This is a genomic window from Acinetobacter lwoffii, from assembly GCF_024129355.1.
GTDB lineage: Bacteria > Pseudomonadota > Gammaproteobacteria > Pseudomonadales > Moraxellaceae > Acinetobacter > Acinetobacter lwoffii_I.
Window position 1 is genome coordinate 1 of the sequence record NZ_JAMXXP010000022.1, and the last position, 51155, is coordinate 51155.

49 protein-coding genes, 1 rRNA gene and 1 pseudogene are annotated in these 51155 nt (G+C 45.2%); 28 read left to right on the forward strand and 23 right to left on the reverse strand.

Annotation, left to right across the window (positions count from 1 at the left end):
• Positions 1–265: 265 nt before the first annotated feature.
• From asd to NI468_RS10835, 5 genes are all read right to left on the reverse strand, one after another.
• Entirely contained in the window at positions 266–1117 is an 852-nt protein-coding gene (gene asd / locus NI468_RS10815; RefSeq protein WP_253101797.1) for an archaetidylserine decarboxylase, read from the reverse strand.
• Positions 1114–1962, reverse strand: coding sequence for a sulfurtransferase (locus tag NI468_RS10820; RefSeq protein ID WP_180087171.1), 849 nt, complete (start codon positions 1960–1962; stop codon positions 1114–1116). Before NI468_RS10820 ends, asd begins: the two co-directional genes overlap by 4 nt.
• 184 nt (positions 1963–2146) lie before the next feature.
• Positions 2147–3352, reverse strand: a complete 1206-nt coding sequence (gene pncB / locus NI468_RS10825; RefSeq protein WP_004729084.1) for a nicotinate phosphoribosyltransferase — start codon at positions 3350–3352, stop codon at positions 2147–2149.
• A gap of 119 nt (positions 3353–3471) precedes the next feature.
• Positions 3472–4002: an ankyrin repeat domain-containing protein gene (locus NI468_RS10830; RefSeq protein WP_253101799.1), complete on the reverse strand. Its 531-nt coding sequence runs from the start codon at positions 4000–4002 to the stop codon at positions 3472–3474.
• Positions 4003–4186: 184 nt separating this feature from the next.
• Complete coding sequence (locus NI468_RS10835) at positions 4187–5701, reverse strand: catalase (protein ID WP_253101801.1); 1515 nt, start codon at positions 5699–5701, stop codon at positions 4187–4189.
• 227 nt (positions 5702–5928) lie between these two features.
• Here NI468_RS10835 and dtd point away from each other — a divergent pair, with 227 nt between their 5' ends.
• Complete coding sequence (gene dtd, locus NI468_RS10840) at positions 5929–6369, forward strand: D-aminoacyl-tRNA deacylase (RefSeq protein WP_253101804.1); 441 nt, start codon at positions 5929–5931, stop codon at positions 6367–6369.
• Between the two features lie 93 nt (positions 6370–6462).
• Here the strand turns inward: dtd and NI468_RS10845 are convergent, their stop codons facing one another.
• The 3 genes from NI468_RS10845 to serB form a co-directional block, all read right to left on the reverse strand.
• Positions 6463–6942: an SCP2 sterol-binding domain-containing protein gene (locus NI468_RS10845; protein WP_253101807.1), complete on the reverse strand. Its 480-nt coding sequence runs from the start codon at positions 6940–6942 to the stop codon at positions 6463–6465.
• 141 nt (positions 6943–7083) lie between these two features.
• Positions 7084–7419, reverse strand: coding sequence for a ciprofloxacin tolerance protein AciT (gene aciT / locus NI468_RS10850; RefSeq protein WP_253101809.1), 336 nt, complete (start codon positions 7417–7419; stop codon positions 7084–7086).
• 414 nt (positions 7420–7833) lie between these two features.
• Positions 7834–9054, reverse strand: a complete 1221-nt coding sequence (gene serB, locus NI468_RS10855) for a phosphoserine phosphatase SerB (RefSeq protein WP_253101810.1) — start codon at positions 9052–9054, stop codon at positions 7834–7836.
• Between the two features lie 77 nt (positions 9055–9131).
• Between serB and NI468_RS10860 the strand changes: the two genes are divergently transcribed.
• Complete coding sequence (locus tag NI468_RS10860) at positions 9132–10385, forward strand: hypothetical protein (RefSeq protein ID WP_247144264.1); 1254 nt, start codon at positions 9132–9134, stop codon at positions 10383–10385.
• A gap of 94 nt (positions 10386–10479) precedes the next feature.
• Here the strand turns inward: NI468_RS10860 and ppk1 are convergent, their stop codons facing one another.
• From ppk1 to mhpT, 4 genes are all read right to left on the reverse strand, one after another.
• On the reverse strand, positions 10480–12543 hold the full coding sequence (gene ppk1 / locus NI468_RS10865) for a polyphosphate kinase 1 (protein WP_253101813.1): 2064 nt from the start codon (positions 12541–12543) through the stop codon (positions 10480–10482).
• A gap of 177 nt (positions 12544–12720) precedes the next feature.
• Complete coding sequence (locus NI468_RS10870) at positions 12721–13668, reverse strand: bile acid:sodium symporter family protein (RefSeq protein WP_253101816.1); 948 nt, start codon at positions 13666–13668, stop codon at positions 12721–12723.
• A 125-nt stretch (positions 13669–13793) separates the two neighbouring features.
• On the reverse strand, positions 13794–14423 hold the full coding sequence (gene pncA / locus NI468_RS10875) for a bifunctional nicotinamidase/pyrazinamidase (protein WP_005105311.1): 630 nt from the start codon (positions 14421–14423) through the stop codon (positions 13794–13796).
• 307 nt (positions 14424–14730) lie between these two features.
• Entirely contained in the window at positions 14731–15936 is a 1206-nt protein-coding gene (mhpT, locus tag NI468_RS10880) for a 3-(3-hydroxy-phenyl)propionate transporter MhpT (RefSeq protein WP_253101819.1), read from the reverse strand.
• A 724-nt stretch (positions 15937–16660) separates the two neighbouring features.
• On the opposite strand from mhpT, the gene dapA reads away from it, so the two are divergent.
• From dapA to purC, 3 genes are read left to right on the forward strand one after another with little or no spacing between them, the layout of a single operon-like run.
• Positions 16661–17560: a 4-hydroxy-tetrahydrodipicolinate synthase gene (gene dapA, locus NI468_RS10885; protein WP_253101821.1), complete on the forward strand. Its 900-nt coding sequence runs from the start codon at positions 16661–16663 to the stop codon at positions 17558–17560.
• A 14-nt stretch (positions 17561–17574) separates the two neighbouring features.
• The gene (locus NI468_RS10890) at positions 17575–18180 is read left to right on the forward strand and encodes a lipoprotein-34 precursor (NlpB) (RefSeq protein WP_253101824.1); all 606 of its coding nucleotides are present in this window, start codon (positions 17575–17577) and stop codon (positions 18178–18180) included.
• A 36-nt stretch (positions 18181–18216) separates the two neighbouring features.
• Positions 18217–18936: a phosphoribosylaminoimidazolesuccinocarboxamide synthase gene (gene purC, locus NI468_RS10895; RefSeq protein WP_005245619.1), complete on the forward strand. Its 720-nt coding sequence runs from the start codon at positions 18217–18219 to the stop codon at positions 18934–18936.
• Positions 18937–19239: 303 nt separating this feature from the next.
• Here the strand turns inward: purC and NI468_RS10900 are convergent, their stop codons facing one another.
• A complete protein-coding gene (locus NI468_RS10900) occupies positions 19240–20514 on the reverse strand; it encodes a replication-associated recombination protein A (RefSeq protein ID WP_253101827.1) in 1275 nt (424 codons plus the stop codon).
• 263 nt (positions 20515–20777) lie between these two features.
• Between NI468_RS10900 and NI468_RS10905 the strand changes: the two genes are divergently transcribed.
• Positions 20778–22916 carry a putative bifunctional diguanylate cyclase/phosphodiesterase gene (locus NI468_RS10905; protein WP_253101830.1) on the forward strand — a complete coding sequence of 713 codons (2139 nt, stop codon included), beginning with the start codon at positions 20778–20780 and terminating at the stop codon, positions 22914–22916.
• A 19-nt stretch (positions 22917–22935) separates the two neighbouring features.
• Here NI468_RS10905 and NI468_RS10910 read toward each other — a convergent pair whose 3' ends face one another.
• Positions 22936–23388 (reverse strand): YcgN family cysteine cluster protein, encoded by a 453-nt coding sequence (locus NI468_RS10910; protein ID WP_247144270.1) that lies wholly within the window; start codon positions 23386–23388, stop codon positions 22936–22938.
• A 192-nt stretch (positions 23389–23580) separates the two neighbouring features.
• Here NI468_RS10910 and NI468_RS10915 point away from each other — a divergent pair, with 192 nt between their 5' ends.
• A complete protein-coding gene (locus tag NI468_RS10915; protein WP_004647174.1) occupies positions 23581–23739 on the forward strand; it encodes a DUF1328 domain-containing protein in 159 nt (52 codons plus the stop codon).
• Between the two features lie 123 nt (positions 23740–23862).
• Here NI468_RS10915 and murJ read toward each other — a convergent pair whose 3' ends face one another.
• The gene (murJ, locus tag NI468_RS10920) at positions 23863–25413 is read right to left on the reverse strand and encodes a murein biosynthesis integral membrane protein MurJ (RefSeq protein WP_253101833.1); all 1551 of its coding nucleotides are present in this window, start codon (positions 25411–25413) and stop codon (positions 23863–23865) included.
• A gap of 60 nt (positions 25414–25473) precedes the next feature.
• Positions 25474–26064: a 1,6-anhydro-N-acetylmuramyl-L-alanine amidase AmpD gene (gene ampD, locus NI468_RS10925; RefSeq protein WP_004281241.1), complete on the reverse strand. Its 591-nt coding sequence runs from the start codon at positions 26062–26064 to the stop codon at positions 25474–25476.
• Positions 26065–26246: 182 nt separating this feature from the next.
• Here ampD and nadC point away from each other — a divergent pair, with 182 nt between their 5' ends.
• Entirely contained in the window at positions 26247–27092 is an 846-nt protein-coding gene (gene nadC, locus NI468_RS10930; protein ID WP_253101836.1) for a carboxylating nicotinate-nucleotide diphosphorylase, read from the forward strand.
• Positions 27093–27192: 100 nt separating this feature from the next.
• On the opposite strand, the gene NI468_RS10935 is transcribed toward nadC, so the two are convergent.
• Together NI468_RS10935 and rph are read right to left on the reverse strand one after the other, a co-directional pair.
• Positions 27193–27390 (reverse strand): hypothetical protein, encoded by a 198-nt coding sequence (locus tag NI468_RS10935; RefSeq protein ID WP_004281239.1) that lies wholly within the window; start codon positions 27388–27390, stop codon positions 27193–27195.
• A gap of 182 nt (positions 27391–27572) precedes the next feature.
• Positions 27573–28289: a ribonuclease PH gene (rph, locus tag NI468_RS10940; protein WP_004281238.1), complete on the reverse strand. Its 717-nt coding sequence runs from the start codon at positions 28287–28289 to the stop codon at positions 27573–27575.
• A 210-nt stretch (positions 28290–28499) separates the two neighbouring features.
• On the opposite strand from rph, the gene NI468_RS10945 reads away from it, so the two are divergent.
• Entirely contained in the window at positions 28500–29201 is a 702-nt protein-coding gene (locus NI468_RS10945) for a TetR family transcriptional regulator (protein WP_253101839.1), read from the forward strand.
• Between the two features lie 54 nt (positions 29202–29255).
• Here NI468_RS10945 and NI468_RS10950 read toward each other — a convergent pair whose 3' ends face one another.
• A complete protein-coding gene (locus tag NI468_RS10950; RefSeq protein ID WP_004281236.1) occupies positions 29256–29870 on the reverse strand; it encodes a thiol:disulfide interchange protein DsbA/DsbL in 615 nt (204 codons plus the stop codon).
• 227 nt (positions 29871–30097) lie between these two features.
• Here NI468_RS10950 and ubiG point away from each other — a divergent pair, with 227 nt between their 5' ends.
• From ubiG to NI468_RS11020, 14 genes are all read left to right on the forward strand, one after another.
• Positions 30098–30826, forward strand: a complete 729-nt coding sequence (gene ubiG / locus NI468_RS10955; RefSeq protein ID WP_004729050.1) for a bifunctional 2-polyprenyl-6-hydroxyphenol methylase/3-demethylubiquinol 3-O-methyltransferase UbiG — start codon at positions 30098–30100, stop codon at positions 30824–30826.
• Positions 30823–31512, forward strand: coding sequence for an HAD family hydrolase (locus NI468_RS10960; RefSeq protein WP_004281234.1), 690 nt, complete (start codon positions 30823–30825; stop codon positions 31510–31512). The genes ubiG and NI468_RS10960 overlap by 4 nt, the downstream gene beginning before the upstream one ends.
• Positions 31513–31551: 39 nt before the next feature.
• Positions 31552–32298, forward strand: coding sequence for a YciK family oxidoreductase (locus NI468_RS10965; protein WP_005094903.1), 747 nt, complete (start codon positions 31552–31554; stop codon positions 32296–32298).
• 156 nt (positions 32299–32454) lie between these two features.
• Complete coding sequence (locus tag NI468_RS10970) at positions 32455–32874, forward strand: hypothetical protein (RefSeq protein WP_004281232.1); 420 nt, start codon at positions 32455–32457, stop codon at positions 32872–32874.
• Positions 32875–33058: 184 nt separating this feature from the next.
• A complete protein-coding gene (locus tag NI468_RS10975) occupies positions 33059–33214 on the forward strand; it encodes a hypothetical protein (RefSeq protein WP_004281231.1) in 156 nt (51 codons plus the stop codon).
• Positions 33215–33529: 315 nt separating this feature from the next.
• Entirely contained in the window at positions 33530–33916 is a 387-nt protein-coding gene (locus tag NI468_RS10980; RefSeq protein WP_253101841.1) for an RcnB family protein, read from the forward strand.
• A gap of 243 nt (positions 33917–34159) precedes the next feature.
• Positions 34160–34546, forward strand: coding sequence for an RcnB family protein (locus NI468_RS10985; RefSeq protein ID WP_005094900.1), 387 nt, complete (start codon positions 34160–34162; stop codon positions 34544–34546).
• 132 nt (positions 34547–34678) lie between these two features.
• Positions 34679–36022 carry an amino-acid N-acetyltransferase gene (gene argA, locus NI468_RS10990; RefSeq protein WP_253101844.1) on the forward strand — a complete coding sequence of 448 codons (1344 nt, stop codon included), beginning with the start codon at positions 34679–34681 and terminating at the stop codon, positions 36020–36022.
• 333 nt (positions 36023–36355) lie between these two features.
• Positions 36356–37312: a sulfonate ABC transporter substrate-binding protein gene (locus NI468_RS10995; RefSeq protein WP_253101848.1), complete on the forward strand. Its 957-nt coding sequence runs from the start codon at positions 36356–36358 to the stop codon at positions 37310–37312.
• Between the two features lie 24 nt (positions 37313–37336).
• Complete coding sequence (locus tag NI468_RS11000) at positions 37337–38332, forward strand: aliphatic sulfonate ABC transporter substrate-binding protein (RefSeq protein WP_253101852.1); 996 nt, start codon at positions 37337–37339, stop codon at positions 38330–38332.
• Between the two features lie 36 nt (positions 38333–38368).
• Positions 38369–39544: an FMNH2-dependent alkanesulfonate monooxygenase gene (gene ssuD / locus NI468_RS11005; RefSeq protein WP_253101855.1), complete on the forward strand. Its 1176-nt coding sequence runs from the start codon at positions 38369–38371 to the stop codon at positions 39542–39544.
• Positions 39544–40359 carry an aliphatic sulfonate ABC transporter permease SsuC gene (gene ssuC, locus NI468_RS11010; RefSeq protein ID WP_253101858.1) on the forward strand — a complete coding sequence of 272 codons (816 nt, stop codon included), beginning with the start codon at positions 39544–39546 and terminating at the stop codon, positions 40357–40359. The genes ssuD and ssuC overlap by 1 nt, the downstream gene beginning before the upstream one ends.
• A 21-nt stretch (positions 40360–40380) precedes the next feature.
• A complete protein-coding gene (locus NI468_RS11015) occupies positions 40381–41187 on the forward strand; it encodes an ABC transporter ATP-binding protein (protein ID WP_253101862.1) in 807 nt (268 codons plus the stop codon).
• Positions 41188–41510: 323 nt separating this feature from the next.
• Complete coding sequence (locus NI468_RS11020) at positions 41511–42131, forward strand: TetR family transcriptional regulator C-terminal domain-containing protein (RefSeq protein WP_004281222.1); 621 nt, start codon at positions 41511–41513, stop codon at positions 42129–42131.
• A gap of 66 nt (positions 42132–42197) precedes the next feature.
• On the opposite strand, the gene NI468_RS11025 is transcribed toward NI468_RS11020, so the two are convergent.
• Positions 42198–42761: a 5'-methylthioadenosine/S-adenosylhomocysteine nucleosidase family protein gene (locus NI468_RS11025; RefSeq protein ID WP_253101865.1), complete on the reverse strand. Its 564-nt coding sequence runs from the start codon at positions 42759–42761 to the stop codon at positions 42198–42200.
• Positions 42762–42992: 231 nt separating this feature from the next.
• On the opposite strand from NI468_RS11025, the gene ribF reads away from it, so the two are divergent.
• From ribF to NI468_RS11050, 5 genes are all read left to right on the forward strand, one after another.
• A complete protein-coding gene (gene ribF, locus NI468_RS11030; protein ID WP_253101868.1) occupies positions 42993–43994 on the forward strand; it encodes a bifunctional riboflavin kinase/FAD synthetase in 1002 nt (333 codons plus the stop codon).
• A 64-nt stretch (positions 43995–44058) separates the two neighbouring features.
• Complete coding sequence (ileS, locus tag NI468_RS11035) at positions 44059–46905, forward strand: isoleucine--tRNA ligase (RefSeq protein WP_253101871.1); 2847 nt, start codon at positions 44059–44061, stop codon at positions 46903–46905.
• Complete coding sequence (gene lspA / locus NI468_RS11040) at positions 46898–47437, forward strand: signal peptidase II (protein WP_005105275.1); 540 nt, start codon at positions 46898–46900, stop codon at positions 47435–47437. The genes ileS and lspA overlap by 8 nt, the downstream gene beginning before the upstream one ends.
• On the forward strand, positions 47430–47912 hold the full coding sequence (locus NI468_RS11045; protein ID WP_004281217.1) for an FKBP-type peptidyl-prolyl cis-trans isomerase: 483 nt from the start codon (positions 47430–47432) through the stop codon (positions 47910–47912). Before lspA ends, NI468_RS11045 begins: the two co-directional genes overlap by 8 nt.
• A gap of 130 nt (positions 47913–48042) precedes the next feature.
• On the forward strand, positions 48043–48585 hold the full coding sequence (locus NI468_RS11050; RefSeq protein WP_253101874.1) for an NADPH-dependent FMN reductase: 543 nt from the start codon (positions 48043–48045) through the stop codon (positions 48583–48585).
• 268 nt (positions 48586–48853) lie between these two features.
• Here NI468_RS11050 and NI468_RS11055 read toward each other — a convergent pair whose 3' ends face one another.
• The 3 genes and pseudogenes from NI468_RS11055 to rrf form a co-directional block, all read right to left on the reverse strand.
• Entirely contained in the window at positions 48854–49249 is a 396-nt protein-coding gene (locus tag NI468_RS11055; RefSeq protein ID WP_039902475.1) for a tautomerase family protein, read from the reverse strand.
• A gap of 460 nt (positions 49250–49709) precedes the next feature.
• Positions 49710–50882: pseudogene (locus NI468_RS11060) on the reverse strand (PQQ-dependent sugar dehydrogenase).
• 190 nt (positions 50883–51072) lie between these two features.
• A 5S ribosomal RNA gene (rrf, locus tag NI468_RS11065) occupies positions 51073–51155 on the reverse strand; the annotation flags it as partial.

The following is a 51155-nucleotide window of genomic DNA, read 5'->3' on the forward strand; positions in this document are numbered from 1 at the left end:
TCTCAGGTTCAAATTTAAGATTTTAGCAGCACTCCAAACTCTACAATTTGCGTATAGTGGTAGCTAATCACTATATCAATCAAGATACAAGAAGCACTGCTTCGCAAGTGAGAAGTCATTTTAAAAGACCCTCTATCTAAGCTCCTCCCTGAGCGAGATTCAAAGCAATGCTTTGAATTAAAGTGCAAGAGAAGGAAATTAAAATTTTTAATCCCCCTCGATCCCCCTTTTTCAAAGGGGGAGGTAACAAGAGGTTAAAAGTATCTTATAGAGTATGCCCCAGCGCTTCACCCATATTCACCAAAGAATTGGCCTTGAATACGGCATCCCACTGCATTTTATTTTCTTCGAATAAAATCACTGCTGTTGAACCGAGGTAGAAACGACCCAGTTCTGCCCCTTTTTCCAGGAACAGATCATGCTGATTAAGTTCGATCCGGCCTGAAGGCTTCACTTTGCCGGTTGCCACGGTTTCAATACCCGCCACAATCATCGCACCGACCAATACCACCGCCATACGGCCGATTTCAGTATCAAACAGACAGACCATACGTTCATTGCGTGCAAACAAGCCCGGAATGTTTTCTGCGGTCACCTGATTGACCGAGAACAACTCACCTGGAACATATAGCGTTTCAGTTAATGTTCCGGCAAATGGCATATGCACCCGATGATAATCACGTGGCGACAAATATACGGTCGCGAATTCACCATTTTTGAATGGCTCGGCCAGTTGCGGATCAGCAATCAGGGCTTCAACGGTAAATTTCTGACCTTTGGCCTGAAACACATCGCCATTTTCAATTTTACCCAGCTGGGAAATCGCACCATCTGCAGGCGAAACAATGCTGCTGGCATCTGGATCAATCGCACGGATACCTTCTTTTAGGGCGCGGGTAAAAAATTCATTAAATGACTTGAATTTAAGGGCATTGGCCTGTTCAGCAATCGACATATCAATACCATACTGCGCCTTAAAGGCAGTAATTGCAGCAGTTTTGATAATCGGGTTTTCGCTGGCGGCAATTTTACCCACCACCCGAGACAAGCGATGTTGCGGTACTAACCGTTGAGCTTTAATAAAAAACTGTTGTTTTAAACGTGACGTGATGCTCAAGATGGCAGCTCCCCTGTAGCGATTGGACTATCGAGGCGGTTGCCCCATTCACTCCACGCACCATCATAGGCTCGAATTTTCCAACCCAGTAAACGACCCAGAATATAGGCCAAACCTGAGCGGTGATGGGACTGGCAGTACACCACAACGGGTTGATTCAAATCAAAGCCCAGTTGTTCCAGACGCTGCTGAGTACGTGGTAAAGGCTGTAATTTTAAATGATTTTCACGATTAAGGGCAGTACTCCATTCAAAATGACGTGCTCCCGGAATGTGACCGCCGCGTCGAGCCGCTAAACGTAGGCCAGTATATTCATCTTGCGTGCGGCAATCCCAAATTTGAACCTGTTGATTTTCAACCTGTTGGCGCAGTTCATCATAGCCAATCTGAAAATTCGCCTGATGCTCGAGATTAACCTGCAATACGTTCTTCACTGGTGCAAACTGCTCCTGACTGGAAGAAGTCGGCAAACCAGCACCGAGCCAGGCATGAATCCCACCATTCAATAAGCTGGTATTTTCAAAGCCCAGACAATGCAGGTTCCAGAGCAAACGCCCGGCCCATGCCCCGCCCTCATCATCATAAGCCACCACATGATGCTCAGGAGAAATATTCAGATAATCAATGAGAGCCTGCAAGCCATCCGCGTCCGGCAACAGTCCCATTGCCGTTTCTTCCTGACGCACCAGAAATTTAGGCTTTAAATGCAAGGCATGCGGAATATGCAGCTGCTCATACACAGAGGCACGGCTCAGGTCGACAATACGAAGTTTTTCATGGCCCAAATAGGGAACTAAATCTTCTGCCTCAATCAGCAGGCCAAAATTAAAAGCTGCAGCGGTCATCGTTATCATGGCTATTATTGGTCAAATCCTATTGATCTTAGCACAGCTGGTTTTTAGACTTATGTGCTTTCTTTGCAGATGATTAGCAAGATTTTAGCTAAACCCTAGTCTTAAATACTCTTGCATAAAAAAACCGCATCTGCATAGACACGGTTCTTTAAAATTATGAATTGTTCAAACTGACTTAGGCAGGTTCATTGATCTCAAAAACCTGACGTAAATAGGCCAGGAACGTATCATTATCGGTCATGGTTTTGCCCGGACTATCCGAGATTTTGGCTACTGACTGACGGTTACATTCCACCAGTTTCAGCACAATATTGAGTGGGGTTTGCCCCATATCATTGGTCAGATTGGTGCCAATGCCGAAACTGACCTGAAAACGGTCTTTAAAGTACTGATGCAATTTCCAGGCTTTTTCCAGATTCAGGCCATCACTAAAAGTCAGCATCTTGGTTTTGCTGTCTATTTTCAGCTTTTTATAATGCGCATAGGCCTTGTCACCCCATTCATAAGGGTCGCCACTATCATGACGCAAGCCATCAAACAGCTTGGCAAAGTACAGATCAAAGTCGCGCAGGAATGCATCCATCCCCACCACATCGGTCAAGGCAATACCCAAGTCACCACGATATTCCTGTACCCAGCTTTCCAGTGCAGATTTCTGGAAATTACGTAAACGTACGTCCAGCGCCTGAAAAGCTTGCAGGAATTCATGCGCCATGGTACCAATCGGGGTAATGCCCAGCTCTTTGGCTAACAGTACATTACTGGTACCACGAAACACATGCGGTGCGGCTTTGTGAAATTCTTCGACGACATGCTTTTGCCAATCGAAACTGTAACGGCGACGCGTACCAAAATCTGACACCAAGAATGGTGGATCATTGGGGTTTTGCGCAGCATCATACTGTTTTAATAGCTCGATTTTGGCTTTTAAACGGTGTTCGCCTTCAGCCAACACTTCAGGCGTGCGAATGCGGCTGAAATACAGTTCATTGACAATCGCCAGTACGAAGATCTCGAACATCATCGCCTGAACCATCGGGCCTTCCACCACAATATCCAGACGGCCTTGACTGTCGATACTGGCCTTGATGAAACGGCGCTTGAGCTGGAACAGTTCCAGATAATCCACAAAATCGCTTTTGATAAAACGTAAGCTTCTTAAATATTGCAGTTCATCTTCTTTGAATTTGAGCTGACACAGCAGGTCCAGTTGATGATTGAGATCATCCAGAATATCCGTCAGTGGATAGACTGTATCTTCCAGATTACGACAACGGAAATGGTAGACACTATGCGTTTGCGGAAACTTGTGTAAGACCACTTGTAACATGGTGAATTTGTACAAGTCAGTATCTAACAGAGAATGGATAATTGGAGCCATAACTAAGGGAATATCGCTGTGCTTATCTCTGCATTAAAGCATAAAAAGTCGTGCAATAATGCAGGATTTACGTACAGCTGGCTGTATTTGCGACAAAAGTATCAGAAGCATAACCCGCTTTATTTCTGTGATTTGACCTGAGCTTTTTCCTGTTCCTGAATCAGTTTCTGCAACTGTTTTTCCTGACCAATCACCTTGGCAAATTCGGCTGTGGTCTTTTGTCCGTTTTTTTGCACCTGGGCATCACAATTCACCTGACGCAACTGCTTGGCAATCGCAAATTCCATCTTGAATAAAGCCCCCATCAAGGCCGTATTGCCTCGATTGTCTCGAGCGCAGCGGTCTGCCCCATGCTTAAGCAAACTACTGACAATATCCTGATGGCCATAATAAGTCGCCATCATCAGTGGTGTATAACCGTCTTTATTGCGTACATCGACCGGAAAGCCATGTTTTAAAAATTCGTTGATGACTTCGCTATTGCCAATTTTGGCGGCAGCAAAGAACAGGTCGACCAATTCCTGTTGTGAGTTCATCTGAACATTGTCCACGCTTTTAGCGGGGGAGATCTCCTTCGCGACAGTCACGTTTGCGAATGCGGAACCTATCGCGAGAATACTGGCTAAAAATACAGATGACATAACTTTCATGATGAACTCCAGCAGAAATCGAATTCATTTCAATGCGGTTGAATCTTGAAATGCATTTTAAATTGGAACAAACAAGTTGCCTGTAGAACTCCCCCTAGGGTGCAGGAAAGGTTTGGAATTCTACAGGACTTTGCGGAGGTGACTTCTTAAGCCCTAGTCACCAATCCTGATCGACCAATCGAAATCAGTCTTTGAGTTGTGCTGCTGTGGCTTTAACAGTCGCAATATTACCGTTTACCGCCTTGGTCATACGCGTACCGTAGTCCGCATCTGCCTTGTAGAAGTAAGACAACATGATGTGCTTGGTTTCTGAATCTTTCACTGCACCTAAGTCAGCAGCAAGGTTCATGATCAGGTCATCTTTCTCTTTAGCTGTGTATGAACGGTACAGCTCACCTGCCTGCTTGAAGTTCTGCTCTTTCACGCCAATTTGCTGTACATGTCCAGATAATGGTGTTTGTACCGCACGTGCTTTTTCAGTTGCAGCTTTTGGCTCTTTACGGCTTGGCTCATAGTTCACATCCGAGTCACGCTCAGAGATATTCATGTAGCCATCCTGATTATTGTTGTTCACATTTACTACTGGACGGTTCACCGGAATTTGCTGGTGATTCGCGCCTAAACGGTACATTTGGGTATCCGAGTAAGAGAAGATACGGCCTTGTAACAGACGGTCTTCTGATGGCTCGATACCTGGTACCAGATTACCTGGTGCAAATGCCGACTGTTCAGTCTCATTGAAGAAGTTCTTTGGCATGCGGTTCAGGGTCAATGTCCCCACTTTCACTTCTGGAACTAAGTCAGTTGGCCAGATCTTAGTTGGATCTAACGGATCAAAATCAAAGCTGTTTAGATCTTTAGGATCAATCACCTGGATATACAGATCCCATTTCGGGAAATTACCTGCATAGATGTTGTTATACAGATCATTGGTCAAGTGGTTGAAATCTTTACCTTGCTGTTCAGCCGCTTCTTTCACGTTCAGGCCCTTCACACCCTGTTTAGAGCGGAAGTTGAATTTCACGTACTTGTATTCGCCCTTGTCGTTATACAGTTTGTAGGCATGTACACCGAAACCGTCCTGTTCGCGGTAGCTGGTTGGGACACCTTGCTTGCCATAAACATAAGTCAGCATGTTGGTTGCCCAAGGCTGGCTCGACAGGAAGTCAAATACACGGTTGGCATCTTGTACATTGGTGACCGGGCTTGGTTTCATCGCATGGATGAAATCCGGGAATTTGATCGCATCACGGATAAAGAAGACTGGCGTCTGGTTACCAACCAAGTCCCAGTTACCTTCCTGGGTATAGAACTTCACTGCGAAACCGTGCGGGTCACGTAAAGTCTCTGGTGAACCTTTACCATGAATTACGGTAGACATACGCACAAAAACTGGAGTTTTGGTACCGGCCTTGAATAAAGAAGCAATTGTTAAATCAGACAGATCTTTCGTAGTAACGAATTCACCATAAGCCCCTGTACCACGTGCGTGAACCACACGTTCAGGAATACGCTCGCGACCAAAACGTTGTAATTTTTGTACCAGTTGAACGTCCTGAAGGAGTACTGAACCATTTGGACCCGCAGTGATCGAGTTTTGATTATCACCGACTGGTGCGCCATTGTCTTTAGTTAAAGGAGCAGCTTGTGCAGCTGTGACAGTTGCAAGCATTGCAACCAGTAATGAACGCTTAAACATTTCTAAATCTCTTAATTTATTACCTTTCCTGCATGGGCTAAGATACGCCAACACAATAAATAGATAAAACAGATTATTTTTATTAATTCAATCGCTTTAATAAATTTATAAAAATTAATCAATTGATTTTCAGATATTTAAAGTTCATAAAAACAGTACCTCATACTGCTCCAGATTTTATTCTTGCTACAATCACCTCCATCTATCATTAGCAGTCCATATGTAAAATGCGTGCCTTATTACAAAGAGTTTTAGAAGCTAAAGTCGTGGTCGAGGGTGAAACCACTGGAGAAATTGAAAAAGGAATTCTGGTTTTTCTAGGTTTAGGCAAAGACGATAATCTGGAAAAAGGCAAAAAGCTGATTGATAAAATATTGAAATACCGCTTCTTTGATGATGAACAGGGCAAAATGGGCTGGAACGTTGCCCAGGCCGGCGGTGGTATATTGCTGGTTTCACAATTTACCTTGATGGCCCAGACCCAGAAGGGTTTACGTCCAGACTTTGGCCCAGCTATGTCACCTGCCGAGGCTAAAGCCCTTTATGAGCAGCTGGTAGAATATGCCCAAAGCCAGTTTGAACATGTACAAACCGGTATTTTTGCCGCCGACATGAAAGTGCATCTGGTCAATGATGGGCCGGTGACATTTAATCTGGAAGTAGAATGATTCAGTAAAAAAGTCCTCGAATTGAGGGCTTTTTCTATTTAATCCTCCCCTAGCCCCTCCTTTAAAAAGGAGGGGGAACTAAGCGGAAGTTTCTTATTTACCAGTTTTTTCTTTAATAAACTGGCGTACCATTTTCACTTTTTCTTTGACTGGCTTTGGCAGTTTTGGTGGAATCATCTTCGCCACCTGGTTAAACCAGACCAGCAGGCCAAAGTCGCCTTCCATTTTAATGGTGCCACTTTGCATGCCGGTCATAAATGCCGTCGGGTCACCTTTCACCAAAGTCTTTACACCCTGATCACTGTCAGCAAACTGCAACACAAAATCAGCTTTTTCAGCATCACCCGAAACCGTATCGATATGACCGTTATCCACAATAATCTGACGTGCCATACCTTCATCCGTACCAATCTGGATACGGAATTGACGTCCATGTACCAGTTCAATGAATTTTGGGCTGGTACGTGCCAACTGCTTCATACGTAAAGCTAGACCTGCGACCAGTAAGTCCAGCGGATCTGTACTCATATCAATAAGAGGAAGTTTTAACACAGGAATGGACGACAGTTTCATGGAGGATGCCTATTCTAATTGTACGAAAATTGACAAATATCCTAGCATAGTTCTGGGCTAGGTGGATTATGCAGTTTGTATCATATTTCCAAACTGAAAAATGCACCCGTGGGTGCATTTTTTTCATTACAACTTGTAGAATTAACGGCTTGAAAGCTGCTGCTGGTCGTCTTCATAAACTGGCGTATGTTCGATGCAACGGCGTTTTGCCAAAGCACGTTCAGCACGACGATCTTCACGCAATAACAGGCCAGTCACGACCATCATGACCGCAGTTAACGCGCTCAGATAACTATACGTCATTGGTAGTTCAAACCAGGTTTGAGTTCCTACACGAATCACCTCGATCAGGCCCCATACCAGCATACCGGCCGCCATAAAGCTCAACCAGCGACGATAAGGCGAGAAGAACACAGCAAGCACAGCTACAGCGACTAAACTGAAGCCCACAATCGTTGCTAAATTCGCTGTTATCATATAACCCCCTCCATCCAGATAGATAGTTTCCGCTTGATATTGCAACGCTTCTATCTATTGAATTTCGTTAAATCAATAAAATGGAATCTGTTGATTTGTATCTCTATGCCTGCATTATGCTGAGTTTTTTGCATAAAAAAAGTCCTGTCATCCAGCCTAACGACATACTTTGTCGCGATATTATATTGTCATTACATTTTTTGCTTTTCACATTTTTGTGGATCAATGACTGCGCCAATGTTGGGGTGTCATTACAAAATTATCAGTAGTTTTTTTAAGTGAAAAAATTATTTTTCCGTTTAAGATGATCGATGTTTTTGTAGCCACATTTCAGCTATTCCTTATATCACTCAGATCATAAGCAATAAAAAACGCGACCCGGAGGTCGCGTTTAAAATCAATCAAAGCCTGTATTTATGCACGGTTCAGGTCTTTATCATGTACACCGAGCAGATAAAGCACACCGTCCAGACCGACGCTAGAAATCGCCTGATTGGCATTTTGGCGTACCAGAGGTTTGGCACGGAAAGCCACACCGAGTCCTGCAATCGAGAGCATTGGTAAGTCATTGGCGCCATCACCGACTGCAATGGTTTGTTCCAGGGAAATTCCCATCTCTTGCGCGATTTCCCCGAGCAAGAGTGCTTTGCGTGCGCCATCGACGATATGACCTTTGACTTCACCCGTGACTATACCATCCTGCACATCGAGCGCATTGGCATGCACTTCATCAATATCCAGTTTAGTTTGCAGATATTCCGCAAAATACTGGAAACCGCCAGAAAGAATTGCAGTACGGTAACCCAATGCTTTCAAAGTCGAAATCAGGCGTTCCGCACCTTCGGTAATGGTCAGGCGCTCGGCAATTTTCGGGAGTACCGATGCGTCCATACCTTTTAACAAGGCGACACGGGCACGGAAACTTTGCTGGAAATCCAGCTCGCCTTGCATAGCACGTTCGGTAATTTCTGCAACCTGCTCACCAACACCGGCTTCAATTGCCAGTTCGTCAATAACTTCCTGCTCGATCAGGGTTGAGTCCATATCGAAGCAAACCAGACGGCGGTTACGGCGATAGGCATTGTCTTCCTGCACCGCAACATCGACATTCAGTTCATTCGACAGGCTGAGACAGGCCGCGCGCATGGCAGCAGCATCCAGCATCTGTCCACTTAAACCGAACTGGACACAGGCACGTTTTGGCCCGGCACTCTGACCATCTAAAGCTGGACGGCCAGACAGACGGGTCACGGTTTCAATATTAAAACCCTGACCCGAGACAATCTGGGTCACGGCTTGCAGATGAGAGGCATTTAATTCAGGGGCCAATGCCGTTACGATATAACGTGTGCGTCCACCCTCTTTGACCCACTGATCATATTCAGTCGCAGAGATCGGTTTAAAGCGCACAGTTAACCCGATATCATGTGCTAGAATCAGGATCTCCTTCATGGCTAATGCTGTCGCTGTCTGGTCTTCAGAGGCTACAACAATACCTAAGGTTAACTGATTATGAATAACCGCTTGCCCTACATCTAAAATCTGTAGGGAATGGGCGGACAAAACCTGCATTAATCGTGTAAATTGATTAGGCTGGTCAGGTCCTAAGAATGATATAAGAATGATTTCTCGCATGAATTGACTCGGGTCTGAGCTACAACTATTGTTAGAATCATAATCGAAATTGAACAGAATTGCCTTGGAAGTTTACGTTGAATGCGCCTAGACAAGGGCTATTTGCTAGCCTATTGATTGTAAGTTTTGCTCTGCATACCTTTTTACTGGTATTGGCAACCACTCACCAACTGAATGAAAACCGTGCCAATCAGGGACAGCTGATCACCAGTCAACTGGTGACAGACAGCCTGTCTGAGCTTGAACCACCCAACCGCGTTTCTCTGGCGTTGCTGGCAAATCGTTATGCCACCAATCCAAGTGTCGCTTCCATCCGGATTCTAGATGCGAAAGCTCAGGTTTTAGCCACTGGCGGACTGACCAAAACCCGCGAGGGTGAAGTTTTTGTCCGTGATGCGCTGCAAAATGAGAAAAAAGTCGGTGTGATTGAAATCACTCTAATTGAACCAAGTATTGGTGAAATTCTGCGGACACAATGGCTGGCAATTCTGTTCTCGTTCATCATTCATGGTCTGCTCTGGGTCGCTTATCGTGCCGTGGCACGTCCAAGCCGAACCGAATATCTGGCGCGCATCAATAACGAATCGCGACTGAAATTCGAGATTCAGACCCTGACCCAGGCATTGGAACAGGAAAAGCATAATGCGGCACTGGCGATTGCCCAAGCCCAACAGGCAGTGAAAAACAAAGCCAAAGAAAAAGAACATAAGCCGGCAATACTGGAAAGCGATAGCCTGAGCTTAAACATCCAGTTCTACGATCCAAAACAGTTACTGGATAGCGTGAATAAAACCGTTTCGGTGCCTTATTTCAATCTCTGTCAAATTTTCCTGAATAAAGCCACTGAACTCTGTGTGCAACGCTATAAGTTAAATAGTTCTGATATTTGTACCGTACATAAATTTGATGAAAAAGGTGCCACCATCAGTATCGCAGCAGACAAACCGAATGCCCTGGCCTGCCTGACCATGATCAGTGCCGTGTTCCAGCTGCTTTCGGAAGTGCTGTATAAACGTTATCGTGAAGAAAAACGTTTTGTGCTACAAACCCGCAGCGCGATTGCCTCTAAAGTCGAGGAGATGCAGCTCAGTTCGGTACAGGCCGCTGAGCGTCTGACTCAGCATCTGGTCGCGAAAGAAAGTGCCTTACATGTACCGAATAGCTTGCTGAAAGATGTGAGTGATCACTTCCAGCTGGTCAGCATGCCGAATCCAACCAATGTCCTGACCCGTCATGCTTTTGTGGTGAATGGGATGGATGCTGAAAGCGCCGAGCTGGCACAGACTTTTAGAACCGAAATTCTAAAATCCAAACAGTCCAAAGCCTCATAAATATCCTTGAATGTTTTAATTAAAAAAGCCGGATTCAATATCTGGCTTTTTGATGGGTACAAAACAAATACGCCAGCGTATCTTGGCCTACCCTTTAAATTTTTAACTGTTTTTGTTCCAGCAGATATTGCTGGGCATTATAAGGCTGGGCCGGATACTGACAAGGGACTTTATGCCACTGACCATCGGCATCTAACTCCCATGCATTTTGACAATCTTTTAAATAACTGATCAGGCCATCTTTATAAATCCGTTTTTTCAGCTCTGGATCCAGCACCGGGAAACAGGTTTCAACCCTGGAAAACAGGTTGCGCCCCATCCAGTCGGCACTGGCACAATACAGTTTCTTGGCGCCGCCATGCTCAAAATAATAGACCCGGGTATGTTCCAGGAAACGTCCTACGATTGAACGTACCCGAATATTTTCCGACATACCGGTAACTTGTGGAATCAGACAGCAGATTGAACGCACAATAAGGTCAATTTTTACCCCGGCCTGCGAAGCCTGATACAGGGCAGCAATTAATTGCGGTTCGGTAAGCGCATTCACCTTGATGATGATCTGCGCGGCTTTGCCAGCCAGGGCAAATGTCTTTTCCTGTTCAATCAGTTTCAACAGTTCGCTATGCAGGGTAAACGGCGCATGTAGCAGAGCTTTCAGTTTGGCCATTTTCCCCATACCGGTCAGTTCCTGGAACATGCGGTGCACATCCTCACAGATATCCGGCTGTGTGGTCATCAGGCCGTAATCGGTGTACATGCGGGCATTACCGGCATGATAGTTTCCGGTACCCAAATGCGCATAACGCAGTAATTCCTGATTTTCACGCCGGACGATCAGAATCATTTTGGCATGGGTTTTATAACCCACGATGCCATAGACCACTACTGCACCTGCTTCTTGCAGGATATTGGCCACCATAATATTGGATTCTTCATCGAAACGCGCCCGCAGTTCAATCACGGCCGTGACTTCCTTGCCATTGCGTGCGGCTTCTGCCAGTACCTGAACAATTTCCGAATCCGGACCACTGCGGTACAGCGTCTGCTTGATCGCCAGCACCGCTGGATCCTTGGCCGCTTCGCGCAGCAAAGTAATCACTGGCTGGAATGAATCAAAAGGATGATGTAGCAGCACATCCTGTGCCTTCAAAATTTCAAAAATACTTTTCTGTTTACGGAAAATTTTGGGAATGACTGGACTAAAATACGGATACTTTAATTCCGGACGCTCAAAGCTGGTACTCAGGCGGGACAAATTGATCGGTCCATCTATCCGGTACAGTTCCTGTTCCGTCAGATCAAATTCATCTAGTAAATAATCGATGATGTTCTGTGGAGAGTCATTTTCAATTTCCAGACGTACTGCACGACCAAAGCGGCGCGAACACAGTTCGTCTTTTAAAGCCACTGCCAGATCATCGACATCTTCCGACAGTACCAGATCGGCATTGCGGGTGACCCGAAAGGCATAACATCCGGTCGCTTTCATGCCGGGGAACAAATCACTGATATGCTGCTGGATGATCGCGGTCAGAAAAATCTGGGTGGTATTGTTTCCAGTGACGTCTTCCGGAATTTTAATCAGGCACGGTAAGGAACGTGGTGCTGGCACAATCGCCATCTCGATTTCACGGCCAAAGGCATCTTTACCTTCCAAGCTGATAATAAAGTTCAGACTTTTATTCACCAAACGTGGAAAAGGATGTGAAGGATCCAGACTGATCGGGGTCAATACCGGTTGCACTTCTTTGGCAAAAAAGGCTGCAATCCAGGCCTTATGTTTTTCCAGAAGATCCTGGTATTGAAGAAACTGAATCCCTTGCTCCTGAAGTTCAGGCAAAATCGCATGATTCAGCACCTCATACTGTTTGTTCACTGTGGCATGAATGGACTGGGACAGTTCTTGTAGAATCAGCTCGGTGGGTACAGCATCAGGCGTCCGGGTAGTCGCATTCAGGTCTTGCTGTTTCATCAGCCCGGCAATCCTGATTTCAAAGAACTCATCCAGGTTACGGGAAAAAATAATCAGGAAGTTTAAGCGCTCTAAAATCGGTAAATTCGGATCGAGTGCTTGTGCCAAGACACGACGCTGAAATTCAAATAAGGAAAGTTCCCGATTAAAATAGGTCGCTGACGAATGCTGAAATTGTTCCATGCCCTCTCAATGCTGCTGATTACAGTCTGTTGTTTCACATCATTGAGGGGCGATCTTAGGCAGACTTCATGACACTTATGTTACAAAGCTCGATAAATCCATATAAATTAATATTTTAATTTTTAAAATTATAAAACATCATGCTCTGGCTTGTTGTGCGCTGTCCTCAAACTGCAATTAGGTGTCTGTTTTTTCAGTTTGTCTGGCAGCCCAATAAGTGGCTAAAGCTGGCCCTGAAATATTATGCCACAGACTGAAAATGGCACTTGGTAAAGCGGTAAGTGGTGATGCGGAAAAATGGGTTGCCGCCAAGGCCACACCCAGACCAGAATTCTGCATCCCCACTTCAATGGATACCGCACGACAGTCTATTTCTGCCAAGTGAAATATGCGACTGGCCCAATAACCCAGTAAATAGCCCATACCATTGTGTAAGGCCACGATCCCTAAAATCATTAAACCGGACTCCAGAATCTGGGTTTTGCTGCCGGCAATAATCGCCGCGACAATTGCCACAATCGCAATCACAGAAATCAACGGCATCACCTGAATATAGGCCGTGACTTTTTGCTTGAGTATCGCCCGTACGATTAAGCCCAGAATAATCGGGAATAACACCACCTGTAAGATCGACACCAGCATCGACCAGGCATTGATCTCAATCCACTGACTGGCCAGCAGATAGAAAATGGCCGGAGTTAGAATGGGCGCCAGTAAAGTCGAAACCGAGGTACAGGCGACCGACAAGGCAGTATTGCCCTTGGCCATATAGGTAATCACATTGGATGCAGTTCCGCCCGGACAGCAACCCACCAAGATTACCCCGATGGCAATCTCTGGTGGCAGCTGGAACAGCTTGCACAGCAAAAAGGCCAAGCCAGGCATCACCATAAACTGGGCGACGACGCCAATCGCTACTGCCTTCGGACTTTGCAAGACACTTTTAAAATCTCCGACGGTCATGGTCATGCCCATGCCGAACATGATGATGCCCAACATCCACGGAATATAAGCCCGTAACCAGACAAAAATTTCAGGGATCATCAAGGCAATGCCGGAAAAAAGCAGCACCCATAAAGCAAAGGTTTTTTGGACAAATTGGCTAAACTGGAGCAAGGCTGACATGGGTTTCATCCAGGTGACATTAAGGGAGAAAAAGCAAGATAAAACAGGCACCCGTTGATGCCTGAATTTTTATATTCAAATATAAATAAGATCAAAGGGATATTAAGTTCTATCCCTATCCAGTGTTAAGCTGCTTGAACAATATCTTTCACATAGATACGTTTCACGCCATGCGACAGCATATCCTGCCAGGCATGTTGCAAGGAACCATTCAGGTCAATGCCCTTGGTGGCATCGGCAATCACATAGGTTTTAAAGCCCAGTTTGCAGGCATCGATTGCAGTCCAGGCCACACAAAAGTCCGTGGCAATCCCGACCACAAATACGGTATCAATCCCACGTTCACGCAGATAGCCAGCAAGACCCGTCGGGGTTTTCTGGTCAGCTTCCATAAAGGCCGAGTAACTGTCGATCTGGGAATGAAAACCCTTGCGAATGATGAGTTGTGCTTGCGGTAAATTTAAATCCGGATGCAGTTCGGCATCGCGTGTCCCTTGCACACAATGCTTTGGCCATAAGACCTGAGTGCCATAATCCAGCTGAATGCTGTCATAGGCTACTTTGCCGGGGTGGTTGTCTGCAAAAGAAATATGGTTGTCCGGATGCCAGTCTTGGGTCAGGATAATATGCTTAAAATGCTGCCCCAATAGATTAATATTTGGAATAATCTGGTCAGCATTGGCTACAGCCAGATTGCCTCCCGGGGTAAATCCTCTTTGTACGTCTACGACCAGTAAAGCAACATTATTCTGCATCTGTTTTCATCCATTGAAATCTCGATTTATGCCCAAGCATAGCGCAAAATACCTCAGGATTTTTAGCTCTACGGTTAAAAATGGCATGACTGTGTATTCTCGGCATGTGTATATGAGCAGATCAATAGATTCATTGTTTTTGACAAATATGAGATGAGTTCCGGGCTTGTATCAAGCTAGATCTCTGCAAAAAAATAAGTTTTAAGATAAAGTGATGAGTCTTTTTAATAATAAAACAGTGTATTTAATTCTTAAATTCTGAAAATAAAAAAGCCTGCAAGAGCAGGCTTTTTTAAATCGTTGAACCTTACACTTTAGTGCGGTTCACCAGGAACAGCATACATAATGCAGAGATGATGATACATGGGATCGCAGCGCTAATGACTCCCGCAGCACCAAAACCTGCTGTCAATAACTGACCGGCAATGACTGGACCCAGCATGGCACCGATACGGCCAACTGCAGACGCAACACCAACACCAGTACCACGCACTTCAGTCGGATACACGATACTACCGAAGGCATACAGTACGCCCTGACAGCCAATCACGAAGGCACCGGCCAATGCGGCTGCCATATACATCTGGTTCAGCGAGCTTGCCCCATTCAGCGCCAGTAGACCTGCCAAAATACCACCGTACATCAACAGGATCACATAGGCTTTCTTCCAGCGGTCGGTCAGCATACCCAAAATAATCGTACCAATCGTCGCTGTAACCATGAAGTAGAACTGTGCGGTTGAACCATCCTTACGTGTGAAGCCAAGTTCCATAAACAATGATGGCAGCCAGCTCAACATGATGTAAACCACCATCAAGGTAAAGAAGTAGCTCACCCAGATACACAGCGTACGCAACAGGTTGTCCGAATTAAACAGGCCCTTGAATGAACCCTGCGGTGCAACAGCAAGTTCTGCTGCCGTTTTGTTCTGTGCTTTCAGGTATTCCTTCGATTCAGGCAAAAATAGCATCATTAGCGGAATGGCAAAAATCGGTAACAGACCACCGAGATAGAAAACATTTTTCCAGTTGGCACCAAATTCCGTCGCAGCAATCAAAGACAAAATCGCCGCACCGACTGGCATGCCGCAGTACATCAAGCCGACTGCACGACCACGATTTTGTGGAGAGACAGCTTCAGAGGCGAGTGTGATCAGAATCGGCATCGCGCCACCTAGCCCTGCTCCAGCCAGGAAACGCACTGCCAGCAAGCTGTTAAAGCTATTGACCCAAACCGTACATAAGGTAAATACAGCAAACACTGCTGTCGACCAGATTAAGACTTTCTTACGGCCAATACGGTCCGCAAATCGCCCACCAACCAGTGCACCCGGTAATAAACCCAGAATCCCTGCACTAAAAAACACACCCAACTGGGAACTATCGAGACCAAAATGCTCACGAATACCTGCAGCAGCAATTCCGGCTGCCTGAATATCTAAGCCTTCAATCACCGCAATCAGAAAACAGATCGCGACCGTGACGATAGCATGCTTATTGTCTGATTTTTCCATTGGATTATCCTTGTTCAATCAGCGTTACAAAAGACAGCCATCATCTATGAGCCTGATTGCAGAAATAACTATCAATAAGTTGAACGTTTTGCTTGGATATTCCAAAAGGGGCTGAAGTAGAGGAATTGAAGATGCTGACTGATAAAGTCGCAAAAACACTTAATCAAAACACCATAAAGTTCAAGACTTAGAGTTTAAAGCTTATACATCAAGTTAAAAAATTAACCGATAAGAAAAAAAATTCTCAATTTATTGATATTTAAAAAAGATTAGTCTTAGTCGTTTTTGGCTTTATTTGTATTGGTACGAGAGTGCGATCAAGATGTACGAGATCTCAATTTATCCAATATAACTATTAATCCAAAATCAAAAGGCATAAAAATGGCAGTTTTCAGCTGATCTTTTTGCACAAGCCTTATCATTATTGGGTTAATTTGGGGCAATATCTTCTTTTATCTAGACTGAAGACATAACTTTGGTCTCAGGATTTTGCTTTATAAATCATCTTATTTATTACTTGATTGTTTCCAAAAGGCTTTGTATAAAGAATTCAGTAGCTTTTACTAAAGCATATTGTTCTTATGCGTTTGATCAGTCATAATTTGCATAAGCAATATTCAATTCAATGCAAATCTATTGAATTTGCTATAAATCAAAATACAAATCCATCCCAATTTATGTTTTCTCATTCCTTTCGGATGGACAAATAGGATAGTTTTTTAAAATGACTCAGCAAGCACAGACCATTCAAGGTTCCATAGTCGCAATCGTCACCCCTATGTTTGAAGATGGCAGCGTAGATTGGAAGGGTCTCGAGAAGCTGGTTGAATGGCACATTGCAGAGGGCACCAACAGTATTGTCGCCGTTGGAACAACAGGCGAAGCCTCTACTCTCAGCATGAGTGAACACACCCAGGTGATCAAAGAAATCATTCGTGTGGCCAACAAACGTATTCCTATTATTGCTGGTACAGGTGCAAACTCGACCCGTGAAGCGATCGAACTGACCCGCGAAGCCAAAGAGCTGGGGGCAGATGCCGCTTTACTGGTGACGCCATATTATAATAAACCGACTCAGGAAGGCTTGTATCAGCACTATAAAGCCATTGCTGAAGCTGTTGATCTTCCTCAAATTCTTTATAATGTTCCAGGCCGTACCGGTGTAGATATGGCCAATGAAACCGTGATTCGTCTGGCGGATATTCCACAAATTATCGGTATTAAAGATGCGACTGGCGATGTGCCGCGCGGTGCTGAACTGCTGCAAGGTCTTGTAGGCAAAGACATGACTGTTTATTCAGGTGATGATGCGACTGCGTATCAACTGATCGGACATGGCGCCAAAGGTAATATCTCGGTCACGGCGAACGTGGCTCCGAAAGCCATGAGCGAAGTGTGTGCAGCTGCGATTTCTGGTGATGCAGCCACAGCTGAACAATTAAATGCTCAGGTTGCAAATTTACACAATATTTTATTTTGCGAATCGAACCCAATTCCTGTGAAATGGGCACTCCATGACATGGGCTTAATTGGTACAGGTATTCGCCTTCCATTAACACCACTTGCAGAACAATATCGCGCTCCGCTTCATGAAGCACTGGTCGAAGCGGGCGTTATTAAATAAAAGAGCACAAGATTATGCAATTACGTTTAGGACTTAGCCTTACACTTTCAGTATTCAGTTTGGCAGGTTGTAGTTCAATGGCCTTTAATAACGGCACTTTAGACTATAAAGAGACTACTACCCTGGAAGCTTTACAATATCCTGAAGGCGCCATGGTTCGTCCTGCAACGCCATTGTATCCTGCTCCAACAGTTGATCCGCTTGCAATTGAACATGCACCGAAGCTTGAAAACCAGCGTGGCAACCGTTTTGCCTTGCCACGCCCACAAACCCAGACTGAAAACTCAAATACAGCTGATCTAACCGAAACCAATACGGTGGGTAAACCACAGTTGGTGACTGACGGAAATCTTAATCCGCTGCTTAAAATTGAGGGAAATTCTGCTACAATTTGGCAATATACACTTGCCACCCTCAGCAGTCTGAATCATAGCATCGTTGCGCAGAGCAAAAATCGTTATGAAGTCACGATTAAGGTCGACCAGCAGACCTATGTATTAAGATTATCTTCTGTCGGTTCGGGTAATAACCTCGCTGTGTTCAATGCCGATAACAGTTTTGCCGACCGTGAAAAAGCCGCAGAACTGCTTAACCAGATTTACCAAAATTGGCCAGCCTAGACATTTCTAGGCATTTTTTTTGTAAAAGGTTCCCTCATGTTAAAACAAACCTTGCTCTATACTGGTAAAGCGAAATCTGTCTACACCACAGACAGTTCAGACCATCTGATTTTAGTCTTTCGCGATGATGCCTCAGCATTCAATGGCGAAAAAATTGAGCAACTAGATCGTAAAGGCAAGGTGAACAACCGTTTTAACGCCTTCATCATGGAAAAACTGGCAGAAGCGGGAATTGAGACCCACTTTGAAAAGCTGCTGACTCCAAATGAAGTGCTGGTGAAAAAACTGGATATGATCCCGGTTGAATGTGTGATCCGTAACTATGCAGCAGGTTCTTTATGCCGCCGCCTGGGTGTGGAAGAAGGCAAGGAACTGACTCCTCCAACATTTGAATTGTTCTTTAAAGATGATGCGCTTGGCGATCCAATGGTCAATGAGTCACAAGCCATTGCTTTAGGTTGGGCGACTGCTGAACAATTGGCGAAAATGAAAGAATTGACTTACCAAGTGAATGACGTGCTTAAAGCATTGTTTGACGCAGGTAACATGATTCTGGTCGATTTTAAACTTGAATTCGGCGTGTTCCACGACCGTATCGTACTGGGTGATGAATTCTCTCCAGACGGTTGCCGTCTATGGGACAAAGACACCAAGAAAAAACTGGATAAAGACCGTTTCCGTCAAGGTTTAGGCGGCGTGGTTGAAGCCTATGAAGAAGTGGCTGGCCGTTTAGGTATCGACCTGGACAACATCTAATCTGTAAATGCGCAGATTCGAAAAAACCGAGCTTTTTAGCTCGGTTTTTTATTTTCGGCTTTTAATCGGAAAAATAAATTTTTATTATTAAAATGATCGTTTTTACATCAAAAACCACATGCATTAATATTATCTCATACCAGGCAAATCAGTGAGTCGATGCACTTCACTCCATATTTGCCGACCAGATTTCTCCTCTACCCTCTAGGATGTTATCTCCCTCAAAAAAACATCCTACTTTCAGCCCAATTCGCCTTGAATTGGGCTTTTTTTTCTTTGTTCAATCGGTTGAGATACCCAGCTTTATTGCTGCTGTTGTTGCTGTTGCCAACGGCGTTGCTGTAAACGCTCCCCTTCAACTTCACGTTTATTACGTGCTGATTCATACAGTTTGGTATCTTTCAGTTCTGGCGGCATATATTCTTGTAGCACAAAATGCTCAGGATAGTTATGCGGATACAGATAATCCACGCCATAGCCCTGCTCTTTCATCAGTTTGGTCGGTGCATTCCTTAAGTGCAAAGGCACTGGCAGATTTGAAGTTTTGTCTGCGAGTTCCATCGCCTTGTTAATCGCCAGATAGGTACTGTTACTTTTGGCACTGGTCGCCAGATAAACCGCACATTGTCCCAAAATAATCCGACATTCCGGCATGCCTACCGCCTGTACCGAACGGAAACACTCACCAGCCAATAGCAAGGCATTTGGATTCGAGTTGCCGATATCTTCGGATGCGGCAATCAACATGCGCCGTGCAATAAACACCGGATCTTCGCCGCCTTTGAGCATGCGAGCCATCCAGTACAAGGCTGCATCCGGATCACTGCCACGAATTGATTTAATAAAGGCCGAGACCAGATCATAGTGCTGTTCACCGGACTTGTCATAACGGGCAATATTCTGCTGTGCGACTTTGACCACCACCGCATTGGTGATGATATTTTCCATATCCGCTTCAAAGGTACTGGCAATCAGATCCAGTAAATTCAGTGCCTTGCGGGCATCTCCTGCTGCGAACTGGATCAGGGCATCAAATTCTTCAATCAGGATATGTCTTTCCTGCAAGAAAGAGTCATTTTGCAAGGCTTGCGTCAGCAGAGTCTGAATCGATTCAGCATTCAATGCATTCAGGCTATATACCTGACAACGTGACAATAAGGCACTATTCACTTCAAAAGACGGGTTTTCCGTGGTAGCACCAATTAAGGTAATTTTCCCTTTCTCGACCGCATTTAATAAAGCATCCTGCTGGGATTTATTAAAGCGATGAATTTCGTCAATAAACACCACTGGCGTCAGCAAATCGCCACCTTCTGCAATGATTTCACGCAGCTCTTTCACGCCGGTATTCAGTGCAGACAGGCTGATAAAAGGCCGGTCTACCGCTTGAGCCAGCAGTAAGGCAATGGTGGTTTTTCCGACTCCGGGAGGTCCCCAGAAAATGATCGAAGGTAGATGCCCCTGATCAATCATCTGGCGTAAGGGCGCCTGCTCACCCAGCAAATGTTCCTGCCCGATAATCTGTGTAAGGTCGCGTGGCCGTAAGCGTTCTGGAAGCGGGATATGACTATCTGACATGTTATTATTGGCTCAAACTAAATTCTGATCTCATTCTAACACCAGCAGTTTTGATTCCAAGAATGCAAACATCAAGCATAAAAAATTAATTTATGGAGATATCCTCTATTTTTTTAATTCTGAATGAATTAATCTCTATAAAAGCGAATAATTTGAACATGATTAATTGTGAATTAATTACAGTGTAATTTTCATATTGTTTATTCTAATTAAAAGAAACTTATCTCGCCCCTTGGGCACTTTGGGGTTGTAGTGGTGAATGCATGAAGCATGATAAATTTGAACATGGAGCTGTGAGTCGGTCTAAGCCACTGACGTCATCATCACTGATTGCACCCCACGTTCACTTGTCTGAATCGGTTTTATTAAAAAATCTGATCGATGCCTTACCGCAACCCTTGTGGGTCAGCAACAAAAAACATCTGCAATATTTTAACGATGCCTTGACTGATTATCTTGGCGTGAACCTGAATGAACAGGGTCATCCACAATGGCAGAGTTTTATCCATGCCGAGGACTTGCAGCTATTTTTAGCGCAGTGGCATGCTGCGCTGGATCAGCATCAGAATTTTGAAACCCAGTGCCGGATTAAACGCAGTGATAGCCATTATCGCATGTGTACCCTAGCCGTAAAATTTCATCATGAACCTGAACATTTGCTGCAATGGGCCGTTTCCCTGACCGATGTGCATGATTATTTTGAAATCCAGCAGCAACTTTCTCAGATTGTTTCAACCCAGGAAAACATGCTGGATGCCAGCGCAGACTGCATTAACATTATCAGCCCTGAAGGCGAGATTCGACATAGCAACCAGTCTGGCTGTCTGGCACAAGTAAGTGAGACCGCAGGACAAAATCAAGACCGTTCATTGTGCTGGTTAAATCGCTTAACCCCTGAAGCCCGAAAATCCGGGCAACGTGCTCTGAAACAGGCAGCCCAAGGCTTAAACAGCCGTTTCTCCAGCAAAGTTCAGATTAAAGATCAACCGATCCAGTATTGGGATCATCTGCTGACCCCGATTCTGGATCAGCAGAATATTACCCAAAATATCCTCTGTGTATCACGCAATATCAGTCAGCAAAAAATTGCAGAAACGCGGTTAAAAGAAGTAATTAAACGTGATGAACTGACTGGCCTGTATAATCGCAGTACCTTCTATAAAACCTTTAAGCAGGTGCTGTTAAAGGCCAAACAACAGCAGACCATGGCAGGTTTACTGCTGATTGATCTGGACTATTTCCGGCATATTAATGACACCTTGGGCCATATTGCCGGCGATCATCTGTTACATGTCTTGGGCAAACGTTTCCAGACCTGCTTCGGGCCAAATACCATCATCGCCCGTTTGGGTGGCGATGAATTTGCCGTACTGGTCAAAAATTTGGAAAGTGAAGAACAGCTGCTGGCAACGGCGCAAATGGCCTATGCCCAGCTGGATCAGCCCATCAATTATGTCGGCAATAGCATCAGCAGTGCCATGAGTATAGGCTGTGCCATCTATCCACGTGATGCCTTAAATACCTCGAATCTGCTGAAGTGTGCCGATATCGCCTTAAATGACCTGAAAAATAGTGGTCGTGGTGGCATCCGCATGTTTAATCAGGAAATGTGCGGGTCATTGGAAAATATGACCAAGCAGCTGACTCTGGCACGCAAGATTATTCTCGCCGATCAGATCATTCCCTATTACCAGCCTAAGGTCCGTCTTTCTGATGGTGCAGTGATCGGTTTTGAAGCGCTATTACGCTGGCAAGATCAGAATCAGAACATTCAGTTACCTTCCGAAATTTTTGGTGCCTTTCAGGACTATGAGCTGGCCTCACGCATCAGTGAGACCATGCAGCTAAAAGTCTTTGCAGATATGAGCCGCTGGCAGGCACAAGGTCTGGATCTGTTACCGATTTCAATCAATGCTGCACCAGTTGAATTCCTGCGCGATGACTATGCCGAAAAACTGTTGGCACGCCTGTCCAATTTCGATATTCCGGCCCACAAAGTTGAACTGGAAATTACCGAACAGAGCCTGTCCGAACATGGCGCCAATTATGTGGTCCGTGCCCTGAACCTGCTGAAACAGGCCGGAATCCAGATCTCACTGGATGATTTCGGCACCGGACATTCTTCGCTGACCCGCTTGCAGGACTATCCGGTCGATTGCATCAAGATTGACCGAAACTTTGTAGAGCGCATGAACAGTGACCCATCTGCCCTGGCTATTGTCAAAGCCATTACTCAGATTGGCTCCAGTATTGCACTGGATGTTCTGGTGGAAGGGATTGAGAATACAGAACAGCTGGATACCCTGATCCATTGTGACTGTCGGATAGGACAAGGATTCTATTTCTATCGCCCGATGGCCGGTGCTTTGGCCCAGGCCCTACTCCATCCGGCAGATCAATAAACGAATCACGCAGGCAGATTTAACGCACCCAGCGTACAATATAGTCTTCGATGTCATCTTCATGAATGTCACTTTCACTCAGGCAGCGCCCTGCTGCCGACTTGCGTGCCTGAATCACACTTTCCCGTGAACCGCTAATCAGATAATGCCAAGATGGCAGGCTTTTACCCTGCTCTACCCGACGATAGGCACAACTCGAAGGCAACCAGTGAATCGTTTCCAGCTTCTCTGGCGTGAGCTGAATACAGTCCGGCACATATTGCAGGCGATCCGGATAATTGGAACAACGCGCAGTGCTACAATCCAGTAATTTGCAGGCCACTTTGGTATATGCGACTTCCTGAGTATCTTCATCTTCCAGTTTAATCAGACAACATAATCCGCAACCATCACACAAGGCCTCCCACTCGACTTGCGTCAGTTCAGCAAGTGAATAGTTTTTCCAGAATTCGGGACGTAAAGTATCGCTCATGATCAGGTCGGCACATTCAAAAATCAGCTTATTATAGCAGCCAGAACCCTGCAGACCTACCGCCTCAAATTCTTATTACTATCACGTAAACTATTGTTAAATCATAGACAGTTCATCAACAAAACACTAACAGTCGCTGGAATCGTTTATTTCTATACTAAATTTGAAAATAAAAACACATGGAGAATATATATGTTTCGCTGGGCTATTATTTTTGCTGTTATTGCATTAATTGCGAGTCTACTTGGTTTCGGTGGCGTCGCAGGCTTGTCTAAGGATTTTGCAATTATCTTGTTGGTAATTGCGGTGATTCTTGCGATCGTTGGTTTTCTTTCGCGCGGCAAGGTCTAGATTTACGCTAGACCTTTTCAAAGCAAGTGTTAGCTTTCAAAAAACAAGAGCCTTCTGGCTCTTGTTTTTTTATGGGTATTTTAATGCTCTGTTTTGATCAAAAATACTTCTTTCAATATGAACTTAAGGTTTTAAATGACGTGGTCTAAAACCTGCCACTAGCAAGGCTGCAACATACGCCACCACACCGACAACACATAAGATCAATACTTCTAAGACACGCATCCATTGCGATACATCTGCGTTATACCAGCTCAGAGCATAGGCCAGAGCCGCAATCATCACCACATTGGCAAACATGAATTGCAGGAAGATTTTTTTCCAGTGCGAACCAAAACGGAAAATATCACGCTTATGCAGATAATAATAAAGCAAACCGGCATTGACCATCGCTGAACCCGTCGATGCCAGTGCAAGCGCCATATGCTCTGCTTCCCAGTCAATCAGCTTGAAGAAACCGATAAAAATCACGTTCAGAATCGCATTGGCCGCCACAGCCATCAAACCGACACGCACCGGGGTTCTGGTATCCTGCTTTGCATAAAAACCGGGAGCAAAGACTTTAATCAGCATAAAGGCAATCACACCACCGCTCATACATTGCAGCGCCAAAGCCGTCATTTGAGTATCTTCAAAGGTGAACTGGCCACGTTCAAACAGGGCTTGAATAATCGGGGTCGACAGCATAAACAGTGCAACACTGGCGGGTAGGCCTGCCATCACAATAACTTTGGCTGCCCAGTCCATCATGCCACGGAATTTTTCCGGATTTTGCTCGGTATGCCGTGCCGATAACGACGGCAAAATCACGGTACCAATTGCAACACCGATCAGACCCAGCGGCAATTCGGTCATACGCTCGGCACTATACAGCCAGGATACCGAACCATCCTGCATGAATGAAGCCCAAATGGTATTTAACAATAGATTAATTTGCGTGACAGATACACCAAATAATGCCGGTAGCATCAACTTCATGATGCGATCAACGCCTTCGTGCTTGAAGTCAATTTTCGGTGGAATCAGCAGGTTTTTACGCCACAATTCAGGAATCTGGATCGCCAGCTGTAAAATGCCGGCAATGATCACAGCCCAGCCCAGTGCCATAATGGGCTCGGCCATATAAGGCGTAAGCCAGAGCGCCCCAGCAATCATCGCCACATTCAGCAAGACCGGTGCAAATGCCGGGGTACTGAAAGAGCCATAACTGTTCAGAATACTGCTGGCAAAAGCCGTCAGTGACATGAACAGCAAATAAGGAATGGTCAGGCGGAACATGTCAGTCGCCAGAGCGAACTTTTCAGGATCGCTATGGAAACCTGGCGCATAGATATACATAATCAATGGCGCAGCAATGATCGCGACCATGGTCAGCGTGGTCATCACCGTCGCCAGACAGCCAAACACCCGGCTAATCAATATCTGGACTTCGATATGCGTGCGACTGGTCTTATATTCGGTCAGTACCGGAATAAACGCCTGTGAAAATGCGCCTTCGGCAAATAAACGCCTGAAAAAGTTTGGAATACGAAATGCGACTACGAAGGTATCGAAGTCTTTACCAGCACCAAAGACATTCAGTAAAACAATATCTCGAACCAATCCCAGTACGCGTGACAACATGGTCATCGCACTGACAATGACGGTCGAACGCCAAAGCGCCATCCTATTCACCTAATGTATAAATTTGTGGCTATTGTAATGAAACTTTTATCAGAAGTTCATTGCTTAATTTCATCGCTCAAGCGAGCTTGAGGTGTTTTTATAATGCTGTAGCTGTGTACGAAAATCAGCCCAGTTAAAATATGGTCCCGGATCGGTCTTGCGGCCCGGTGCAATATCCGAATGTCCGGCAATATGCTGCTGAATTTTAGGATAATAATCTTGCAAACAGGCAGCCACTTTGACCAGGGCTTCATACTGTGCGGTTGCAAAAGGCAAATCGTCACTGCCTTCCAGCTCGATCCCGATCGAATAATCATTACATTCTTTTTTGCCCAAATAGGTCGAGCGGCCGGCATGCCAGGCACGGTCATTGAAATTAACAAATTGCAGTACTTCTCCCGTTCTTAAAATTAGCAGATGGGTCGACACCTGCATCCCTTCAATGGTTTGAAAATAGGGATGTACTGACCAATCCAGCTGGTTCTGAAAAAACTGTTCAATATAACCACCGCCAAACTGTGAAGGTGGCAGGCTGATATTGTGAATCACCAGCAATTGAATCTCGGTCTGTTCTGGCCGCTGATTAAAATTGGGAGACGGGATTTGACGTGCACCGATTAGTTGCCCGTCCTTGACCTGAAACTCAGCTGCCTGTTGCATAAAACCGTTCTCCCCAAAAATAAAATCTGCAAGATCAGCATTGCAGCCGGCTTCATGCTAAAACTTTCAAGGAGAAATCTCAATTCATCCCAGCAAACTGGATGAAAAATCGCTCATCTTTTATGTAACGGTGCTAAGATAAGGCGCAATTTTCACGGCTTAAAAAAGATACGGAAATACTCATGCGCATATCTCAAGCTTTGCTAGACCAGTCCATTCAGATCAATATTCAACAAGCACTTTCAGAAGATATCGGTGGAGGCGATATTACCGCCCTGCTGACTCCTGAAGATGAACAGGCCACTGCCACTATCATTAGCCGTGAAGACATGGTTTTGGCCGGCCAGCCTTGGGTAAATGCCTTGATTCAGGCCTATGATCCAAGTATTGAAGTGATCTGGCTGAAAAATGATGGCGATCATGTTCAAGCCAATCAAGCATTTTTAAAACTGGCCGGATCTGCACGTAGCTTACTCACCGTGGAGCGCCCTGCGCTAAACTTTGTCCAGACGCTGTCTGCGGTTGCGACTAAAACCGCCCACTATGTCAAAGAGCTGCAAGGTTTAAACACCAAATTATTAGATACTCGTAAAACGCTTCCGGGTCTGCGTATCGCACAAAAATATGCCGTGGCCATTGGCGGTGGCCAGAATCACCGTTTGGGCCTGTTTGATGCCTTCTTGATTAAAGAAAATCATATTATGGCAGCGGGTGGCATTGCGCAGGCGATTGCCAAGGCCCATCAAATTGCACCGGGTAAGCCTGTCGAAGTTGAAGTCGAAACCTGGGATGAGCTGAATCAGGCACTCGAAGCCCATGCTGATATTGTGATGCTGGATAATTTCAGTCAGCAGCAGATGATCGACGCGGTGCAACATGTGGCCGGTCGCTGCAAACTGGAAGCCTCAGGTAATATCACCATTGATAATTTACGTGAAGTCGCGAGTACCGGAGTAGATTATATTTCCATGGGCGTGCTGACCAAAGATCTCAAAGCCATTGATCTGTCGATGCGTTTCAATGCTTAAGCCTAGATGGGATAGATGACCGTAGAGGGTGCGAAGCACCCTTTTTTTATTTTTAGAAATTTTTTTTGCGTATATTTTGCTCAATTTTCTATTTTAGACCTTAATCATCATCGTCATCCCGATTACCTCGGCGATCGCGGTCATCATCGTCACCATCACGGTCGTTATATCTTCCGTTATCCTCATCACGATCCTGATTTAACACTGAACGCTCGTCATCTTCACGATTATTGCCCCAGTCACAGGCAGTTAATCCAAACACGCCCAGCAATGAAATTGCACAAAGCCACTGTTTCATGTCGCATTCCTCATTGTGTTCTCATCTGATCCAATATCGATGCAAAACCGGTTCAGATATAGCCGATTCATGTCGACTTTTTGTCAGGAAGTTTTGTAATGTAGTTTTTGAATACAGGTGCAGAGTGAAATTTCAGGCATAAAAAAACGCATCCAGAGATGCGTTTTTCAGCATGGAATAGATTACCAACCTAAAGCTTCTTGCTGTTTTTTCACCAATTCCTGAATGCCTTTCTCGGCCATTTCCAGCATGGCATTCGATTGTGCACGGGTAAATGGCTTATCTTCTGCAGTGCCTTGAATTTCAATAAATTCACCGGCCTGAGTCATCACCACGTTCAAATCGGTTTGACAGTTTGAATCTTCTTCATAGCAAAGATCCAGTAATACTTCATCTTTGAAAATACCCACAGAAACCGCAGCCACCAAACCTTTTAATGGATCATGTTTGATTTTCTTTCTTTCCAGCAAGACGTTCATGGCATCGACCAAAGCCACCGCAGCACCAGTAATCGCTGCAGTACGGGTGCCGCCATCAGCCTGAATTACGTCACAGTCGATAGTAATGGTATTTTCACCCAGCTTTTTCAGATCGACCATTGAGCGCAAGCTACGACCAATCAGACGCTGAATTTCCTGAGTACGGCCACTCTGTTTGCCACGTGCCGCTTCACGGTCACTACGGGTATGAGTTGAACGTGGCAACATGCCATATTCAGCAGTCACCCAGCCTTGGCCCTGACCTTTGAGGAAACGCGGTACAGAGCTATCCACACTGGCAGTACAGAGTACTTTGGTATGACCAAATTCAACCAATACAGAGCCTTCCGCATAACGTGTATAGTTACGGGTAATTTTCACTTCACGTAATTGATCTAATGCTCGCTGGTCGATACGCATAATAAGTCCTGTATGGGTTCAAAATAATTGCGGCTCAGTATAGCAGAAGCCTTTGCCAAGATTAGGCAGCCTGGTGATTCATTTACAAAATCAATGCATCAGCTCGCTACGAGATGTCAAAATTCTGCCGATCTGTAGCACTACGATTTGATTTAATTTTTGCTAGACTAAAACTCCCCTTGAGGGAAGCCGGTGATAGGAAACCCATTTATGTCCTTACGTGAAGATCGCAAGCAGCAAAGTCATCAGGCGTTACTCGATGTCACTCTGGCATTCAGCAGTCAGGGCCGTGCTTTCAGCACGATCAGCCTGCGTGAAGTTACGAATGCAGTTGGACTGGTACCGACGGCATTTTATCGGCATTTTCAGGATATGAACCAGCTCGGTCTGGAGTTGCTGGATCAGGTTGCGATTCACATCAAAGGAGTACTCAATCAACTGGGACAGGCTTATCTGTATCAGCCAAATACCCGAACCTACACCGGACTTGAACTGTTTTTTCAGGCGGTCGAATATCATCCTGAACCCTGGATTTTTTTTGTTGCAGAGCGTTGGGGTGGTTCGGACGTGCTCCGTGCCGGTATTGAACGGGAAATTCGTTTTCTGGCTGAAGATGTGATGCATGAACTGGCCAAGATGCAATCGACCCGACATATTCAGGCGCCACAGGACTTGCAGGCTCTGGCACAGATGCTGATTGAACTGTCCCTGAACTGGGCCATGGGCTGGATTCATCTGCAGCATCAAGCTGATCCAGAGCTGCGCCGCACACAATCCACTGCCTTTAAAACCCAAAGCATATTGCAGATGCAACTGTTGCTGCATGGCATTTTGCACTGGTACCGGCGACCTGCCGAAACAGTCGAAACAGCAGGCCCTGTGCTCAATGAAGCGGTCATTCCCCCTGCCTAAATAAAAAAACCTGCATCATGATGCAGGTTTTTTTTACTGATCGTCAGTTCAGACTTATTTGGCTTTACGCTCTTTTTCGATCAAGTAATTCACCACCTGAATGACTTTGGCATCATTACCCTGCACAATATATTTACCATTCACGGTCACTGCCGGAACACCACTTAACTGATACTGAGCAGCCAGATTTTTGGCTTGGGCAATTTTCGAAGTGATCGGGAAAGATTTATAAGTGCTGTTAAATTTCGCTTCAGGAATACCATAGCGGGTATAGAACTTGGCCAATTGCGCCTGTTCTAAAATTGGACGTTGCTTGTCATGAATATCATGGAATAATTGTAAATGTGCTTTTTGACGCACACCCAATGCTTCAGACACATAATAAGCACGCGCTGCCTGCTCCCAGAGTGGATTCATTGCAGCCGGCGTACGTACAAAACGTACATCTTTTGGTAATTTTTTCAACCAGCCCTGCATATGTGGTTCAAGCGCGAAACAGTGACCACAGCCGTACCAGAAGAATTCACGTACCTCAATTCTGCCCGGTTTTTCGACTTTGACTGGTTTTGCAACCACCTGATAGTCCTGACCTGCCACAAAATTGGCCATAGCATTGCCTGAAAAGGCCAAAACAGATGCGGCAACAGCGCCTAAAAGGAATTTTTTCATTCGGATTATCGTCCTCTAAATCATTATGCTTAGTTTATGTGTTCACTATAAATCAATTATGCCGGTTTCGTTTTCATTCTGTGAACTTTTTTGCTGCTTTTATCGCTTTTTCTGCCAGAATCGCTACACTAAACCATCGAACTGATTTTCAAGGTTTTAAATCAGTTTCTCTGGCCATTCGGCACATATATATTTTTAGCTAATCATGACTGATTGAGGTGACACCGATGTCGCAATTGAATGTTGATCCACAAGAAATTGCCAAGTTTGAAGCATTTGCAGCTATATGGTGGGATCAGCATTCCGAGTTCCGCCCCTTGCACATGATTAATCCACTGCGTTTAAACTGGATTGATGAACATGCCGGAGGCCTGAGCGGCAAAAAAGTGCTGGATGTCGGCTGTGGTGGCGGTATTCTGGCCGAAAGCATGGCGCGACGCGGTGCCGATGTACTCGGGATTGATATGGGCGCAGCCCCTTTAAATGTGGCACGCATCCATGCCGAACAGGAAGGTGTGAACAATATTGAATATCGTCAGGTGCCGGTTGAGCAACTGGCAGAGGAACAGGCTGGCCAATATGACATCGTGACCTGCATGGAAATGCTAGAGCATGTGCCAGATCCGGCATCGATTATTCAGGCCTGTCACAAGCTGGTCAAGCCAGGTGGTCATGTATTCTTCTCGACCATTAACCGTAATCCAAAGTCCTATTTATTTGCGATTATCGGGGCAGAATATGTCTTGCGCATGCTGGCCAAAGGCACCCATGATTACAGCAAATTTATCAAGCCGTCTGAACTGGCACATGATATTCGTAACGCTGGTTTAAAGCTCAAAGACATGACCGGTCTGCACTATAATCCGCTGACCAAGCGTTATTGGCTGGCACCGAATGTTGATGTGAACTACATGGTTTATACCGTGAAAGATAGCGCAGCAGAGACCACAGCATGAAAGCCGTTTTATTTGACCTAGATGGAACCCTGATTGATACCGCTGCCGATTTTATCCGAATTATCCAGCAGATGTGCCGTGAAGAAGGCCGCCCACTGGTTGCACCCGAGCTGATTCGTACCCAGGTCTCCGAAGGCGCTCGCGCTATGGTGAAACTGGTTTATCCGGAACTGCAACTAGAAGATCCGGTCTTTCTGCAACACCGTCAGCGCTTTCTGGACATGTACGGCGCAGATATTGCGGTCGATACCGATCTGTTTGATGGCATGTATCCATTACTTGAACAGCTAGAGGAAAATGACATTCCTTGGGGGATTGTGACCAATAAACCGCGCTGGCTCAGCGAGGCTTTACTGCAAGCGCTGAACCTGAGTGAACGCTGCGCAGTGCTGGTATGTCCGGAAGATGTCACTCGGACCAAACCCGATCCTGAACCGATGTATCTGGCAGCCAAGCAACTGAATCTTGCCGCGGAAGACTGTATCTATGTCGGAGATCATCCCCGAGATATTGATGCCGGCCGTCATGCCCAGATGCTGACCATTCTGGCTGCTTATGGTTATTTGCCGTTGCAATACAAAGACGATTTAAACGCCTGGCAGGCCGACCATATCGTGCATACTGTGACAGAATTACATCAATTGATTCAGACACTAGTACTGAAGCAGCATACTGCGGTATCTTGAACGCTTAACACTAAATAATAAGAAGTGAGGAGGTAGATAATGAAATATTCAGCATATCAACCTCGCCCCGATCTGCTCAAGGATCGTATTATCCTGATCACAGGTGCGGGCGATGGCATTGGACGTGCGGCAGCAATCAGTTATGCCTTGCATGGTGCAACCGTGGTGCTGCATGGACGTACCCTGAATAAACTGGAAGTCATCTATGATGAAATTGAAAGTTTGGGTGCGCCGCAACCTGCCATCTTGCCGCTACAACTATCGAGTGCGTCAGAACGTGATTATGAGCTTTTGCTCGATACACTAGACCGTCAGTTTGGTCGTCTGGACGGCATTCTGCACAATGCCGGCATTTTAGGCGAACGGGTTCCCTTGGCGGATTATCCGGTCAACGTCTGGGATGATGTGATGGCAGTCAATCTGCGTGCACCCTTTGTCATGACCCAAGCGCTGTTACCGTTATTATCCAAATCCGAACATGCTTCTGTGGTTTTTGCCAGCTCAGGTGTAGGCCGCGAAGCCCGCGAACGCTGGGGTGCGTATTCGGTTTCTAAAATTGCTATTGAAGCGGTAAGCCAGTTATTTGCCAAAGAGCAGGTACATCCGAATATCCGTTATAACTGCATCAATCCCGGGGCAACGCGGACTGCCATGCGCGCCAAGGCCTATCCGAATGAAGATCCGAAAACCCTGCCTACCCCCGATTCAATCATGCCGGCTTATCTATATTTGATGGGTAATGACAGCCTGCATATGAATGGCCAGAGTATTGATGCACAGGATTAAATTATTCTGTCTGTCATTCAGGGAGCAATCGCTCCCTTTTTATTTCATTTTTAGTCATATTCAGCGCATAAATCTTAAGTAAGTTCACCCCGCTCGCATTGAGTTTCATTAAAATAACAGCATACTAAGCCCCACTATATTTCACTCGAGTGCATCATGACTGAATTAAACAATATTACGGTGACCCATTTAGACGATGGCATGGTGTCGCTGCTGATTGATCAACAGCCTATTTCAGAGAAATACGGCACCAAGTTTGAAGCCAGTATCGTGGATGACATCAAAGCACTCGAAAATGCTCAGAAACTCAAATTGTTCGAGCAATTTGTATTTTCACATCAGGATCTGAATTTTGAACATGCCTATTATTATGTGACTGGCATTGAAAAATTAGACGACAGTTATCGTCTGGCCAAGCATTTTGTTTATCGCATTAAAATTGAAGGTCAGCCAGAAATCGAACATGTCATCAGCAATCAGGGCAAAGCCATGACGGCCGAGGATGTACGTGCCTTTATTCAGGCGCATGTGCAGAAATCACTCAACGATTATACTGACCTGAACTACGCTTATTAAAAGTCGGGTCATTGAATAATCTTGGGCACTTTTCGATAAAGTGCCCTTTTTTTCTTAAAATCCTGCAAAAAATAACAATAAATCGGATTTACATATTAAATATATAAAATTATACGGTTTTCCAAATTAAACTGATTGGACTATGCTTTCTTGAATCACAGATAGATCAAATCAGGAGCGCAGCATGGCTGACCAAAAACGTAAAATTGAAACAATTCACCGGATTGAACAGTTGCAGTTATCTGAAGCATTGATTGTGGCACTCGATGACGCCCTACAAGCTGAATCCGTGGCTGACGCGATTCAGTCCTTACAAGGTTTGGCAGAGCAATGGAATTAATCTCAAACTAAACCGGCAAAATTCTTTGTCGTTTCATTAAATCATGAACTTTTTTCTCGCTGACTCAATGCTGTTTTTTTGAGCTAAATCATCGATTTTCGCTTGCATGTTGGCCCTTGCTTTGATGAGATAAGGACATGGCTCGGTAGGCTACTTTATAGAAGTGATGCCGTCGCATATAGTCATGTAAAAATATGACATCATCATAATATCTCTGCATTTGTTATAAAAATTGTGCCTGTTCTTCACAGTTTCTCTGCAATTTTTCCGTACATTAGGTGCTGTAGAAGATGAACAATTTAATGAGGGTTCAACATGAAAAAGGTTTTGGTGGCACTGGCAATTTCTTGCAGTACATTCATGCTGAGCAATGTCGTCATCGCTGCCCCTCATTTCAATGATGAATCCCGTATCGATTCACGTCATGGTCATGACAAGAAGAAAGCCCGTGAGTTCCGAGAGGAAGATCAGCAGGATAACCGCCGTATGCGTGAAGAACGCGGGGTGAAACGCCTGCAACAGTTACGCTGGCAGCCGGGTTATGTGATGCCGCAGCATTATCGTGGCAATGGCTATAAAGTTGAATATAAAGACCATCGCCTGCCTCGACCTGACCGCAAGCAGCAATGGTACAAAGTCAATAATGACTATATTCTGGTGGATTCTGAAAACAACAGTATTATCCGGATCGTGGGTGACTAGTTCATAAGTGCATTCAAATTTAATCTTCTTTAAGGCCCAACGATGTTTGGGCTTTTTTATTTCACTGGCTGAAAATTTTTTATTCGCAAATCTCGCTGCTTTTCCAGTTTTGAGACTACGTGATTCATCTACTAAATTTCTTCATGAATTTAACAATTTAACTAAATAGCCCTCACGCTTTCTATGTACTTGTTCGCTAATTTAGTCTCATCGAAATTAGATATACATTTTAAGGTGAGAGCCATGAAAAAAGTCTTAACTACAATCGCGTTATCTATAAGTGCTTTGTTAGCTACTTCTGCAATGGCAGCACCACAGCATGACTCGCGTTATGATCATAATCCGCATAAACCGGCGCCACACTGGAATGCCAAAGATAGCAAGAAATGGAATGACGACCGTCGCTGGAATGATGACCGCCGTCATAACAACCGTATGGTCAACCCAAGCCGTGACTGGCGCGTAGGCCAAACTCTACCACGTCAATATGACAACAACCGTTTTGAAGTCAGTGATCGCGAAGCACGCCGTTTACCAAATACCGGTCGTTTCCAGCAATGGTACAAGGTCAACAATGACTACGTTCTGGTCAATGAGCGTACCAACAAAATTGTACGAATCATTAACTAAGCTTTCTCCATTACTGCTCGTCTTGCAGACACCTGAAGTCCCCTTCAGGTGTTTTTTTATATCTGCACTTCCACTTGCATTTTTTTTCATTAGAATCAAAGCTGGATCTTCAATCATTGAAATGGGTACAGCATGACTTCAGCAGAAACGTCACAAAGCACAACTTTGCAATATGTGCACTGGTTTCGCCATTCTGCGCCTTATATCAATGCGCACCGCAATAAAACCTTTGTAATCATGTTTGATGGCGAAGCCGTCTTAAATGATAACTTTCAGCATATTATTCACGATATTGCTTTATTACATTCTTTGGGCATTCGGCTGATTCTGGTACATGGTGCACGTCCGCAAATTAACCAGAATCTGGCTCAAAGCCAGATTACGACGCCTTTTTACCAGCAGCGTCGGGTCACCACACGTGAATCTTTAAGCTGCGTGATGAATGCCGTCGGTTCGATCCGCCTACAAATTGAAGCACTGCTGTCTATGGGACTGGCCAATTCGCCGATGTATGGCGCCCGGATTGATACCGTTTCAGGGAATTTTGTCACCGCCAAGCCGTATGGCATCCGCGATGGTATCGATTTTCAGTTGACCGGTGAAGTGCGCGCGGTTGATACCGATGCGATTCAGCGCCATCTGGACAGTCATAATATTGTGGTGCTTGGCCCGACCGGTTATTCCACTACCGGAGAAGTTTTTAATCTGCTGGCTGAAGAAGTTGCTACCAAAACTGCGATTCGCCTTAAGGCAGATAAACTGATTTTTCTCGGTAAGCAGCATGGTCTGATGGACAGTAACGGCCAACTCAAACGCGAAGTGACACCGCAACAACTGGATGATTTTATTCCGGTCGAACAAGATGCGCTTGAAAGAGGACTACAATTGAAAGCCGCACAGGAAGCCTCAATGAACGGCGTACATCGGGTGCATCTGATTTCTTATGCCTATGATGGTGCCCTGCTGGAAGAGCTGTTCACCCGGGATGGTTCCGGAACTCTGGTCACCGACGCGCATTATGAAGAAGTGCGGATGGCCGATATTCAGGATGTTGGCGGCCTGATCGGTTTGCTGCGTCCACTGGAAGAAGAAGGCATTCTGGTCTATCGTTCGCGTGAACGCCTGGAAAATGAAATCAACCAGTTTGCCGTAATCGAACGGGACGGCATGATTCTGGCCTGTGCCGCCCTCTACCCGATTCCGATGACAGGGGATGAATTGCGTTCTGCAGAAATTGCCTGTGTTGCGGTACATCCCAGTTATCGCAAGTCTAATCGGGGTAGCCAGATCCTGCATTATCTAGAAGAAAAAGCCAAAAGCATGCAGATTCAGCAACTGTTTATTTTAACTACCCGCACCGCGCACTGGTTTCTGGAACAAGGCTTTGAACCGGCTTCAGTCGATGACCTGCCGGATGCCCGTCAGGCATTTTACAATTATCAACGTAATTCAATTGTTTGCAAAAAGTCACTTTAAAGTGGCTTTTTCTTTCAGTGCTTTAGCTTAATTTTAGATAAAGATATCTGGCAATCTCGCTTTAAATTTTAAAATTCTATTACTCGTTTTTAGCTAAACATATCAATAGATTAGATTTAAAAAAATAACTATAAATTTCATAAGTTTGATTAATTTAAATATTAAATTTTCATTTTTATATAAATCACTTTTTCGCATAAGTTTTGCGCTTTTTTATTTATCTTTTTTCTTCATTAGAAATTCCTGAATAGTTATTTTTTTAGAAAAACAAAAACGATTAGCGTGTGTCTAAGTTTTCATTCACTAGCTTTTCACTTTCGGGAGTTTTGATTCATGCGCCAATCTCATGTTCAGTTTTTAACAAAGACTGCAGTACTTGGTACCGCGATGGCTGGTGTCATGATGCTTTCAGGCTGCTCGAAAAAAGAAGAGACCATTACCCTGAATATCGGTTTCCAAAAATACGGCATATTACCTATTTTAAAAGAACGCGGCACGCTGGAAACCAGCTTAAAACAGCAAGGGGTCAATGTGAAATGGGTAGAATTTCCGGCCGGCCCACAACTGCTTGAGGGCCTGAATGTTGGCAGCGTCTCTTTTGGTGAAGCCGGTGAAGCACCGCCAATTTTTGCCCAGGCGGCCAACTCAAATCTGGTCTATGTAGCCAATCAGCCGCAAGCGCCTAAGGCAGAAGCCTTAATTGTACCGAAAGATTCGCCGATTCAGTCTATTCAAGATCTGAAAGGCAAACGGGTAGCCCTGAACAAAGGTTCAAACGTGCATTACTTACTATTAAAAGTTCTGGAAGCCAACCAGCTTGGCCTTGATGATATCGAAGTGATCTATTTACCACCTTCCGATGCACGTGCTGCATTTGAACGTGGTGCAGTCGATGCTTGGGTCATCTGGGATCCGTTCTTTGCAGCTGCTGAACATCAGATTGGTGCGCGTGTCATTGCCAGCGGTGAAAATGTGGTGAGCAACCACCAATTCTATCTGGCAGATCGCAAGTTCGCAGAAAGCCATCCTCAGGTGGTACAGGCGGTTGTCAATGAACTAAACCTGACCACGGACTGGGTCGCAAAAAATCAGGACGCTGCCGCTCAGCTCCTGCAAAAACCGACAGGTCTAGCCGTCGATGTCTTAAAAACCTCTATTTCACGCATGGGCTTCGGTGTTAAACCCCTCACGACTGACGTGATTCAAAAACAGCAACAGGTCGCCGATGCGTTTTATGCGCAGCAGCTGATTCCACAAAAGCTGAATATTGATGCAGCAATTATTAAATAACAGCAGAATAATTCGAGAATAAAGATGAGTCATTTAAAAACAGTTTCTTATATCAGTTTAGCGTTATTGAGCTTTAGTCTGACTGGCTGTCAGAAACAGGAAGCACAGCAAAAGACTGCTGCAGACACCAAAGCAACACAACCGGTAAAAACCATTGCGATTGGCTTTCAGAAATCAGCCTTGAATCTGCTGGTGGCACGCGATGAAAAGCTATTAGAACAACAATTCCCGAATGCCAAAATTGAATGGAAAGAGTTTCCGGCAGGTCCACAAATGCTGGAAGCCTTAGCGGTCGGTGCAGTGGATTATGGCTATGTGGGAAATACTCCGCCTATTTTTGCACAGGCGGCAGACAAAGCCCTGAGCTACGTGGCCTTTGAAAAAGTGGCGGGAAATTCTTTGGCCGTGGTCGTGCCGAAAGACAGTGCGATTCAAAACATTCAACAGTTGAAAGGAAAACGGATCGCGGTTCAAAAAGGTTCAAGTGCCCATGAACTTCTGGCCAAAACCCTGGAAAAAGCCGGCTTAAGCTGGTCAGAGATTCAAGCCATTTGGCTTCCCCCTGCGGATGCACGTGCTGCTTTTGACAAAAAAGCCATTGATGCCTGGGCAATCTGGGATCCCTTCCTGGGTGCAGCCGAGTTCGACAGCAAGGTTAAGGTGCTGATTGAATCCAGTGACTTTCCGCAAACCTACTCCTTTTATATCGGCAATCCCGAATTTATTCAGAAGCATCCGGATAGCCCCGGGAAGTTTATCCAGGCCTTAAATGCATCTGACCAGTGGATTCTTAAAAACCAGGCTGTAGCTCTAGATATTTATCAGAAAAGTACCGGTCTGAAACCAGAAGTGGCAAAGATTGCATTTGAGCGTCGTCTTAAACCTTCGCCGGTACAACCATTAACGACGGAAGTGATCAAAGCCCAACAGAATATTGCCGATCTCTTCCAGCAGGTTCAACTGATTCCCAAAACCATCAGCGTCCAGCAACAGATCTGGTCGCCAGCAGCCACACATTGATGAACAAACAAGATGATTTAATTTAAGGAATATCACATGAAAATTTTCTGGTTTATCCCCACTCATGGCGACAGTCGTTACTTAGGCACCAGCAAGGGCGCACGTGTTGTAGATCATACCTACATGAAGCAGATTGCCGTTGTGGTAGATAACTTAGGTTATGAAGGGGTGCTAATTCCGACTGGCCGTTCTTGTGAAGATCCATGGTTAACCGCAGCCAGCCTGATTGATGCGACCAAAAAATTAAAATTCCTGGTGGCGCTGCGTCCAGGCGTGACCACTCCGGCACTGGCTGCACGTATGGCCGCGACCTTTGACCGCTTGTCCAATGGCCGGGTGCTGCTGAATCTGGTGACTGGCGGTGATGAACAGGAACTAAAAGGTGACGGCGTCTATGAAGATCACACAACCCGCTATAAAACGGCGACCGAATACACCACCATCTGGCGTGAAATTTTAAAACGCTCACATACCGGTGAAAGCTTTAGCTTCCATGGCGAACGCTTAAGTGTCGACGAGGCAAAATTACTGTATCCACCAATCCAGCAGCCACATCCGCCTTTATGGTTTGGCGGTTCATCGGATGATGCCATTGAACTGGCCACGGATCAGGTCGACACTTACCTGACCTGGGGCGAGCCACCGGCCGCAGTCAAAGAAAAAATTGCAGTGGTAAAAGCCAAGGCTGCAGCTAAAGGTCGTGAACTGAATTACGGGATCCGTTTACACGTGATCGTACGCGAAACCAATGAGCAGGCCTGGGCGGCGGCTGAAGAACTGATTCAATATGTGGATGATGCCACTATCGCTGCAGCCCAAGCCAAGTTCAAATCCATGGACTCGGTCGGTCAGCGCCGTATGGCAGAACTGCACAATGGCGATCGCAGCAAACTCGAAGTTTCTCCAAACCTCTGGGCAGGTGTGGGTCTGGTTCGTGGTGGTGCAGGTACGGCACTGGTCGGCGATCCGGAAACTGTCGCTGCACGTATCCAGGAATATGCCGATCTGGGGATCAGCACCTTTATTTTCTCAGGCTATCCACATCTGGAAGAATCCATCCGTTTTGCAGAACTGGTATTCCCTTTACTTCCACTGGAAACCCAGCAAAAACTCACTCAACCAAACTTGACCGGTCCATTTGGTGAAATCGTGGCGAACAACTACACACCGGACGAGAACAAGCAGGCTGAGAAAATTAAGGAGTCTGCTTAATGTCAAAAGTCGTTTCCGTTGAAACCCTGACCCCAAAGCAGGTTTCACGTGGAACAATTCTGGGGCAGCATCTGCTGCCCTGGCTGGTTCCAATTTTCTTGATTTCAGTTTGGCAAATTGCCTCTAGCACAGGCCTGCTGGAAAGCCGGATTCTGCCTGCACCGAGTGCCGTGGTTTTAGCCTTCTGGAATTTATTGCTCAGCGGTGAACTGTGGACGCATGTGCAAGTCAGTGCAGGACGTGCCATCAGCGGATTATTGGTAGGTGGTGGTTTGGGCCTATTGCTGGGTCTGTTAAATGGTTCATCCAAAACTGCCTCTACCCTGCTCGACACCACCTTGCAGATGATCCGCAATATTCCTGCACTGGCACTCATTCCCCTCGTCATCTTATGGTTCGGGATTGATGAATCTGCCAAATTGTTTCTGGTGGCGATTGGGGTATTTTTCCCGATTTATATCAATACCTATCATGGGATTCGTTCCGTCGATCCGCAATTGATCGAGATGGGCAAAAGCTATGGCTTAACTCGCTGGCAACTGTATAAAGAAATTATTCTGCCGGGTGCGATGCCGTCAATTCTGGTCGGACTGCGTTTTTCTCTAGGTCTGGTCTGGGTATTGTTAATCGTGGCCGAAACCATTTCCGCCCAGTCTGGTATTGGTTATATGACCATGAATGCACGTGAATTTTTGCAAACTGACGTGGTTCTGGTAGGTATTTTATTGTATGCCCTGCTCGGCAAACTGGCCGATGTTCTGGCCGTGGCCTTAGAGCGATTCCTGCTGCGCTGGCATGCCGGCTATCAAAAATAAAGAATAAATGAGGAGCATGTGATGACTGATCTCAGTTTAGGGCGTCATGCCAATGACCCGATTGTGCCACTGGACCAACCTGCGGCAGATATCAATCCTGCTGCAGTGATCGGTGCCGAAATTATCATTGAACAGCTGCATAAGTTTTACGGTTCGGTCAAAGTTCTGGAAGATCTGGACCTGCATATCCAACCTGGTGAATTTCTGGCAATTGTCGGTCGCAGCGGTTGTGGTAAAAGTACCTTATTGCGCCTGATTGCCGACCTGGAACAGCAAAGCTACGGCGAAATCAAGTTTAAGTCAGCCCGGCATATTCGCGAAGGCATTACTATCGATGATATCCGGGTGATGTTTCAGGACCCTCGCCTGCTGCCCTGGCGCAGCATCGAACAGAATGTTCAACTCGGTTTACCGAAGGAGCAGCATGCCAAAGCCTCTCAAATGCTGGAAAAGGTCGGGCTCAAAGAAAAAGCCGGACTGTGGCCTTCACAACTTTCCGGAGGACAACGGCAACGTACCGCCTTGGCGCGGGCATTATCGCGTCAGCCACGTATTCTGCTGCTGGATGAACCGCTCGGCGCCCTGGATGCCCTGACACGTCTGGAAATGCAAAACCTGATTGAGCGTCTCTGGACCGAGCAAGGCTTTACCGCCATTCTGGTCACACATGATGTCAGTGAAGCCGTACAACTGGCAGACCGGATTATCTTGCTGGACAAAGGCCATATTGCCAAAGAATTTCGGGTCGACTTACCTCGTCCCCGGCAAAAAAGTGTGACATTTGCAGAACTGGAACAGCAGGTCTTGCAGGCAGTTTTAGCGACCTGAACATCGAATCAAACCCAAAATCGCGCATGGTTTTGGGTCTTATTCTTATAAAAAATGCTTTTGTCTCAATAAAAGGACATTTTTATCAGATTCATTTCAGCATTATTCCTCTCTTCCATTGATGAAGAAAAAAGATGAATAAATGAAGTATTTTCAGAAACTTGAATTTTTCTCCCGGTGTAGATGCATTTAGCCTGTTTTAAATATTGATCTAGAGAATAAATCATCATTATTCAAAAAATTAGCCTGTGACTGTGTGCACAAATCTGATGATTTGCCGTACAATTGAGGATTCCCTTTTTCATTGTTTTTTATATTTGCTAATGGAACAAAAAAAGAGTACTCAAAAACGCAATCAGCTGCTAAATGCTGCACTAGACGTATTTTCCCTATATGGTTTTAATGGGGCAAGCCTGGATGAAATCGCACAAATTGCAGAAATGCATAAGTCGAATATTTTCTATTATTATGAAAATAAAGAAGCCCTGTATGTCGAGGTATTAACCACCGTTTTACAAAAATGGCTGGCGCCTTTACAAACCCTGGAAGCTGAACTTGAACCTGAAGAAGCGATCACCAATTATTTGATGCAAAAAATTGAAGTGTCGCGTACCCAGCCTAAAGCATCCCGTTTATTTGCTTTGGAGGTGATTCAAGGTGCACCGCATATTCTGGAAATTTTAAAAGGTCCGCTAAAAAAACTGGTCAAGCGTAAAGCCAAAGTGATTTCCAACTGGCAGGAGCAAGGCAAGATTTCTGCAGATATTGATCCTGAGTTACTGATTCTGAATATTTGGGCGATTACCCAGAACTATGCAGACTTTGCCACTCAAATGGAAATGGTCACGGGTAAAACTTTGCGTAACCGCAGCATGCAGCAACGCATTATCCAGCATACGGTACACATGATGTTATACGGCGTGATTCCACGTACGGATAAATAAGCAAGCGCTTCTGATTGGCACACGACCATAGCTGCTATGGTCGCCGAGCAAACTTGACCTTCCTGTTTATTTTACCATTTGATATAAATCTAATAATTTTTTCGCACCCAATAACAGATTTTCTTCCCAATCCAGATGTGCAGTCTCATTGGCTCCATCACTAATGTATTTCACTGAAATCAGCCGAACGCCCAGCTTTTTACAGACTTTGGCCAAGGCATAGCCTTCCATATCGACCAGATTACACGCCACTTTTGAAATACCGGTTTCAAAGCTGTCGCCTGTCCCACAAATCCCTTTCGGCAAATGGTCAAAGAAGGAATCCAGCTCAATCGCACCAGGGAAATGCTGATCCATCGGGGTTATGCCAATCTCAAAGCCGAGGGGTGAAACATCCATATCACGCTGTACAAATTGCGTGACTTCGACCAGTTCATGTGCATTGAAATGCGAACTCCCCGCGCTTCCCAAATTCAGTAAGGTACTGCAATCGGTGTTCTGAATCACCTCAAAAGCTTTAAAGGCCGCGTTGACTTTACCAATCCCGCTGTAATGCACCTGAATGCCTTCTGCTTCAAACAAGCCTTTGGATTCATTGGGTAGAGCCATGATGAGTGCCAGATCGGACATTCGAAACACCTGATATCAAGAAAAACCCTGATATTAGAAAACAAAACCGGCTGAATGAAAAGCACTAGTGCTCTGATCAGACATGATCAATGTGTACAAAAACAAAACTGCTCAATTCTAAGGAAGATGAATTTTCAAGAAAAATATTGCATAAAAACACAACAGCAAGACGAAAGCGCGAGATTATGGCAATATATAGCCTCTCGATATTTCTAAGCACTTGATTTGCCCATGCAGCTGCTCCGTCTAAATGCTTTAGCCTCTCATTCTGAATTACCCAAAACTGCCGTGACCATCGGTAATTTTGACGGCGTGCATTTAGGTCATCAGGCGATGATCCGTCAGCTGCAACAGGTGGCTGAAGCACAGGGTTTAAAATCTGTGGTGATGATTTTCGAACCGCAACCACTTGAATACTTTCAAGGTTATGATGCCCCACCCCGTATTTCATCGTTGCGTGAAAAAGTTGAATATCTAACTGAATTGGGTGTGGACTATATCGCGGTGGCGAAATTTGACCATACTTTTCGCAGCCTGACTGCAGAAGCCTTTGCCGACATTTTAAAAGAAAAACTCAATGCACAACATCTGGTCTTAGGCGATGATTTTCACTTTGGTAAAAACCGTCAGGGCAACAGCGAATTCCTGCGCAATTACGGCTTTGAAGTGACCAATTTAAATACTATTGCTCTGGATGGTGAACGCGTCAGTTCCACCCGGATTCGCCAGACCTTGCAAGCCGGTGATTTAGCTTTGGCCGCGCAATTGCTGGGTCGTCCTTATAGCATTACCGGACGAGTGCAATATGGTGATCAGATTGGTCGAACTATTGATTTCCCGACCATTAATGTACGCCTTAACCGTCATAAGCCCTGCCTCAAGGGAATTTATGGGGTTGAAGTCATTTGCGAAACCCAATCCTTAAAAGACAAAGTAAAAGCCGACTCTGCAACGCAAACCGGTATTGCGGGTTATGACCCGACTGCCCTGTTTGGGGCAGGTCATGTCGGCACACGTCCAGCCATCAAACAAGCACACCCAGAGTGGCGATTAGAAGTACATTTTCCAGATGTTTCTGCTAATCTGTATGGCCTGTTGATGCGGGTGACGTTCTTAAACTATTTACATGGCGAAAAGGACTATCCTTCGCTTGAAGCGCTAAAAGCCGGAATTGATGATGATGTCGAGAAACTGCTTGAGTTTCGTCGAAATCACCCCACATTTCCCTTTTAATATCCCATATTTTTATTGTAAAACGTGTCAGTGACATAACTGATTAGATTGGAAGACGACTTGCATGAGCGATAAGCAAACTCCTGAAAATGCAGTGGACTATAAAGCCACGCTAAACCTCCCAGGTACTGACTTTGCAATGAAAGCAAATTTGGCAGTACGTGAAGCGAAATGGTTAGAAGAGTGGTATGCCGACAACATTTATCAGCAGATTCGTGAATCGCGTATTGGCAAGAAAAAATACGTGCTTCATGACGGCCCTCCTTATGCCAATGGTCAAATTCATTTGGGTCATGCGGTCAACAAAGTACTCAAAGACATCATTATCAAAAGCCGTGTCATGGATGGCTTTGATGCACCGTATGTACCGGGCTGGGACTGTCACGGTTTGCCAATCGAACTCAAAGTCGAAGAAAAAGTCGGTAAAGTCGGCGTAAAAGTGGATGCATCTACCTTCCGTAAAGCCTGCCGTGAATATGCCTACACCCAAGTTGAGCTTCAAAAGAAAGACTTCGTACGTATGGGCGTATTCGGGGATTGGGACAATCCTTACTTAACGATGAACTTCAAACAGGAAGCTGACATCGTACGTTCATTGGGTGCAATCGCGAAAGCAGGTCATATCGAGCCAGGTCTGAAACCAGTCAACTGGTGTTTAGACTGTGGTTCATCACTCGCTGAAGCTGAAGTTGAATACGAAGATAAAAAATCTGACGCAATTGACGTCGGTTTCACGGTTGTAGACCTTGCTGATTTATCTGCACGTGTCGGCGTAGAAATCGCTGATCGTACGGATATCGTGATTTGGACAACAACGCCTTGGACCATGCCTGCCAACCAAGCGGTTGCATTACACGCTGAACTTGAATACCAACTGGTGAAAGCAACAGACGAAGATAAAGCTGCACAAAACTTCATTTTGGCGAAATCATTGGTTGAGTCTGCGACTCAGCGTTATGGCTTTACTGCGTTTGAAGTGCTTGCTGAATTCACAGGTGCAAAACTTGAGAATTTAGTTCTTCAACATCCTTTAATTAGCGACCGCCAAGTGCCAGTGATCTTGGGTGAACACGTCACCGATGCGAGCGGTACAGGTGCTGTACATACTGCACCGGGTCACGGTGTGGACGACTATAAAGTTGGTTTACAGTACAACCTCAAAGTTGAAAACCCAGTCGGTGGTAATGGTGTGTATTTACCAACGTCGCCTATCTTCCCGGGCGAGCATATCTACAAAGCCAATCCAAAAATCATTGCAGCATTGACTGAAGCGACCAAGCTTTGGGCACACGTGGTGATCAAGCATAGCTACCCGCATTGCTGGCGCCATAAAACCCCGATTATCTTCCGTGCGACCCCACAATGGTTCATCAGCATGGATGCCAAAGGTCTGCGTCAAAATGCACTGAATGCGATTGAAAACGATATCAGCTTTGTACCGGACTGGGGTAAAAACCGTATCCAGGCGATGATTGAAGGTCGTCCGGACTGGTGTATTTCACGTCAACGTACTTGGGGTGTGCCAATTCCGTTCTTCGTACACAAAGACACCAATGAATTGCACCCACGTACGCCTGAACTGATTGAAGAAGTGGCTAAGCTGATCGAGCAAGAAGGCATTGATGGCTGGTATAACCGTGATGCCTCTGAGTTTATCGGTGCGGATGCTGAACAATACAACGCAGTTCGTGACACATTAGATGTCTGGTTTGACTCTGGTACAACGCACTATGCGGTACTGCGTGAACGTGAAGAACTGACTGATCCTGCTGATTTGTACCTTGAAGGTTCAGACCAGCACCGTGGCTGGTTCCAGTCGTCGTTATTGACCTCGATTGCGATTAACGAACGTGCGCCATATAAAGGTCTATTGACTCACGGTTTCGTCGTGGATGAAAAAGGCCGCAAGATGTCCAAGTCGATCGGTAACGTGATCACGCCGCAAGACATCATTAAAGATATGGGTGCGGATGGTTTACGTTTCTGGATCGCCTCTGCGGATTACCGTTATGAAATGACCGCTGGTAAAGAAATCTTTAGCCGTGCCTCTGACGGTTATCGTCGTATCCGTAACACGCTTCGTTTCTTGCTTGCTAACCTGAATGGCTTCAAACCATCAACAGATGCGCTTCCTGTAGATCAATTGATCGCGCTGGATCAATACATTCTGCAACGTGCATCTGAAGTGCAAGAAACCATTAAGAAAGCATACGAAGATATGAACTTCCATATCGTAACGACTGCTCTGACTAATTTCTGTATCAATGACTTGGGTGGTTTCTACTTAGACATCATCAAAGACCGTCAATACACCACGAAAGCGGATTCGCAAGCACGTCATTCTGCACAAACTGCGTTGTATCACTTGGTACAAGCATTCGTGCGTTGGATGTCACCAATCCTGAGCTTCACTGCACAAGAAGCTTGGCCGTTAATTCCTGAGCAATCAGAGAAATACGTGTTCACGGCTGAATGGTATGATATTCCTGTGGCTTCAACTGCAAATGTAGTATCTGAAGCTGAATGGCAAACGCTCATTGCCGTGAAATCTGCAGTAAACAAATTCATTGAAACTGCACGTACCGCGAAAACTGTCGGTTCTAACTTGTCTGCCAAAGTTGAACTTTGGGCAAATGCCGAATTAAAAGCAGTGCTAGATAAGTTAAGTGATGAGCTTCGTTTCGTACTGATCACATCACAAGTGATCGTCAATGAGTTTGATGCAGCACAAGGTGAAGCGTCTGATCTTGAAGGCTTGAATGTGAAAGTTTCAGCAGCGGATGGCGAAAAATGCGTACGTTGCTGGCATGTATTACCAGATGTAAATACACATTCTGCACATCCTGGTCTATGCGGTCGTTGTATCATCAACCTTCCTACAGGCCAAGGCGAAGAGAGAAAATATGCCTAATACCCACAGCAAAAAGGGCTTATTCCAGTTCTATCCACATAATTTATGGTGGGTTGGACTGGCCATTCTGGCGATCATTCTGGATCAATGGACCAAATGGATTGCAGTGACAAATCTGAACTATGCAGATCCTGTTCCTGTGCTGCCCTTTTTAAATTGGACACTGCTACATAACTATGGCGCTGCCTTTAGTTTCCTGTCCGATGCCGGTGGTTGGCAACGCTATTTCTTTACTTCACTGGCAGGTTTAGTGTCTGTAATCTTTGTGTTTTGGCTGATGCGCATGCCAAAAGACATGAAAATTTTACCATTGGCGATTGCCCTGATTCTGGGTGGTGCCATCGGTAATTTAATCGACCGGGTCAGCCTCGGCTATGTAGTCGATTTTATTCATGTGTATTACCAGAACAGCCACTTCCCTGCGTTCAATATCGCAGATAGTGCTATTACTGTAGGCACTATTCTGATGCTGATTGATACCTTTTTCTTAGAAAAACATCGAATTCAACGGGCGCAAGCACAACATGACTGATTTTATTCATCCTAACGAAGAAACCCGGGTTGCAGACGGTTCTAAAGTCGAGCTGCACTTTTCTGTCGCAATCGAAAATGGCGTGGAAATTGACAATACCCGTAGCCGTGAAGAACCGGTCAGCCTGGTGATTGGCGATGGTAATTTACTGCCTGGTTTTGAAAAAGCATTGTTTGGTTTACGTGCCGGTGACCGTCGTACGGTGAGCCTGCCGCCAGAAGATGCTTTTGGTCCATGGAATCCAGAAAACATCCAGAAATTTGATACGGTGAAGTTCGGAGAACGTCCGATCGAAGGTCACATGATCGAGTTTGAAGACAAAGCCAAAGCCACCCTGTATGGCGTGGTGAGATCGGTGAATGATGACATCACTGAAGTGGACTTTAACCATCCATTGGCAGGCAAAAACATCACCTTTGAAGTGGAAATCTTTAAAGTGACACCTGCGGGTCAGCAAGGCATTAAACTGATGTAAAACCTCAGCTAATTAACTGATTTTAAAAAAGCTCCTTCGGGAGCTTTTTATTTTCCGGATACAAATCATCTCTAGTCACCTTCCTGAAATCTGATTAATTTGATGATCAGACCCGAAGAAAGGATGAAACATGAAAATTTATATTGTGGTTGGGAGTGTTCGTGAGGGACGTACTGCGATTAAAGTGGCGCACTGGGTACTGCAGGAAATTAAAAGTTATGCCTTTAGCACTTTGGAAACTGAAATTGTCGATCTAAAAGAATGGGATCTTCCGCTGTTTTCTGGTGCTCATCCCCCATTGACCGGGATTTATGATCAGCCCAAACAGCAAGACTGGGCCGACAAGATTGCGCTTGGCGATGCCTTTATTTTTGTCACGCCTGAATACAATCATGGCTATAGCCCTGCCCTGAAAAATGCTCTGGATTATCTCGGCAAGGAATGGCAAGGCAAACCAGCAGCTTATATTGGTTATGGTGCGACTAACGGATCACGTTCGATTGACCAGGTTCGTCAAGTCGGCACTCAACTTGGACTGGTGGATACCAATGCCGTGATTGAAATCCGGGACATCTTTGCGCGCAATAAAGATTATTCTTTCCAAGGCAATGAATTTGATAATAAAAACTTAAAAGCTGTGGTGGATAGACTGATTCAATATGTCAGTGCTTAATGACTGGACGACAGCCCTGTACGTTTTAGCCTACATGCAGCGCAGAGTTTAGCCGCTATGCGGTTGTTTTATGCGAGGCTATAGTGAGTACATAGACAGACAGGAAGTCTGCAAAGCGATACGACAACAATAAAAAGCGCCAATCAACAGGACGTTGACAGATTAGACAGGAGTCAGATCTGAGAAGCAAATCCAGAAAAGTCTCGACAGGATGTTGAGGCTTTTCTGTTTAAACTTTAGGTTTAACTAGAGTAGTGATCGGAATGCATCAAACATCAACCTTAAAGCCGAGATCAACATCACAGGCGGCCTGCCCTCCCCGGATCTCCCAATTTTCTAGTGCACTTTCTCTCAGATGAATCAGAATATGATCTGCAGGAATGCCGATTTCTCCGAGACTTTTGACCATCTGCTGATACAAATTGCGCTTGGTCTCCAGACTGCGGCCAGCAAAACAGTCAATACTGATCAAGGTAAAATATTCAGGCTGAGCTAAATGGCTCATATAATGAAAACGATGCGCTTCATGCACGACCAGACGAATATTACGATCATATTCAGGTAGCTGAAAGGCAGTTTTCACACAATGAAATACGCTGTTAAGCAATTGTTCCTCAACTGCTTGAGGATATTGTTGCCGAACTTCAATTTGAATCGTAGGCATAGGAGTTTCCTTTTTATTATTTTATGGACGTTTTTATTTATATCAGTTGATGCATATCAAAAGAGTTTTCTCTCGCTAACATACAGCAAAATCATCACCGCAGTTTATGATTTGGTCAGATGGTCATTTTGAAACAGTATTTTTAAAATTATCTTTTAAAATTCGGCTGTCGGCTTTGACCTACAATCCATGCAGTTAAACTGCCCTATTGCGTTGTATCGCTTCAGGCTATATTCAGATCATACCAAGACAGGAAGTCTTGTAAGAAAAATAAAAAAATTCACGTAGCAGGATGCTGATCGGTATAACAGACATTATACCTTTAACAGAATATGAAAAGGCCTTCACAGGATGTAGAGGCCTTTTTCTTTCATGCCAGCATCAGCTTAAAAAAATTTTTATTCAGATGGTCAGCTTATTCAATATTTCATATTTAGATAAGCATCCTAAAAGCAGAGGATTAAGGTGCTGTCATCTTTAACAGAGCTGCTTGCGGACCATCTTGAATCACCCACAGTGAACCATCCTATGCCTGAGCAACCCCGCGAATCCGCTCTTTCATATCCAGACGCTGAACTTCTTTCACTGGGGTCTGGTTCGTATCCACAATCACAATCGCCTTGGAAGACAGACCGGTCGCAATCGCCTTATTTTTCCATTGCGGGAAGACATTAGCCGTATAAAATATTAAATCTGAAGGAGAAATTACCGGAGTCCAATCCAGTGCCGGGGCTTCAAATTCAGGTCGGGTACTGTGATCAGGAATGGGCTTGCCATCATAATGATTGCCATTAGACACTAACGGATAACCATAATTTTTAGCTTTGACAATCTTGTTCAGTTCATCGCCGCCTTTCGGTCCCATTTCGATCACCCAAAGCTGCCCTTTCGGATCAAAACCCATGCCTAGAGGATTACGGTGTCCAAGACTCCAGACCTGCTGAGCAATTTTACCCTGAGTCATAAACGGATTATCGGCAGGGATTGAGCCATCATCATTCAGGCGAATAATCTTACCGGCATTAGATTGCATGTCCTGTGCAGGGTTGAATTGCTGACGTTCTCCTGAACTGATCCATAACTTACCATCCGACCCAAATACAATCCGATGGGCATAATGTCCCTGGCCAGAAAATTTCGGCACTTGCGTCCAGATCCGTTTAATTTGTGTCAGTTGAGGGGTGGCTTGATTTAAATCCAGTTTGCCACGGATTACCACTGCACCATATCCACCCTGGCCTTGTTCGGCATAACTCAGATATACCCACCGATTCTTTGCAAAATCTGGATGTAAGGCCACTTCACCTAAACCACCCTGGCCTCCATATGCGACTTGAGGTATGCCTTTAACTTCAATTTTTTTCTTGGTGTTTGGATCAAAGAGCTGCAATTTTCCTTTACGCTCAGTAACCAATAGCCGGCCATCATTTAAAGTAGTAATCGCCCATGGTTCATTAAATTGAGCAACCTGTTCGGTCTTATATTTTTGCAAGTTTGAAGAGACTGCATCCGATTTGGCAGCTGATGTAGAGGTCTCTTGAGTACTTCTAGAAGAAGAATTCTCTGCATGACAGGCAGTAAACGCTAAAGCACAACAACTGAGTAGAATTTTTATTTTAAATTGCGACAACATTATCTTCTCCATACTGATTTATTGTTCAAATTAAAATCAAGATACAGAATTCCTGATGTAAATTCAGCAGAGAAAGGTAAATAGATACATTTTAAAAGCTATAAAACGATTTAATTTTGAAGTTTTATTTATATTTTTTACACATAAAAAAATCCCCCTCTGCCTTGGCGGAGGGGGATTTCGAATAATGAGCTGGCGATGACTTACTCTCACATGGGTAACCCCACACTACCATCAGCGCTAAGAGGTTTCACTTCTGAGTTCGGGAAGGGA

Bases quoted from the DNA above. Each gene is read 5' to 3' on its own strand.
- NI468_RS10820 (WP_180087171.1), bottom strand. From the start codon at position 1,962: ATGACCGCTGCAGCTTTTAATTTTGGCCTGCTGATTGAGGCAGAAGAT.
- pncB (WP_004729084.1), bottom strand. From the start codon at position 3,352: ATGGCTCCAATTATCCATTCTCTGTTAGATACTGACTTGTACAAATTC.
- NI468_RS10830 (WP_253101799.1), bottom strand. From the start codon at position 4,002: ATGAAAGTTATGTCATCTGTATTTTTAGCCAGTATTCTCGCGATAGGT.
- NI468_RS10835 (WP_253101801.1), bottom strand. From the start codon at position 5,701: ATGTTTAAGCGTTCATTACTGGTTGCAATGCTTGCAACTGTCACAGCT.
- dtd (WP_253101804.1), top strand. From the start codon at position 5,929: ATGCGTGCCTTATTACAAAGAGTTTTAGAAGCTAAAGTCGTGGTCGAG.
- NI468_RS10845 (WP_253101807.1), bottom strand. From the start codon at position 6,942: ATGAAACTGTCGTCCATTCCTGTGTTAAAACTTCCTCTTATTGATATG.
- aciT (WP_253101809.1), bottom strand. From the start codon at position 7,419: ATGATAACAGCGAATTTAGCAACGATTGTGGGCTTCAGTTTAGTCGCT.
- serB (WP_253101810.1), bottom strand. From the start codon at position 9,054: ATGCGAGAAATCATTCTTATATCATTCTTAGGACCTGACCAGCCTAAT.
- ppk1 (WP_253101813.1), bottom strand. From the start codon at position 12,543: ATGGAACAATTTCAGCATTCGTCAGCGACCTATTTTAATCGGGAACTT.
- NI468_RS10870 (WP_253101816.1), bottom strand. From the start codon at position 13,668: ATGTCAGCCTTGCTCCAGTTTAGCCAATTTGTCCAAAAAACCTTTGCT.
- pncA (WP_005105311.1), bottom strand. From the start codon at position 14,423: ATGCAGAATAATGTTGCTTTACTGGTCGTAGACGTACAAAGAGGATTT.
- mhpT (WP_253101819.1), bottom strand. From the start codon at position 15,936: ATGGAAAAATCAGACAATAAGCATGCTATCGTCACGGTCGCGATCTGT.
- dapA (WP_253101821.1), top strand. From the start codon at position 16,661: ATGACTCAGCAAGCACAGACCATTCAAGGTTCCATAGTCGCAATCGTC.
- NI468_RS10890 (WP_253101824.1), top strand. From the start codon at position 17,575: ATGCAATTACGTTTAGGACTTAGCCTTACACTTTCAGTATTCAGTTTG.
- purC (WP_005245619.1), top strand. From the start codon at position 18,217: ATGTTAAAACAAACCTTGCTCTATACTGGTAAAGCGAAATCTGTCTAC.
- NI468_RS10900 (WP_253101827.1), bottom strand. From the start codon at position 20,514: ATGTCAGATAGTCATATCCCGCTTCCAGAACGCTTACGGCCACGCGAC.
- NI468_RS10905 (WP_253101830.1), top strand. From the start codon at position 20,778: ATGAAGCATGATAAATTTGAACATGGAGCTGTGAGTCGGTCTAAGCCA.
- NI468_RS10910 (WP_247144270.1), bottom strand. From the start codon at position 23,388: ATGAGCGATACTTTACGTCCCGAATTCTGGAAAAACTATTCACTTGCT.
- NI468_RS10915 (WP_004647174.1), top strand. From the start codon at position 23,581: ATGTTTCGCTGGGCTATTATTTTTGCTGTTATTGCATTAATTGCGAGT.
- ampD (WP_004281241.1), bottom strand. From the start codon at position 26,064: ATGCAACAGGCAGCTGAGTTTCAGGTCAAGGACGGGCAACTAATCGGT.
- nadC (WP_253101836.1), top strand. From the start codon at position 26,247: ATGCGCATATCTCAAGCTTTGCTAGACCAGTCCATTCAGATCAATATT.
- NI468_RS10935 (WP_004281239.1), bottom strand. From the start codon at position 27,390: ATGAAACAGTGGCTTTGTGCAATTTCATTGCTGGGCGTGTTTGGATTA.
- rph (WP_004281238.1), bottom strand. From the start codon at position 28,289: ATGCGTATCGACCAGCGAGCATTAGATCAATTACGTGAAGTGAAAATT.
- NI468_RS10945 (WP_253101839.1), top strand. From the start codon at position 28,500: ATGTCCTTACGTGAAGATCGCAAGCAGCAAAGTCATCAGGCGTTACTC.
- NI468_RS10950 (WP_004281236.1), bottom strand. From the start codon at position 29,870: ATGAAAAAATTCCTTTTAGGCGCTGTTGCCGCATCTGTTTTGGCCTTT.
- ubiG (WP_004729050.1), top strand. From the start codon at position 30,098: ATGTCGCAATTGAATGTTGATCCACAAGAAATTGCCAAGTTTGAAGCA.
- NI468_RS10960 (WP_004281234.1), top strand. From the start codon at position 30,823: ATGAAAGCCGTTTTATTTGACCTAGATGGAACCCTGATTGATACCGCT.
- NI468_RS10965 (WP_005094903.1), top strand. From the start codon at position 31,552: ATGAAATATTCAGCATATCAACCTCGCCCCGATCTGCTCAAGGATCGT.
- NI468_RS10970 (WP_004281232.1), top strand. From the start codon at position 32,455: ATGACTGAATTAAACAATATTACGGTGACCCATTTAGACGATGGCATG.
- NI468_RS10975 (WP_004281231.1), top strand. From the start codon at position 33,059: ATGGCTGACCAAAAACGTAAAATTGAAACAATTCACCGGATTGAACAG.
- NI468_RS10980 (WP_253101841.1), top strand. From the start codon at position 33,530: ATGAAAAAGGTTTTGGTGGCACTGGCAATTTCTTGCAGTACATTCATG.
- NI468_RS10985 (WP_005094900.1), top strand. From the start codon at position 34,160: ATGAAAAAAGTCTTAACTACAATCGCGTTATCTATAAGTGCTTTGTTA.
- argA (WP_253101844.1), top strand. From the start codon at position 34,679: ATGACTTCAGCAGAAACGTCACAAAGCACAACTTTGCAATATGTGCAC.
- NI468_RS10995 (WP_253101848.1), top strand. From the start codon at position 36,356: ATGCGCCAATCTCATGTTCAGTTTTTAACAAAGACTGCAGTACTTGGT.
- NI468_RS11000 (WP_253101852.1), top strand. From the start codon at position 37,337: ATGAGTCATTTAAAAACAGTTTCTTATATCAGTTTAGCGTTATTGAGC.
- ssuD (WP_253101855.1), top strand. From the start codon at position 38,369: ATGAAAATTTTCTGGTTTATCCCCACTCATGGCGACAGTCGTTACTTA.
- ssuC (WP_253101858.1), top strand. From the start codon at position 39,544: ATGTCAAAAGTCGTTTCCGTTGAAACCCTGACCCCAAAGCAGGTTTCA.
- NI468_RS11015 (WP_253101862.1), top strand. From the start codon at position 40,381: ATGACTGATCTCAGTTTAGGGCGTCATGCCAATGACCCGATTGTGCCA.
- NI468_RS11020 (WP_004281222.1), top strand. From the start codon at position 41,511: ATGGAACAAAAAAAGAGTACTCAAAAACGCAATCAGCTGCTAAATGCT.
- NI468_RS11025 (WP_253101865.1), bottom strand. From the start codon at position 42,761: ATGTCCGATCTGGCACTCATCATGGCTCTACCCAATGAATCCAAAGGC.
- ribF (WP_253101868.1), top strand. From the start codon at position 42,993: ATGCAGCTGCTCCGTCTAAATGCTTTAGCCTCTCATTCTGAATTACCC.
- ileS (WP_253101871.1), top strand. From the start codon at position 44,059: ATGAGCGATAAGCAAACTCCTGAAAATGCAGTGGACTATAAAGCCACG.
- lspA (WP_005105275.1), top strand. From the start codon at position 46,898: ATGCCTAATACCCACAGCAAAAAGGGCTTATTCCAGTTCTATCCACAT.
- NI468_RS11045 (WP_004281217.1), top strand. From the start codon at position 47,430: ATGACTGATTTTATTCATCCTAACGAAGAAACCCGGGTTGCAGACGGT.
- NI468_RS11050 (WP_253101874.1), top strand. From the start codon at position 48,043: ATGAAAATTTATATTGTGGTTGGGAGTGTTCGTGAGGGACGTACTGCG.
- NI468_RS11055 (WP_039902475.1), bottom strand. From the start codon at position 49,249: ATGCCTACGATTCAAATTGAAGTTCGGCAACAATATCCTCAAGCAGTT.